This is a genomic window from Bifidobacterium adolescentis ATCC 15703, from assembly GCF_000010425.1.
GTDB classification, from domain to species: domain Bacteria; phylum Actinomycetota; class Actinomycetes; order Actinomycetales; family Bifidobacteriaceae; genus Bifidobacterium; species Bifidobacterium adolescentis.
Genome location: NC_008618.1, coordinates 1 through 57671, shown reverse-complemented (window position 1 = coordinate 57671; position 57671 = coordinate 1). Strand labels below are relative to the sequence as shown.

46 protein-coding genes, 3 tRNA genes and 1 pseudogene (1 of these 50 running past the window's edge) are annotated in these 57671 nt (G+C 58.5%); 28 read left to right on the top strand and 22 right to left on the bottom strand.

Going from position 1 to position 57671, the window contains the following annotated elements:
- Nucleotides 1-1182, bottom strand: the 5' end (the start) of a protein-coding gene (locus BAD_RS00235) for a prolyl oligopeptidase family serine peptidase (RefSeq protein WP_011742596.1). Its footprint begins 1329 nt before the window's first position; 1182 of the gene's 2511 nt are visible here — the first part of the coding sequence; the start codon lies at nucleotides 1180-1182; the stop codon falls past the left edge of the window.
- Between the two features lie 149 nt (nucleotides 1183-1331).
- Here BAD_RS00235 and BAD_RS00230 point away from each other — a divergent pair, with 149 nt between their 5' ends.
- The 7 genes from BAD_RS00230 to pknB are packed head-to-tail and all read left to right on the top strand — an operon-like array spanning nucleotide 1332 to nucleotide 10239.
- On the top strand, nucleotides 1332-2039 hold the full coding sequence (locus tag BAD_RS00230) for an FhaA domain-containing protein (RefSeq protein WP_011742595.1): 708 nt from the start codon (nucleotides 1332-1334) through the stop codon (nucleotides 2037-2039).
- Between the two features lie 28 nt (nucleotides 2040-2067).
- Complete coding sequence (locus tag BAD_RS00225) at nucleotides 2068-2583, top strand: FHA domain-containing protein FhaB/FipA (protein WP_003807267.1); 516 nt, start codon at nucleotides 2068-2070, stop codon at nucleotides 2581-2583.
- Nucleotides 2584-2588: 5 nt separating this feature from the next.
- Nucleotides 2589-4202, top strand: a complete 1614-nt coding sequence (locus tag BAD_RS00220) for a PP2C family protein-serine/threonine phosphatase (RefSeq protein WP_041777456.1) — start codon at nucleotides 2589-2591, stop codon at nucleotides 4200-4202.
- Nucleotides 4199-5782, top strand: coding sequence for an FtsW/RodA/SpoVE family cell cycle protein (locus tag BAD_RS00215; protein WP_011742593.1), 1584 nt, complete (start codon nucleotides 4199-4201; stop codon nucleotides 5780-5782). Before BAD_RS00220 ends, BAD_RS00215 begins: the two co-directional genes overlap by 4 nt.
- Nucleotides 5775-7241 (top strand): peptidoglycan D,D-transpeptidase FtsI family protein, encoded by a 1467-nt coding sequence (locus tag BAD_RS00210; RefSeq protein ID WP_011742592.1) that lies wholly within the window; start codon nucleotides 5775-5777, stop codon nucleotides 7239-7241. The genes BAD_RS00215 and BAD_RS00210 overlap by 8 nt, the downstream gene beginning before the upstream one ends.
- On the top strand, nucleotides 7238-8182 hold the full coding sequence (locus tag BAD_RS00205; RefSeq protein ID WP_003807258.1) for a serine/threonine-protein kinase: 945 nt from the start codon (nucleotides 7238-7240) through the stop codon (nucleotides 8180-8182). The genes BAD_RS00210 and BAD_RS00205 overlap by 4 nt, the downstream gene beginning before the upstream one ends.
- Nucleotides 8179-10239, top strand: coding sequence for a Stk1 family PASTA domain-containing Ser/Thr kinase (pknB, locus tag BAD_RS00200; protein ID WP_011742591.1), 2061 nt, complete (start codon nucleotides 8179-8181; stop codon nucleotides 10237-10239). The genes BAD_RS00205 and pknB overlap by 4 nt, the downstream gene beginning before the upstream one ends.
- 118 nt (nucleotides 10240-10357) lie before the next feature.
- Here pknB and BAD_RS00195 read toward each other — a convergent pair whose 3' ends face one another.
- From BAD_RS00195 to BAD_RS00185, 3 genes are all read right to left on the bottom strand, one after another.
- Entirely contained in the window at nucleotides 10358-11002 is a 645-nt protein-coding gene (locus BAD_RS00195) for an anthranilate synthase component II (protein WP_041777188.1), read from the bottom strand.
- 81 nt (nucleotides 11003-11083) lie between these two features.
- Entirely contained in the window at nucleotides 11084-12178 is a 1095-nt protein-coding gene (locus tag BAD_RS00190) for a class E sortase (protein ID WP_011742589.1), read from the bottom strand.
- Nucleotides 12179-12184: 6 nt separating this feature from the next.
- Nucleotides 12185-12964, bottom strand: a complete 780-nt coding sequence (locus BAD_RS00185) for a DUF881 domain-containing protein (protein WP_011742588.1) — start codon at nucleotides 12962-12964, stop codon at nucleotides 12185-12187.
- 141 nt (nucleotides 12965-13105) lie between these two features.
- On the opposite strand from BAD_RS00185, the gene crgA reads away from it, so the two are divergent.
- Nucleotides 13106-13567 carry a cell division protein CrgA gene (gene crgA, locus BAD_RS00180; protein ID WP_021913503.1) on the top strand — a complete coding sequence of 154 codons (462 nt, stop codon included), beginning with the start codon at nucleotides 13106-13108 and terminating at the stop codon, nucleotides 13565-13567.
- Between the two features lie 189 nt (nucleotides 13568-13756).
- Here crgA and BAD_RS00175 read toward each other — a convergent pair whose 3' ends face one another.
- Both BAD_RS00175 and BAD_RS00170 read right to left on the bottom strand, forming a co-directional pair.
- Nucleotides 13757-15031 carry a class I SAM-dependent methyltransferase gene (locus BAD_RS00175; RefSeq protein WP_011742586.1) on the bottom strand — a complete coding sequence of 425 codons (1275 nt, stop codon included), beginning with the start codon at nucleotides 15029-15031 and terminating at the stop codon, nucleotides 13757-13759.
- 412 nt (nucleotides 15032-15443) lie between these two features.
- Nucleotides 15444-16232: a rhomboid family intramembrane serine protease gene (locus BAD_RS00170; protein WP_041777187.1), complete on the bottom strand. Its 789-nt coding sequence runs from the start codon at nucleotides 16230-16232 to the stop codon at nucleotides 15444-15446.
- 140 nt (nucleotides 16233-16372) lie between these two features.
- Between BAD_RS00170 and BAD_RS00165 the strand changes: the two genes are divergently transcribed.
- Nucleotides 16373-16603, top strand: a complete 231-nt coding sequence (locus BAD_RS00165; RefSeq protein ID WP_021913506.1) for a hypothetical protein — start codon at nucleotides 16373-16375, stop codon at nucleotides 16601-16603.
- 328 nt (nucleotides 16604-16931) lie between these two features.
- On the opposite strand, the gene BAD_RS00160 is transcribed toward BAD_RS00165, so the two are convergent.
- The gene (locus tag BAD_RS00160; protein ID WP_011742583.1) at nucleotides 16932-19388 is read right to left on the bottom strand and encodes a glycogen/starch/alpha-glucan phosphorylase; all 2457 of its coding nucleotides are present in this window, start codon (nucleotides 19386-19388) and stop codon (nucleotides 16932-16934) included.
- 328 nt (nucleotides 19389-19716) lie between these two features.
- Here BAD_RS00160 and BAD_RS00155 point away from each other — a divergent pair, with 328 nt between their 5' ends.
- The gene (locus tag BAD_RS00155) at nucleotides 19717-20154 is read left to right on the top strand and encodes a sterol carrier family protein (RefSeq protein WP_011742582.1); all 438 of its coding nucleotides are present in this window, start codon (nucleotides 19717-19719) and stop codon (nucleotides 20152-20154) included.
- Nucleotides 20155-20289: 135 nt separating this feature from the next.
- On the opposite strand, the gene BAD_RS00150 is transcribed toward BAD_RS00155, so the two are convergent.
- Entirely contained in the window at nucleotides 20290-20661 is a 372-nt protein-coding gene (locus BAD_RS00150) for a DUF3073 domain-containing protein (RefSeq protein ID WP_011742581.1), read from the bottom strand.
- Nucleotides 20662-20787: 126 nt separating this feature from the next.
- On the opposite strand from BAD_RS00150, the gene trpS reads away from it, so the two are divergent.
- Entirely contained in the window at nucleotides 20788-21888 is a 1101-nt protein-coding gene (trpS, locus tag BAD_RS00145) for a tryptophan--tRNA ligase (RefSeq protein WP_011742580.1), read from the top strand.
- 138 nt (nucleotides 21889-22026) lie between these two features.
- Here the strand turns inward: trpS and BAD_RS00140 are convergent, their stop codons facing one another.
- A complete protein-coding gene (locus BAD_RS00140; RefSeq protein ID WP_011742579.1) occupies nucleotides 22027-23622 on the bottom strand; it encodes a sodium/proline symporter in 1596 nt (531 codons plus the stop codon).
- Nucleotides 23623-23679: 57 nt separating this feature from the next.
- Nucleotides 23680-25512 (bottom strand): threonine/serine ThrE exporter family protein, encoded by a 1833-nt coding sequence (locus BAD_RS00135; protein ID WP_011742578.1) that lies wholly within the window; start codon nucleotides 25510-25512, stop codon nucleotides 23680-23682.
- Nucleotides 25513-25713: 201 nt separating this feature from the next.
- On the opposite strand from BAD_RS00135, the gene BAD_RS00130 reads away from it, so the two are divergent.
- Both BAD_RS00130 and BAD_RS00125 read left to right on the top strand, forming a co-directional pair.
- The gene (locus tag BAD_RS00130) at nucleotides 25714-28470 is read left to right on the top strand and encodes a phosphoenolpyruvate carboxylase (RefSeq protein ID WP_011742577.1); all 2757 of its coding nucleotides are present in this window, start codon (nucleotides 25714-25716) and stop codon (nucleotides 28468-28470) included.
- 144 nt (nucleotides 28471-28614) lie between these two features.
- Nucleotides 28615-29250, top strand: a complete 636-nt coding sequence (locus BAD_RS00125) for a hypothetical protein (RefSeq protein WP_007054553.1) — start codon at nucleotides 28615-28617, stop codon at nucleotides 29248-29250.
- A 70-nt stretch (nucleotides 29251-29320) separates the two neighbouring features.
- Here BAD_RS00125 and BAD_RS00120 read toward each other — a convergent pair whose 3' ends face one another.
- The 3 genes from BAD_RS00120 to BAD_RS08735 form a co-directional block, all read right to left on the bottom strand.
- Nucleotides 29321-30085, bottom strand: a complete 765-nt coding sequence (locus BAD_RS00120; RefSeq protein WP_007058018.1) for a hypothetical protein — start codon at nucleotides 30083-30085, stop codon at nucleotides 29321-29323.
- Between the two features lie 833 nt (nucleotides 30086-30918).
- Nucleotides 30919-33315: a glycoside hydrolase domain-containing protein gene (locus tag BAD_RS00110; protein ID WP_008783074.1), complete on the bottom strand. Its 2397-nt coding sequence runs from the start codon at nucleotides 33313-33315 to the stop codon at nucleotides 30919-30921.
- A gap of 324 nt (nucleotides 33316-33639) precedes the next feature.
- Nucleotides 33640-34224: a sigma factor-like helix-turn-helix DNA-binding protein gene (locus tag BAD_RS08735; RefSeq protein ID WP_157822807.1), complete on the bottom strand. Its 585-nt coding sequence runs from the start codon at nucleotides 34222-34224 to the stop codon at nucleotides 33640-33642.
- 462 nt (nucleotides 34225-34686) lie between these two features.
- On the opposite strand from BAD_RS08735, the gene BAD_RS00100 reads away from it, so the two are divergent.
- The 11 genes and pseudogenes from BAD_RS00100 to BAD_RS00070 all read left to right on the top strand — a co-directional run bounded on the left by BAD_RS00100 (nucleotide 34687) and on the right by BAD_RS00070 (nucleotide 43534).
- The gene (locus BAD_RS00100; protein WP_231837090.1) at nucleotides 34687-35409 is read left to right on the top strand and encodes a hypothetical protein; all 723 of its coding nucleotides are present in this window, start codon (nucleotides 34687-34689) and stop codon (nucleotides 35407-35409) included.
- A complete protein-coding gene (locus BAD_RS09235; RefSeq protein ID WP_231837088.1) occupies nucleotides 35357-35725 on the top strand; it encodes an ABC-three component system protein in 369 nt (122 codons plus the stop codon). Before BAD_RS00100 ends, BAD_RS09235 begins: the two co-directional genes overlap by 53 nt.
- Nucleotides 35718-36137 carry an ABC-three component system middle component 2 gene (locus BAD_RS08975; protein ID WP_011742575.1) on the top strand — a complete coding sequence of 140 codons (420 nt, stop codon included), beginning with the start codon at nucleotides 35718-35720 and terminating at the stop codon, nucleotides 36135-36137. The genes BAD_RS09235 and BAD_RS08975 overlap by 8 nt, the downstream gene beginning before the upstream one ends.
- 44 nt (nucleotides 36138-36181) lie before the next feature.
- On the top strand, nucleotides 36182-36958 hold the full coding sequence (locus tag BAD_RS09230; protein WP_231837086.1) for an AAA family ATPase: 777 nt from the start codon (nucleotides 36182-36184) through the stop codon (nucleotides 36956-36958).
- A 169-nt stretch (nucleotides 36959-37127) separates the two neighbouring features.
- Complete coding sequence (locus tag BAD_RS09225; protein ID WP_230468155.1) at nucleotides 37128-37964, top strand: hypothetical protein; 837 nt, start codon at nucleotides 37128-37130, stop codon at nucleotides 37962-37964.
- Between the two features lie 94 nt (nucleotides 37965-38058).
- Nucleotides 38059-38289 (top strand): annotated as a pseudogene (locus BAD_RS00090) (phosphoenolpyruvate carboxylase); the annotation flags it as partial.
- A 1137-nt stretch (nucleotides 38290-39426) separates the two neighbouring features.
- Entirely contained in the window at nucleotides 39427-39582 is a 156-nt protein-coding gene (locus BAD_RS09430; protein WP_353486225.1) for a hypothetical protein, read from the top strand.
- 266 nt (nucleotides 39583-39848) lie between these two features.
- Nucleotides 39849-40250 carry an RDD family protein gene (locus BAD_RS08730; RefSeq protein WP_011742571.1) on the top strand — a complete coding sequence of 134 codons (402 nt, stop codon included), beginning with the start codon at nucleotides 39849-39851 and terminating at the stop codon, nucleotides 40248-40250.
- 69 nt (nucleotides 40251-40319) lie between these two features.
- Nucleotides 40320-40958 carry a hypothetical protein gene (locus BAD_RS08725; RefSeq protein WP_011742570.1) on the top strand — a complete coding sequence of 213 codons (639 nt, stop codon included), beginning with the start codon at nucleotides 40320-40322 and terminating at the stop codon, nucleotides 40956-40958.
- A gap of 463 nt (nucleotides 40959-41421) precedes the next feature.
- On the top strand, nucleotides 41422-42117 hold the full coding sequence (locus BAD_RS00075; RefSeq protein ID WP_011742569.1) for a carbonic anhydrase: 696 nt from the start codon (nucleotides 41422-41424) through the stop codon (nucleotides 42115-42117).
- 76 nt (nucleotides 42118-42193) lie between these two features.
- The gene (locus BAD_RS00070) at nucleotides 42194-43534 is read left to right on the top strand and encodes a hemolysin family protein (RefSeq protein WP_041777183.1); all 1341 of its coding nucleotides are present in this window, start codon (nucleotides 42194-42196) and stop codon (nucleotides 43532-43534) included.
- A 13-nt stretch (nucleotides 43535-43547) separates the two neighbouring features.
- On the opposite strand, the gene BAD_RS00065 is transcribed toward BAD_RS00070, so the two are convergent.
- Nucleotides 43548-44249: a M48 family metallopeptidase gene (locus BAD_RS00065; RefSeq protein ID WP_021912820.1), complete on the bottom strand. Its 702-nt coding sequence runs from the start codon at nucleotides 44247-44249 to the stop codon at nucleotides 43548-43550.
- Between the two features lie 100 nt (nucleotides 44250-44349).
- On the opposite strand from BAD_RS00065, the gene BAD_RS00060 reads away from it, so the two are divergent.
- The 3 genes from BAD_RS00060 to BAD_RS00050 all read left to right on the top strand — a co-directional run bounded on the left by BAD_RS00060 (nucleotide 44350) and on the right by BAD_RS00050 (nucleotide 44612).
- Nucleotides 44350-44423, top strand: a tRNA-Ile gene (locus tag BAD_RS00060).
- Nucleotides 44424-44465: 42 nt separating this feature from the next.
- A tRNA-Ala gene (locus BAD_RS00055) sits at nucleotides 44466-44538 on the top strand.
- Between the two features lies 1 nt (nucleotide 44539).
- Nucleotides 44540-44612 (top strand) — tRNA-Ala (locus BAD_RS00050).
- Nucleotides 44613-44776: 164 nt separating this feature from the next.
- Here the strand turns inward: BAD_RS00050 and BAD_RS00045 are convergent.
- Nucleotides 44777-45220, bottom strand: a complete 444-nt coding sequence (locus tag BAD_RS00045; protein WP_011742566.1) for an MscL family protein — start codon at nucleotides 45218-45220, stop codon at nucleotides 44777-44779.
- 190 nt (nucleotides 45221-45410) lie between these two features.
- Here BAD_RS00045 and gdhA point away from each other — a divergent pair, with 190 nt between their 5' ends.
- Entirely contained in the window at nucleotides 45411-46757 is a 1347-nt protein-coding gene (gene gdhA / locus BAD_RS00040; protein ID WP_011742565.1) for an NADP-specific glutamate dehydrogenase, read from the top strand.
- A 232-nt stretch (nucleotides 46758-46989) separates the two neighbouring features.
- Here the strand turns inward: gdhA and BAD_RS00035 are convergent, their stop codons facing one another.
- The 7 genes from BAD_RS00035 to dnaA form a co-directional block, all read right to left on the bottom strand.
- Entirely contained in the window at nucleotides 46990-47526 is a 537-nt protein-coding gene (locus BAD_RS00035) for a DUF3566 domain-containing protein (RefSeq protein WP_003807186.1), read from the bottom strand.
- Nucleotides 47527-47600: 74 nt separating this feature from the next.
- Nucleotides 47601-50315, bottom strand: coding sequence for a DNA gyrase subunit A (gene gyrA / locus BAD_RS00030; protein WP_021912818.1), 2715 nt, complete (start codon nucleotides 50313-50315; stop codon nucleotides 47601-47603).
- A 41-nt stretch (nucleotides 50316-50356) separates the two neighbouring features.
- Entirely contained in the window at nucleotides 50357-52483 is a 2127-nt protein-coding gene (gene gyrB, locus BAD_RS00025) for a DNA topoisomerase (ATP-hydrolyzing) subunit B (protein ID WP_033499638.1), read from the bottom strand.
- Nucleotides 52484-52775: 292 nt separating this feature from the next.
- Nucleotides 52776-53261 (bottom strand): DUF721 domain-containing protein, encoded by a 486-nt coding sequence (locus BAD_RS00020; protein ID WP_003807180.1) that lies wholly within the window; start codon nucleotides 53259-53261, stop codon nucleotides 52776-52778.
- The gene (gene recF / locus BAD_RS00015; RefSeq protein WP_011742563.1) at nucleotides 53261-54472 is read right to left on the bottom strand and encodes a DNA replication/repair protein RecF; all 1212 of its coding nucleotides are present in this window, start codon (nucleotides 54470-54472) and stop codon (nucleotides 53261-53263) included. The genes BAD_RS00020 and recF overlap by 1 nt, the downstream gene beginning before the upstream one ends.
- Before the next feature lie 78 nt (nucleotides 54473-54550).
- Nucleotides 54551-55675, bottom strand: coding sequence for a DNA polymerase III subunit beta (gene dnaN, locus BAD_RS00010; RefSeq protein WP_011742562.1), 1125 nt, complete (start codon nucleotides 55673-55675; stop codon nucleotides 54551-54553).
- Nucleotides 55676-56171: 496 nt separating this feature from the next.
- On the bottom strand, nucleotides 56172-57671 hold the full coding sequence (gene dnaA, locus BAD_RS00005; RefSeq protein WP_003807173.1) for a chromosomal replication initiator protein DnaA: 1500 nt from the start codon (nucleotides 57669-57671) through the stop codon (nucleotides 56172-56174).

The following is a 57671-nucleotide window of genomic DNA, read 5'->3' as shown; positions in this document are numbered from 1 at the left end:
GCGCGTGGTGCCGGGTTCTTCGCCGGGCGCGTATTCGGGGATGGCGATGGAGAAGGTCTCCACTTCGCTGCCGTCCTCGTCGGTGAAGCCGTTTTCCGGCGCGCTCATGGTCACGATAGGCTCGCCCACGTGGACGGCGAGCACCTGGTCGTGCTGCTGAAGCCGGTCCTGCACAAGTAGCAGCGGCTCGTGGCCTTCGGTCCAGCTGACGGCGGCCAGGTATTCGTACGATTCGCGGTCCCATTCCACGTTGTGTGCGATGCCGCCGTAGTAGCAGCCGTCCGTATCGTAGCCGAGTTCCAGCAGCGTCAGATGCACGTCGGCGTTGGCCGTCATCGCCTGCGGATAGCGGCGGGCCTGCGCAGGTTTCGTTGGATCGGCCGGGTCGGCGATGTACCAGGTCTGCTCGTGGGATGCGTCGAAGGTTTCGAAGAGCACATACTTGGAATCAGGCGACCACCAGAAGCCGTCGTAACGGTCCATTTCCTCACCTGCGGCGAATTCGGCGAGACCGATTTTCCATTCGCCTGCTTGCGATTCGGCCGCGTCGCTTTGCGCGTCATCTTTCGTGCCGTCCTGCGTATCGGCAACGTCGTCAGCGTCGTCTTGCGGAACGGACGCGACGATGGACACCGCATCGCCCGCGTCTTCGCCTGCGTCCGTCGTGTCCGACACGTCCGCAAGATCGACGTCCACCAAATACGTGCCGGTCGTATACATGATGTGTCGTCCGTCGGGGCTGATGCGCGGGTTCAGCACCGGCTTGAATTCCGGTTCGTCGATGGCGATGCCGTGCGTCACGCCGGCCGCGATATCCGTCAGGAACAGCTGGCCGTTGATGGTGAACGTCACGCGGTTGCCGGCCGCATCGACCGAATAGCCGACGATGCCGGAACCACCTTCACGCGCACGTTCGCGGCGCGCCTTTTCCTCAGCCGGCACATCCTCGGCGTCGGCGTCAGCCAGCAGCGTACGCGGATCGGCAAGCAGAATCTCGTCGGTATCGCCATCGCTGCCGATCACGCTCATCCACAGGGAGGTGACGGTGTCCTCCGGACCGTCCGAACGCAGGAACAGCGCACGCGAACCGTCGCCGATCGCGCGGGCGGAACGTGGCGCGCCGCAGGTGAATCGCAAGGTACGGGCCTTCAGCCCAGGAAACTCATCAATCGCATCATTCATACCTTCCAATCTACCGACCGTCACGCACCACTCGCCGCCAATACCCCGGACGCAACCCCCTTCACATGAAATTTTTGCAAGCAAGTAGCCTTCGAATTGGCGCTCGGCAGGCTACAGCGTAGGATAGTCAAGGACAGAAAGGGACAAGTATGAGTGTTCTCGACCGATTTGAGAAGAGCGTGGAAGGCGCCGTCAACGGGGTTTTCGCGAAGTTCGGGTCTAAAGACCTGAAGCCCGTCGACCTTTCCAGCGCTCTGGAACGCGAGATCGACAAAGAAGCCATGCCCGTCACGCGCGATCGCACCGTAGCCCCGAACGAGTACCGTTTCAAGCTCAGCACTCCGGATTTCAACAACATCGTCGAGTGGGGCGCCGAAACGCTCGCCAATGAACTTGCCGACAACCTCACCCAGTATGCGAAGAGCCAGAACTACGCGTTCGTCGGCCCGGTCGTGGTGATCTTCGAAGAGGATCTTGAACTTTCCAAGGGCGATTACCGGCTTTCCAGAGAATCCGTGCAGGGCAACACCGTGCCGGTCACGACNGACGCGCAGACCGAGGATTGCCCGATGTTGGAGATCGGCGAGCACCAGTATCTGCTCACCGAGGAAAAGACCATCATCGGCCGTGGTTCCGATTGCGACATCGTCATCGACGACCCCGGCATCTCCCGTCGTCACATGGAGATCGACGTCACCGACAACGGCAACACCGTCATCGCCCGCGACCTGAACTCCACCAACGGCATGTACGTCGAAGGCCATCATGTTGAGGCGGCAACGCTGCTCGACGGCAACACGATCACCATCGGCCGAACCCGCATCCTGTACTGGGCCTCCTCGCAGGAGCAGGAGTAATCAGCCCCAACCTGGAGAGCCGCCTTCTATGCTCACTGAATTAACGTTTGCGATCCTCAAGTACGGGTTTCTCGTACTGCTTTGGATCTTCGTGGCCTGTACGGTACGTTCGCTGTACAGGGATATCGAAACGCTCAGCCCGCGCAAGTCGCGGGCTCATCGTCGTAAGGAGCGCGCCGCGCGCAAGGCCGTCGAATCGCCTGCGCCCGTAGCCGCCGCAGCCCCTTCGGCAAGCGCCGCAACCAATGCCAAACCAACTCTGCTGGTCATTATCGATGGCCCCCTTGCCGGCAGTTCCGTCCCTCTGGCCGGCAACACCATCACACTTGGCCGTTCCGCTTCGAACACCGTGGTGCTGGATGATGAATTCGTTTCCTCCCACCATGCGCGCGTCTACACCGATCCCGCCACCGGCCGTTGGGCCATCGAGGATCTGGGATCCACCAACGGCACCGTCGTCAATCATCAGCGTCTGAACGCGCCGATGATTCTTGGCGCGCGCGTGCCTGTGCGCATCGGTGCGACCACCTTCGAATTGAGGTGACGTTTTTGCCGACTTCCACCGCTTCGCAACAATTGTTCATGTATTCCACCGTCGTCTCCGACGTGGGCACCGTGCGTTCCAACAACCAGGATTCCGCGTTCGCCGGCGAGCATCTCATCGCCATCTGCGACGGCATGGGCGGGCATGCCGGCGGCGACACCGCCTCCACCATCGCCATCCGGTCGCTGGCGCACATCGAACAGGACAATGTTGACGGCGACGTGCAGGTCGTCTCCCATATGATGGCGACTTCCGTCATGGCCGCGCACGACGCGATCGTCGGCAAAGCCAAACGTGAGCGTCGTCTTGCCGGCATGGGCACCACCGTCACGTCCGTGGCACTGGTCGCCGGCTGCTGGGTATTGGCGCATATCGGCGATTCCCGCGCGTATCTGCTGCACGACGGCCATCTGGTCCGCATGACCAGCGACCACAGCTACGTGCAGCATCTCATCGACACCGGCCGTATCAGCGAGGCCGAGGCGCGCAACCATCCGCAACGCAATGTGGTGATGCGCGTGCTGGGCGATTTCGACATCGATTCGCGCCCTGACATCGCCATCCGCAAGGCGCATCCGGGCGACCGTTGGCTGCTGTGCTCCGACGGCCTGTGCGGCGTGCTGGAAGATTCCACGCTTGAAGAAGTGCTGTCCACCTGCGCCGATCAGGAGGAGTGCGCGCAGCGGCTCGTATCGATGGCGTTGCGTGCGGGCAGCACCGACAACGTCACCGCGGTGATCGCCGACGCGACGCTCGCGCTCGACGCGGACGCGTTCGACCTGCCGCATCAGACGCCGCTGGTCGGCGGCGCGGCCAGCGCAAGCTTGGAAACCATCGCGGACATCGTCAACGAACCGGTCGCTTCCGCCCCGCCTCTGCGCGAAGGCAAACAGTCGCCGGCGGCGCGTGCCGCGGCCCTGCGCAGCGGCAAGGATCCCAACGAGGAGCCGAAACAGCCGGAACAGCGCGTCGCGCAGCCGTCGTCGGTCCGCGAAGACAATGGCGACCGTGTCAATACCGATACCGGGGAAATTCCGATTGTGCAGAAGCGCAACGGGCGTATTTCCGCCGATCCGAACGATCCGGAAGTCGCCAAGGCGATTCGCAACGAACATATCGAGGAACGTAAGACGAAACGGTCGCGCAAATTCCGCAACCGCATCATCACCATACTCATCATCATTCTGGTGCTGCTTGGCGTTGCCGGCGTGGGCGTGGGCACCTACCGTTGGAGCCAAACCAAGTACTACATCGGCGACAACAACGGCAAAGTGGCGATTTTCCAAGGCGTGCCGACGAGCATCTTCGGTGCCAAACTGTCACATGCCGTCACCGACACCAATATGAAGACCAGCGATCTGCCGCCAAGCTGGCGCGAACAGCTTGACCAGGGCATCTCCTTCGACACGTACGGCGAAGCGAAAAGCCATACCCGTCTGATCAAAAAGCAGCTGAACGATGCGAAGCGCAAGCAAGAGGCGAGGCAGCAGGAGAAGGCCGAAGCCGAGCAGAAGGCGAAGGACGAAGCAGCCGCCAAGCAGAAGCAGCAGGACGAAGCGGCGAAAAAGGCCGCCGATCAGGCCGCGCAGACCAACAAGTCGGGCGGTGACAAGTCATGATCGCAACACGCTTGAGACAGCTTGGCATGCTGCTGTTCAGCATGCTGCTGTGCGCGGTGGCGTTCTTCCAGATGTTTGAACGCACCACGAACGGCTTCCCGCAAAACTATGTGTGGATGCTCGCGTTCGTAAGCGCGCTGTTCCTGACCGCCTGGGGTCTGCTGCTGCGATTCCAGCCGCACGCCGACCAATCGGTCATGTGCTGCGTGCTGGTATTGACGGGCATCGGCGTCACGATGATCGCACGCCTCGACCAAGACACCAAAACCACAGTGGCGTTCCGACAGTTGCTTTGGTTGGCGATCGCACTGGTGTTTGCCAACCTGCTGGTGGTGTTCATGAGGGATTACCGCGTATTGCGGCGATTCTCGTACGTCAGCATGGTGATCGGCATCGTGCTGTTGCTGTCGCCAATGCTGCCGGTGGTCGGTTCCGAACAGTACGGCGCACGCATCTGGGTGAAGATTCCCGGCTTGGGATCGTTCCAGCCGAGCGAATTCGCCAAACTGTTCCTGGCGTTCTTCTTCGCTTCGTATCTGTTCGACCATCGCGACCAGCTTGCCGTCGGCGGAAAGAAGATTCTCGGCATCCAACTGCCACGCATCAAGGATATGGGACCGATCATCGTGGTGTGGATCGTCTCCATGGGCGTTCTGGTCCTGCAGCATGATCTGGGCACGTCACTGATGTTCTTCGCCATGTTCGTGTCCATGCTGTACGTGGCCACCGGGCGTAAAAGCTGGATCGTCATCGGATTCATCGCCTTCGCCGCCGGCGCGGTGGCGGCGGCAAGCATCTTCAGCCACGTCGGCTCGCGTGTGGACGCCTGGCTTCACCCGTTCTCCGCGGCTCAATACAACAAGGAATACGGCGGCTCATACCAGCTCGTCACCGGCATTTTCGGCTTGGCTTCCGGCGGTCTGATGGGCACCGGCCTCGGTCAGGGCCACCCGTCGATCACCCCGATCGCAAATTCCGACTACATTTACGCGGCATTGGGCGAGGAGCTGGGATTGACCGGCCTGATGGCCATTCTCATGCTGTATCTGCTGATCATCGCAGCCGGCATGATCACCGCGATGAAAATCAAGGACGGCTTCGGCAAGCTGCTTGCGTCCGGCTTGGTGTTCACCATGGCCTTCCAGGTGTTCACCGTGGTCGGCGGTATCACGCTGGTCATTCCGCTGACCGGTCTGACGCTTCCCTACATGGCGGCCGGCGGTTCGTCGCTGATCGCAAACTACATGCTGGCCGCGCTGCTGATCGTCATCTCCAATTCCGCGAACAGGCCGGAATCCGAGATTGACAGCGACACATTCCAGCAGGAAGCCGTCAGGGTGTTGCGCGAACGCGAGCGGAACCGTCGTACCGAAATCGCCGGCAATACGCGTTCGGGTGCGGCGAAGGCTTCGGCCATCCCGGCCGTGCGGGCAAACCATGCGGGCGCAGCCGGACAAGCAGGTCATGCCGTGCCCGCCAATCAAACCAGCCAAGCCGGCCAGACCGATCAATCCAATCCGACGATTCCGATAACCGGAGTCCTGCCGACGATCGACCAGCAAGGAGCATCGCATGAATAAGTCGCTCCGCCAGCTGTTCACCATCGTGGTGGCCTTGTTCGTCATTCTGGGCATGTCCACCACCATCATCATGGCCATCCGAGCCAACCAGCTCACCAACGACGCACGTAACGTCCGCGCGCTGTACCACGAATACGGCGCACCGCGCGGGTCCATTCTCGCCGCGGACGGATCGGTCATCGCAAAATCCGATCCTTCCAACGATTCGTTCTCGTACCAGCGTTCCTATTCCGCCGGCGAACTGTATGCGCCGGTCACCGGATTCTTCTCCATCAGCCAGCGTGGCTGGAGCGGCGTCGAAGCGTCCCGCAGCTCGCTGCTGTCGGGCCAGTCGGAGCAGCTGCTCTGGCAGCGGTTCAAGTCGCTGTTCACCGGGCAGGAGAACAAGGGCGCCAATATCGAAACGTCCATCGATCCGAAGATTCAGCAGGCCGCATACAACAGCCTCGGCAGCACGGATGGCGCCGCAGTGGCCATCGAGCCGAAAACCGGCCGTATCCTCGCCATGGTCAGCACGCCCAGCTACGACCCGAACCAGCTGGCCAGCCATGACATGAGCCAGGCGAACAGCAACTACGGCGTGCTGTCCCAGGACGCCACCAATCCGATGCTCAACCGAGCCACTTCGCAGCTGTATCCTCCGGGGTCCACGTTCAAAACGGTGGTGGCCGCCGCGGCTTTGGAAACCGGCCAATACCAGCCGGATACGCAGATTCCGGCAGGAGCAAGCTACACGCTTCCCGGCACCGTCACGCAACTGACCAACGCCGTACCGCAGGCCGACGGCGCTGACGGCAAGATCTCCATGGAGGACGCGCTGGCGTATTCGTCGAACACCGCGTTCGCCCAGTTGGGCGTGTCGTTGGGCGACAACGCCGTCTCGTCCATGGCCAAGAAACTTGGTTTTGACAGCCCGATCACCGTGGACGGTTCCGATTACACCGGAACCCCGTGGGTGTCTGTCACGTCGAAGTTCCCCACCGACATCAACGACGACAAGCTCGCATTGGCGTCTATCGGCCAGGGAGACACCGTGGTGACACCGTTGCAGAATGCTATGGTGGCCGCCGCCATAGCCAATGATGGCAAGCTTATGCAGCCCACGCTGGTCGACCGCGTGCGTTCCGCCGACTTGTCGGTCATTTCGCAGACCAAGCCCACGGTCATGTCCCATGCGTTCAGTGCGGATACGGCCAACAAGCTCACCCAGATGATGGAGGCCGTGGTCACCAAGGAGAACACGAATCTGGCCATCAACGGCGTGCAGGTGGCCGTCAAGACGGGTACCGCGCAGATTGGAAACGGCAATACGTCCATCGACGGCTGGGTGATCGGATTCGCACCGGCGGACGATCCGAAGATCGCGGTGGCGGTCGTGGTGCATAACGTGGACCTGTACGGCTCGTTCGCGGCAGGACCGATTATGAAAGCAATGATGCAGGAGGCGCTGGCAGAATGAAACTGGTTGAAGGACAGCTCATCCACCGACGCTACAGGTTAGATTCCCGCCTGGCCCAAGGTGGTATGGGTGAAGTGTGGAAAGGCTATGACATCCAACTTGGACGTCCGGTGGCCATCAAGGCGCTACGTGGCGATTTGGGCGTCACCCAGGAGGCCAAACTGCTTCGTCTGCGCGCGGAAGCCCATAATTCCGCCAATCTTGCGCATCCGAACATCGCTGCGCTGTTCGAATATTACGAGCATGACGGCATCGGATTCCTCATCATGGAATACGTGCCGAGCAAGTCGCTTGCAGACCTGTACCACGAGCAGAACGGCCCGATGGACCCGATCAAGCTGCTGCCGATTCTCATTCAGACCGCACGCGGCCTGTTCGTCGCGCATTCCCATGGCGTGATCCACCGTGACGTGAAGCCGGCGAACATCATGGTGTCCGATTCCGGCGAGGTGAAGATCACCGACTTCGGCGTCTCCTACTCCACCAACCAGGAGCAGATCACGCAGGACGGCATGGTCGTGGGCACCGCGCAGTACATTTCCCCGGAGCAGGCGCAGGGCAAGCATGCCACGCCGCAATCCGATATCTATTCGCTTGGCGTCGTCGCCTATGAGGGCCTGTGCGGACACCGTCCGTTCACGGGCGCCACACCGGTCGACATCGCCGCAGCACATGTCAATAATCCGGTTCCGCCGCTGCCCGACACCGTCGATGTGCAGTTGCGTGAATTCGTCATGTCGATGTTGGCCAAGGACCCGCTGGACCGTCCGAAGGACGCGCTGGTGGTGTCACGCACCCTGTCCCGCATCGAACGCCGTCTGCTCGACCAGCAGACGCAGCTGGCCGACACGATGGTCGTCTCTTCGGGAGGAAGGCTTCCCCGACGTGTGGTCAGCAAACCCCATATCTCCGTGAGCAATGATTGGAAGGAACAGGGATGAACATCAACATGCCTACCTCTCTGGCCGGGGGCCGTTATCAGCTCGGCCAACTCGTCGGCCGTGGCGGCATGGCCGAAGTGCATGTGGCGACCGACACGCGTCTGGGGCGTACCGTCGCCGTCAAGATCATGCGCGCCGATTTCGCCACTGACAGCATCTTCCTTGAGCGTTTCCGCCGTGAAGCCCATTCCGTCGCGCAGATGAACAACCCGAACATCGTGAACATCTACGATTCGGGCGAGGAAACCGTCACCACGGAAACCGGCGAGATCGAGCATCTGCCGTATCTGGTGATGGAGTACGTCAAGGGTCAGACCCTGCGTGACATCCTCAAGGTGAATGGCGCGCTGAGCCAGCGCGACGCCGAGCAGGTGATGATGGGCGTGCTCAACGCGCTCGAATACTCGCACCGCATGGGCATCATCCACCGCGACATCAAGCCCGGCAACATCATGATTTCCGAGCAGGGCGTGGTCAAGGTCATGGACTTCGGCATCGCCCGCGCGATCGACGATTCCGCGGCCACGATGACGCAGTCGCAGGGCGTCGTCGGCACCGCGCAATACCTGTCTCCGGAGCAGGCGCGCGGCGAAAGCGTCGACATGCGTTCCGACCTGTATTCCGCCGGCTGCGTGCTGTACGAAATGCTCACCGGCCGGCCGCCGTTCACCGGCGATTCGGCGGTGGCGATCGCCTACCAGCATGTGTCGGAAGTCGCCACTCCCCCAAGCACGATCGTGCCGGGCCTGCCGAAGATGTGGGATTCGATCTGCGCGAAGGCGATGGCCAAGGATCGGCAGAACCGTTACGCCACCGCTTCCGAGTTCAAGAACGATCTGCTGACGTTCATGAACGGCGGTGTGCCGATGGCTGCCGCGTTCAACCCGTTGACCGACCTGACCAACATGAAGGCCCGCAAGCAGGCCGAAATGGATGCAGCCACCGTGCCCATGGCGCCGGCGACGGATGCGCCGACGCAGGCGTTCAATCCGGTCACCGGCCAGTTCGAGGCCGTGCCGAATCCGAATGGCGGAGTCGAAACGAAGACCCGTGCGGAACAGCGTGCCAAGGCCGTGCAGGAGCGTAAGAAGAAGCAGATCATCATCGCTTCCGTGGTCGGCAGCATCGTTGTTTTGCTGGCCGTCATCGGTATTTTCTTCGCGTTGAACGGGCATAAGAACACTGCGGATCTGGTGTCCGTGCCGGACTTCACCGACACGTCGAACATTTCCCAGGCGCGTGTGGAAGAACAGCTTAAGGCCCTTGGTCTGAAGCTTGACGCCCGTGACGATGCCACATCCAGCCAGCCAAAGGGCACCATCACCAAGCAGAATCCGCAAGGCGGCAGGAAAGTGGCGAAGGGCTCCACGGTCTCCGTGTGGTTCTCCACTGGCCCACAAGCGGTCCCTGTTCCGGATGTGTCCGGCAAGACCCAGGAGGAGGCGAAGAGCATCCTCGAGGCTGCCGGATTCAAGGTAGGCAACGTCAAGACCGTGGATAACGCCACCATTGCGAAGGATCAGGTGGTGAACACCGATCCGGCCGCGAATTCGAAGCAGACCAAGGGCACCATCATCACGCTGTACATTTCGTCCGGCATGACCAAGATTCCGGATGGTCTGGTAGGCCAGGCCAAGGATTCGGTCATCGCGCAGCTCAAGCAGGCTGGTCTGACGCAGATCACCATCGAAAGCGAGTATTCCGATTCGGTGCAGTCCGGTGCAGTCACCCGCATCGATCCGGGTTCCGGCAGCACCGTCGAAATGGGCACCGCGGTGACCATTTGGGTGTCCACCGGCAAGCAGCAGACCAGCGTGCCGAACGTGGCCGGTATGAACTACGCGGATGCCAAGGCTCTGCTGGAAGGCTACGGCTTCCAGGTCAACGTTTCCGGCCCGCAGGACGGCACGGTTGCTTCCATGAGCCCGAATGGTGGCAGCAAGGCCGATAACGGCTCCACCATCACGCTGACCACCAAGGCCCAGCCCGCCACCGACACCGGTGACAATAGCAACGGCAACACCACTGACAACAATCAGCAGCAACCACAGCACTAATCAGTGATGATGAAAAAGGAGCGGCTCAACGCCGCTCCTTTTTCATATCCCGTACCGTAAAAACCTTGCCGGTTCTCTGCGGAATGCGGATTGCAGACTACCTTCGAGCTACAGCCTCCTACTCAACAACCTTAGGCTGCAATCCAGCCGACTTCTCAACCGCGGAATCCTGCCCGCACACCTTCAGCCAGTTGGCCAGCAGACGGTAGCCGTCCTGGGTCATCACGGACTCCGGATGGAACTGCACCGCGTACATCGGCTTGCTGCGATGCTTGATGCCCTGCACGATGTGGTCGCCCTGCGTCCACGCGGTCACCACCAGATCGTCCGGCACGGACTCCGGTTCCACTGCCAGGGAATGGTAGCGCGTGGCGGTCATCGGATTGGCCACGCCGTCGAAGATCTCATCGTCGATATGCTCAACCTGGCTGGTTTTGCCATGCATGATGGTCGGCGCGTGGCTCACGATGGCACCGAACACTTCGGCGAGCGCCTGCATGCCGAGGCATACGCCGAACATCGGCTTGTCGAGCTTCGCGCACAGGCGGATCATGTCCTCGCTGGCGCCGGATTCGGCCGGAGCGCCGGGGCCAGGAGAAATCAGCACGCCGTCGTATTCGTCGATCACGCCCGGCTGGGACGGGTCGATCGCGTCGTTGCGCACCACGGTCACCGTGGCGCCGAGCGTCTTGAGATAGCCGACGATCGTATAGACGAACGAATCGTAATTATCTACCACCAGAATGCGTGCGGAATCGGTCATCATGCTCCAATCAACGTTTGAACAGCAGTGTACGTGCGTTCCGTGCCGCAGCAACGTCCGCGTCTCACGCAGCGGCAGCCTTTAGATGGCCGTGTAGTTCGACATCTCCTGCAACATCGGAATAGTCGACGCGGCCCACGGGAACAGCCATTCGAAGCACGATGCGGCCGCTGCGAAAACCAGCAGCAGCACCAGCAGCAGACGGATCGGCAGCACGCCCGGCTGCAGTCGCACCAGGCTGCCGTACAGGCTGAAATCGGCCTTCTTTCGTCTTCCTGCGCGCACGTCGGCGAGATACGGCCATCGCCAGGCGACGGCGGCGGAAATAAATATGATCACGTATGCGGCGAGCGCGCCGAAGATCCACGGTTTCAGCGTATCGATCGACGACAGGAACGACGACTGTTCGTTGTTGACGAATTTGACTGTGCCGTTGGCGTTTTGGGAGGCCAGTTCCTGTGGGATGCCGTCGGAGACCTTCGCCCAGTAGGAGAATTCGGCGTAGCTGATCCAGCGGTGCGTCGGCGTGGAGTATTTCGGTTCGCAGGTGGTCATGGTCAGCATGCGTTTGGTCGGTGTTGCGCCGGGGTTTTCGGGGTTGGCCGCCACCACTTCGGTCTGTGTCGGCAGCACGATTTTGTAGCTGGTGTAGTGGTACACGTACCAGTAATCCTGCGTGCGGACGATGATCGGGTCGCCTTCCTGCAGTTTGTCGACGTCGCCGAGCGGCTGCCCGTAGCCGTTGCGGTGGCCGGCGAATGCGAAGTTGCCGACCTGGCCGGGCATCTGCGAATCCGTGTAGTGGCCGAGGCCGTGCTTGTTGAGCTGTGTCAGGTCCGTGCCTTCCACCAGGTTGCGCTGCCATTGGCTGCCGAATCGCGGTATGTAGATTTGGGCGATGAGTTCGCCTTCCGTGGCGCTTTGCGGCTGTACAGGCGGGTCACCCTGCTGTGCCTTCGCCACGGTGACGTTGCCGGACTTTCCTGGATCGGACCAGGATACGGATTGGCGGGTTTCGATCTGGTTATGCTCCGACTGCACGCCCGTCCACCACATCTGCCATGCGATGTACAGCGCGCAGATGGCGGCGGCGGTCAGCATGAGTTCGGCGAGGATGCCGAGTATCGTCCACAGCGCGCTTTTGGTGCGTCCGCCACGGCTTGCCACATGTTTCATCGATTGTTATTTCCCCTCTTGCGAGTCGCCGTTCTTGTCGTTTTCGAGCGCTTTCGCATACTGCAACGGCTGCTGCAACGCGTCGGTCGCGTCGAAATGCAGTTTCGTTTTCTCGTCGACCTGCCATCCCAGGCCGAACGCGCTCACGTACTGCTTGTAGATGGACACTTCCTCGGAATCGTCGAGCGCTTTTCTCATGCCCTCCACTGGTCCGATCGCCGAGATTTTGAACGGCGGCGAATACTTCTTGCCTTGCAGCAGCAGCACGTTGCCGGAGCAGCGTACGGCGGAGTTGAACAATACGCGCTGGTCCATGATCTGCATGGATTCGGCGCCTCCCGCCCACAGCGCGTTGACCACGGCTTCGATGTCCTGCTGGTGCACCACGTAATCGTTGATGTTGGCGCTGGATCCGTTGGCGTCGACCATGTTCTCCCATAGCGGCGAATCGTCGAGCGTCACCACCAGTCCCGGGCCTTCCACGGCGGGGAGCATGGTGCCGTTGCCGGCGCTTTCGCTGTCTTGCGATCCGTCGGCGTTCTGGCTGTCGAGTGTTTTGCTCAGATCGTTGACTCTGGTGCTCAGCGCATCGATTTCGGACCGTAGCGAGTTCACTTTTTTCACGCGCTGTTCCACGAGTTCGGCGGTATCGTTGCTGACCACCACGGAACGGTTGACGCGCAGGTTGGTGGACAGCAGGAATCCGGAGAACAGCAGCACGAGGAACGCCGCGACGCCGGCCGCCTTCGACCGTTTCGCGCTGTGCTTTCCGGTATGCTTCGCCATACGCGCCTTTCCAAACCTGCCTGAATCCGCCGGGTTTCACTGAACAATTGTCCTGATTTTGAACAGTTTTACGCCGTGAGTTCGCCGCTTTCGAGTCTACCCACTATTATGACTTTTAGCCTATTAAAGGAGACTATGCTGATGGCTGACGAAGAGCTGCACGAAACCACCGCGGATGACCAGAAGGATCTGCAGTCCGCCGACGACACCGCTGCCGTCGAGGAAACCACCGAAGATGTCGTCGACAAGACTTCTGTTGACGAGGACCAGTCCGACGATGACGATCTCGATATTCCTATGGACCGTGTCGAAGCGGTGCTGAACGCCACCGTTGATAAGGATTCGCTGTCACCGCAGATGCAACGCATGATGAACCGTCAGGCGGAGAACACCCGCCGTGTGGAGGAAAGCATCAAGGGCACCAAGTCCAACCCGCGCTGGTTCGTGCCGCTGTTCTGCGCGCTGATGATCATCGGTCTGGTGTGGGCCGTGGTCTACTACCTGACCACCGATTATCCGATTCCGCACATCGGCGCTTGGAACCTGGCCATCGCGTTCGCAATCATCATGGTCGGTTTCATTATGACCATGTGGTGGCGCTGAGTCGGTTTTCTCCGTTTCGCCTATTCCATCGAGGCTTATTCAAAAGACGCCGGGTTCTTTGCGATCCGGCGTCTTTTTTCATCCGCTTCATCCACTTCATCCACTTTACTTACCGCGTCTGCATCGCCCCGCTTCAGCTTTAGGAAAAGCGGTTTCCTGTCGAGTGGAAAGCCGCCGCTTACCCGCCGATTATCTGCTGATTTTTGCCGTCCGAATCAGCACGTGGTCGCCGCCTTGCATGGTGGTGCCGAACAGGTAGGCGTCGCCGCCGTCGGCGAGCTTGAGTTTCTTGCGCAATTGCGGCGCGGTGAGTGGGAAATTACGCACGGCGATGTTGGCACGGTCCAAGCCGGACAGCAATCGCTTCAGCTCCTTCTTACCCATACCGCCGATCGTTTCAATCGCAAAACCGCGCCCCGGAAAACCATCGACCGGCTCGTCCGATACGAACAGGTGGCTGCTCGGGCCGATCTGCACCGCCCCGAATCGCGCTTCCACCACGTCGAAGCAGCCGGCCTTCATGATCGACGCGTTCGGCTCGTACAGGTAGCGCAGCTCGTGCGGCAGCGGCGCGTCCCCGATGCGCAGGCCGCGCGTATAGGCGGCCGCATCGTAGTCGAGTCGCTGATCGTCGTTCACGCAGTACACGTGCGGCGCACGCGTGTCTGCCGCTGCGGCATCGGACGTTGCCCCGGCAGCCTTGCCGTCCAGCACCAGAAGCAGTTCCTTGCATTCGTTGCCGGTGGAGACGATGTGCACTTCGGCCACAGTGCCCGCGAAATCGTCGACCGCCTTGCGCCAGTCGAGCATCGGCGACAGTTTGATCATCACATATCGTGCCTTAGCCAGCAGCAGATCGCGCAGCGCCAGCACGTCGGGCGTGCAGTCCTCGATCGCGTAGGTGCGGGCGCCGTGCTCGTCGCGGCGGGCCGGGTCGATGTAGATCAGCTGCGCCGGCTCCATCGCACGTAGGTATTCGACGCCGTCGCCGCACACCACCTGTGCTTGCGTGAGGCCCAGCGCCGCCATATTGTGCGCGGCCAGTTCGCATAGATGCGATTGGCGTTCCACGTACGTGGCGTGACCGAATCCTCGGGCGAGATATGAGAAATCGACGCCGAATCCGCCTGTCAGGTCCGTCATGGTCGCGTCGTTGGCCGTCTGTCCCGCCGATTGCGGCAGAGATCGCAACAGACGCCGGGCGATTTCGGCCTTGTATTGCGCTGTGAACTGCGATGAGCACTGTTCCATGGAAATATGCGCGGGATAGACGATATCCGCGCAGGCGGCCCATTGCGGCAGTTTGTTGCGGGCGATTTGCCAGCCCGCGATCTGGTCGAGCGCGGCCGGCAAGTCGAGGTCCGCCGTCCGTTTGGTTTTGAGCGCTAGGTCACGCACATCTTCATTGCGATGCGCCTCGGCGAAGGCGCGCGTCACGTCGTTGAGCAGTGGTCCGTCACTCATGGTTCCTCTCCCCTTCTTCGCAAGTATCTGCCATGTCGCACGTATATCGTCGCACGCGTATCCTGCGTCCGTGGCGCATCGGTATTGCGTCCTTGTCGATTGCCTTCGTCATCTTATCTTTCCTGTGGATAACAAGTGGACAAATGTGGATGAATGTGGATAACGCCGCCCATATTTTGTGCCTGAGTCAACGTCGCACCACGAAATACCGGCGGCGATTTTCCCCATTTTTGTGGGGTGTGGATATCGGTTATCCACAATTTTCACATAGGAAATTCCTTATGTTCCGCCATTTTGTGAATATCCTTGTGGATAATCCACCACGTTATCCCCGACTTACCCACAGGTTTGACATCACTTATCCACAAAGTTATCCACGGATGTGGAAAACTACATGTGTGTAGTTCCCGCATTACTGGTACAGAAGTGACATATGCATCAGCGGATTGCCGGCGTTGCATCCCACGATGATCGCCACGACCACCACGAACACCGTGATGCCGTACACCGTGGTGCGCCACGTCAGGCTTTTGCCGCGGAACGCATGCAGGCCGGTGACCAGCAGCCACGCAAGCACGCCGCCGACGATGAATCCGCCGACATGCGCCTGCCATGCAATGCCCGGCGTGATCACCGGCATCAGGAAGTTGATCAGCATCCAAATCAGCATCGAACGAATATCGATGCCTATTCTCCTGTACACCACCAGAATCGCGGCGAACAGGCCGAACAGCGCGCCGGACGCGCCATATGCGGCGGTCATCCATCCCGACGGCGAGCACACGGCCCACACCATCAGTCCGGCGCCGCCGCCCAATCCGGACAGCAGGTACAGCGCAAGATACGGCCAATGCCCCATCATGCGTTCCAGCACGGGCCCCACGCACCACAAAGTAAGCATGTTGAACAGGATGTGCCACAGCGAGGTCGGCTGGTGCAGGAACATCGAGGTGATGAAGGTCCACGGGTGCCGGACGGCCGTGGCGGGCAGCAGCATGCCGGCGTTCACGAACGCGTTGCCGCCTTCGGGCCAGACGAGGAAGAGGACCGCTTCGATGGTCCACACCACGATGCAGATCGCCATGATGGCGGTGGTGATGACCGGGTCGCCGTTGCGCCACCGGTATCGCAGCGATCGGGCGGAGAACAGATCCTTGAACGATGGGGAATCGGGAAACAGACTGAATCGTTGGTATGCCATAGCTCAACACTACCGGCACATGCGGTATTTTCCGGCGCGTAAATCCACCCAATCGACACATTCCACGAATTAAGATAGGGAACAGAGCTGGCTTGAACGAGCAGGTCAGCCAGTGTTTGGAAACCTTGAAAGGAGCCGTCATGGAGAACAAGTCTTCTAACGGTTGGAAGTTCTTCGCACTGCTCTTCGGAGCTTTGCTTGCTGGCGTCGTCGGTCTGTACATCTACAAGCAGCAGAATCCCGACTATGACCCGTGGGAGGAACCGTGGGAGAACAGCTCCTCGCCGGTCGACCTGGGCCTGACCAAGGACGCCGAGCCGGAGGCCGACGCCACTGCCGCCGCTCCTGCCGCTGAGCCGGAAGCCGCTTGATTTCGCCTTTCCCCGGCACACCTATGCCGCGTTGGGTTTGTTGCTTCGCCCTGTATCTTGCGATACAGGGTTTTTCTTTTGCTTTTGCGATTGCGATTGGCTTGCGGCCTTCCGTCGTACTGTCGCTGTATTGCCACGTACGTTCGGCACGTACGTTCGGGCACTACCGGCATACGCAATCGGACATGCGAAAAACATACGAAAAGGCCCTTGGAAAATCCCAAGGGCCTTCGTCGTCATCACTTATCCGCCCATTGCGAAACGGACGGAGCGAAAGCGATCATGCGTGCGTCGGCGATGCCAGCGACGTTTCATGACCGCTCCATAATCACTTGAGCGGACCGGTGTGCCAGATGCGCTCGAGGTAATCCTCGATGGAGCGGTCGGAGCTGAAGTAGCCGGAGTTGGCCACGTTGAGCACGGCCATGCGGCTCCACTTCATCGGATCGCGGTAGGTTTCCTCGATCTGGGCCTGGATGTCCATGTACGCGCGGAAGTCGGCGAGCGTCATGAAGTAATCCTTGTTCAGCCAATCGTTGACGAGGTCCTTGTAGGTGTCCTTGTCGCCGTCGGAGAAGGTGCCGTCGGCAACCATATCGATGGCGGCCTTGAGCTGCGGGTCCTTCTCGTAGTACTCGCGGGACAGACCCTTGGTGTCGTAGCCCTTGGCGTACAGCGCAGAGACTTCCGGCTCGGTCATGCCGAACAGGAAGAAGTTCTCGGCGCCCACACGCTCACGGATCTCGACGTTGGCGCCATCGAGGGTGCCGACGGTCAGAGCGCCGTTGAGGGCGAACTTCATGTTGCCGGTGCCGGAGGCTTCCTTGCCGGCCTGGGAGATCTGCTCGTCGAGGTCGGTGGCCGGAATGAGGTTCATGGCCAGCTCGATGTTGTAGTTCCACGGGAAGTAGACGTTCAGCTTGCCCTTGACGTCCGGGTCGTTGTTGATGACGCGGACGACGTTGTTGATCAGCTGGATGGTCTGCTTGGCCAGGTAGTAGCCCGGAGCGGCCTTAGCGCCGAACACGATGGTGCGCGGCATGATGTCGTCGGCGGAGACCTTGCCGGACTTGATGTCGGCGTAGTCGGCGATGACGGACAGGATCTTCAGGGCCTGGCGCTTGTACTCGTGCAGACGCTTGACCATGGTGTTGATCATGGTGTTCGGGTCGATGTCGAAGCCGTACTTGCGCTTGGCGAAGTTGGAGAAGTCGACCTTGTTGGCCTGCTTGACGGCGGCGAACTTCTTGACGAACTCGTCATCGTCGGCCAGCGGGATGAGGCCCTTGAGCAGTTCGAGGTCGCTCAGCCACTTGTCGGTGCCGAGGCCTTCGGTGATGAGGTCGGACAGGCGCGGGTTGGCCAGCTTGATGAAGCGGCGAGGGGTCACGCCGTTGGTCACGTTGGTGAACTTGTCCGGATACACGTCGGAGAAGTTCTTCAGGGTGACGTCCTTGAGCAGCTGGGAGTGCAGCTCGGCCACGCCGTTGACGTGGGAGCCGCCATAGGTGGCCAGGTAGGCCATGCGCACGGAGTCGCCGGTGTAGATGGCCATGTCCTTGATGGTCTCCTCGGCAACGCCCTTGGCCTTGAGCTCGGCCTCGAACTGGTCGTTGATCTTCTCGATGATCTCGAGATGACGCGGCAGCAGTTCGCCGATGAGCTTGGACGGCCACACTTCCAGAGCTTCCGGAAGCAGGGTGTGGCAGGTGTAGTTGAAGGTCTTGTTGGTAATCGTCCAGGCGGTGTCCCAATCGTAGCCATACTCGTCCATGAGCACGCGCATGAGCTCCGGAATGCCGATGACCGGGTGGGTGTCGTTGAGCTGGAAGTTGATCTTGTCCGGGAAGGTGGTCAGATCCGGCTTGTCCTGGCCCGGGTAGAAGACGCGGATGGCGTCGTGGATGGAGGCGGACACGAAGAAGTACTGCTGCTCGAGGCGCAGAGCCTTGCCCTGCGGGGTGGAGTCTTCCGGATACAGGATCTTGGAGATGTTCTCGGCCTCGACCTGCGGCTTGACGGCGTCGAGGTACTCGGACTTGTTGAAGGTGAGCAGATCGAACTCGTCGTAGCTCTTGGCGGTCCACAGGCGCAGGGTGTTCACGCGGCCGGAGGCGTAGCCCGGAACCATGTAGTCGACCGGGACGGCGCGCACGGACCAAGCCGGCTTCCAAACCTTCTTGCCGTTCTCTTCGACGACTTCGCCGCCGAAGGAGACCTTCTGGTCGCGGTTGTAGTCGATGTGGCCCCACGGCTCTTCGTTGGCCAGCCAGTAATCCGGGGTCTCGATCTGCTTGCCGTTCTCGTCGAATTCCTGCTTGAAGATGCCGTACTTGTACTGGATGCCGTAACCGAACGCCGGCACGCCGAGGGAGGCGAGGGAGTCGATGAAGCAGGCGGCCAGACGGCCCAGGCCACCATTGCCGAGTCCCGGCTCGTATTCGGCGTCGATGACTTCCTGCGCATCGAAGCCGAGAGCTTCCACGGCCTTGTCGAACTGGTCGGTCAGTCCGGCGTTGAGCAGCGCGTTCTCGAGCTGCTTGCCCATGAGGAACTCAGCGGACAGGTAGCCCACGGCCTTGGTGTTGCCGTTGACCATGTCGGCCTGGGTCTTCATCCAGGAATCCACGAGATGGCGACGCACTGCGGCGGACGCGGCAACGTACACGTCGGCCGGCTTGGCCTGCTCGACGGTGACGCCCTGGGTGTACTTCAGCTGCTCACGAATCTCGTCAGCGAACTGTTCCGCGGTGACCGCGGACTTCGGTGCGGTAATTTCAGTCATTGATTGACTCCCTTTGACGGATACTCTCCAGGAACATTATGCCTTACTTCAGCGTCCTTGCATTTGCGGCCGCATGAACACTAAGTAACATCATGCATACGTTCTCATGTACAGCATACTACGTAATCATAAAAAGACGAAATTCCCAGCAATCGTAAGCCGGCATTCGTTTGCAAAAAACATTGCAAAAACTGCAACGCAACGTATGGCGCCCATTAAGCGAGGGCACCACAATCGCAGGAAAATCGCCCCTCAAACCCCTATTTAGTTACGACTACATCGTTTGCAAAGTCCCATCATAGTCGTTTGCGGGCTGCACAATACCGGTATGGCTGTCATACGAGAACAAGACTTGGGCAAAGGACGCGCCGCCTTCGAACAGTGGCAGGACGCGGCGCACAACATTTTCAGCGAGCAGCTGCCGGCCGATGACGACGCCGCTTTCGATTTCCGGCTCAACTTCTCGCCGCGTCTGCCGCGCCAGCTGTGGGCGATGGCGGTGCGCTACTCGCTATACCTGCTGGAAAAGAAGGCTCCGGGCGAAGGCGTGGAGGTGCGCGTGGCACCGTGGGGCGCCATCAAGATCCTCGACGGGCCGGCGTCCGATCCGCACAATCTCACGCCGCCGGACGTCATCGAACTGGACCCCGACGTGTGGATGAGGCTCGCCACCGGCATCACCAGCTGGGGCGAGGAAAAGGACGCCGGACGCATCACCGCCGTCGGCGAACGCGACGATCTGAGCGGGCTGCTGCCGCTGGCATAGGAATAGGTCGCGGCGTGGTGCGACCGGTGATGGTTGGCGGGACGAGCTCGACAATCGCCCGACAATCGAAATCGAAATAATAAAAAATGGCCCGCGGTCGAAACCACGGGCCATTCGTTGAAAAAATCTGTGCAGTCAGTCCTGCTTCTTCGGCTTCAGCGCGCTGGGCACCGGCATCGGGATGGGCTTGTGCGGCTTCGGCGCGGCCTTTGCCGCCGGAAACTCGCCACTCGTGGCCTTCGCCGCGGCTTCCGCGGCCCACTTGGCGTATTCGTCAAGGTCATCGGCGGAATCGGAAGACGTTTGGCCGTCCCCAACGGTCTCATCTTCGGCGTCCACATCGTGAGAATACTTGGCTTCGATATCGGCAAATGGGTCGAAGGAACCAGAACCGGGCTCCTGCGCACCGAGCTCCTTGGCAAGCTCATCGTAATCGGTGTCGGTGGTCAGGTACTTGAGCTTTCGGGCTATTTTCTGCTGTTTGGCTTTCTGACGTCCGCGGCCCATCTGACCCCCTGAAATTACTGTGCTATCAATTCATCAAACAAGAGAGTACCACTTATTGCGCATTATTTCGTTGTCGGCTCAGACTTTTACGATAAAATCGTTGATTTTCTTAAGAAAAGGACACGTATGACGGACGAAACCCAGGAGCAGCAGATCACTGCTGTCGGCAATGAAATGAGCGCGAGCTTCCTCGCCGCAAAGAAGCGTTCCGATGAAACCCTCGCCGCAATCGAAAAGAATCCGGGCAAGTTCACCATGCTCACCGGCGACCGTCCGACGGGCCGTCTGCACATGGGCCATTACTTCGGCACGCTGCGCAGCCGCGTGGAGATGCAGAACAAGGGCGTGCACACCAACATCATCATCGCCGACTATCAGGTGATCACCGACCGTGACACCACCGAGCACATCCAGGACAACGTGCTCAACCTGATCCTCGACTACATGGCCGCCGGCATCGATCCGGAAAAGACCATGATCTACACGCACTCCTCCGTGCCGGCCGAAAACCAACTCATGCTGCCGTTCCTGTCGCTCGTCACCGAGTCCGAACTGCACCGCAATCCGACCGTCAAAGCCGAGATGGAGGCTTCCGGCCACGCACTGACCGGCCTGCTGCTGACCTACCCGGTCCATCAGGCCTGCGACATCCTGTTCTGCAAGGGCAATATCGTGCCGGTGGGCAAGGATCAGCTGCCGCACATCGAATTGACCCGCACCATCGCCCGCCGCTTCAACGAGCGTTACGCCAAGAAGAACCCGGTGTTCCCGGAGCCTGACGCCATCCTGTCCGATGCGCCGGAGATTCCGGGCCTCGACGACCAGAAGATGAGCAAATCCCGTGGCAACTCCATCATGCTGAGTGCCACCGCAGCGGAGACCGCCAAGCTCATCAAGAAGAGCCGCACCGATTCCGAACGCAAGATCACCTTCGATCCGATCAACCGTCCGGAGGTCTCCGCACTGCTGACCACCGCAGCGCTGACCACCGGCCGCGACCCGAAGGAAATCGCCGAGGAGATCGGTGATTCCGGCGCGGGCGCACTGAAGATGTACGTGGTTGAATCCGTGAACAACTTCCTTGCCCCGATGCGCGAACGCCGCGCCGAGCTGGCCAAAGATATGGATTACGTGCGTGACGTGCTCGCCGAGGGCAACAAGAAGGCCAATGCCATCGCCAACGAGACGCTGGAGCAGGTGCGCGACGCCATGGGCATGCGCTACTGAGCGCGTTTGAGCCGTGCGGCCGTCGCACGCTTACGTGTTCGCACGTTCACAACGAGAAATGGGTCGGGAACCACATCGGTTCCCGACCCATTTCGCTTACAAATGGCGGATTACGCCTTCCGCCGGATGCCATCCCGCTTAGATCTGCGAGCGCTTCTCCCCTGCGGCGATTTCGGCGGCCACGAGGTCGTCGTCCACGTGGCGGTCGTCCGGATCGTCGAGATAGTGGTCGAATTCGTGCAGCACTTCCGCGCTTGGCGCGGGCGTAAGCAGCGAGACCACCACGATGAACAGCAGCGAGACGATGAACGCCGGCAGCAGCTCGTAGATGGCGAAGATGCCACCGAGCGGCTTGACGAGGTTGTGCCAGATGAGCACGGTGGCCGTGCCGGACAGCATGCCCGCGATCGCGCCGTACTTGTTGGTGCGCCTCCAGTACAGCGAGGTGAGCATCAGCGGTCCGAAGGATGCGCCGAGGCCGGCCCACGCGTACGAGACCACTTGGAAGATCGAGGAGTTCTGGTCGAACGCCACCACGATGCCGAAGATGAACATGACGAGCAGCGTGATGCGCGCCACCATCATCACCTGGCGGTCGGTGGCCTTGCGGTGCAGCAGTCCGCGGAAGATGTTCTCGCCGACGGCCGAGGCGCCGATGATCATGTACGAGGACGAGGAGCTCATGGACGCGGCGAAGATGCCGGACACGACGATGCCGCACATGAAGCTCGGCAGCAGCGCCTGCGACACCACGATGAAGATGTTCTCCGCGGCCGCCTGCGTGGCGAACTGCGTCGGCATCATGGCACGGCCGACCAGGCCGATGCACACGCCGCACGCCAGCGAGATCACGCACCACGTGGTTGCGATGATGCGGGATTTCTTGATTTCCTCGGAACTGCGGATGGACAGGAACCGCACGAGCACCTGCGGCATGCCGAAGTAGCCCAGGCCCCACGCGAGCATGGAGATGATGGTGATGATGCCGTAGTCGGCGGGCGCGCCGAACATGGCCTGTCCGGCCTTGACGATCTGCTCGCCGGCGTCGTTGAGGATCGGCGTGGCCACATGCGTGCCGTCGAGGAATCCCGGAATGCCCTTGAGGAAGGCGACGGTGTTGTCGATGCCGCCGGCGGACGCCACGGAGCCGATGAACACCACGGCCAGCGCGAAGAACATGAGCAGGCCCTGGATGAAGTCGGTCACGACCACGGACAGATAGCCGCCGATGATGGTGTACGCGAACACGATGGCGGCGCCGATCACCATGGTCAGGTGGTAGTCCCAGCCGAACAGCGTGGAGAAGAGTTTGCCGACGGTCACGAAGCAGCTGCCGACGTACACGCAGAAGAATACGAGGATGATGAGCGCAGCGATGGTGGATACGATATTGCGATCGTCATGGAAGCGCTTGGAGAAGAAGTCGGGAATGGTGATCGCGTCGCCGGCCACCACGGAGTAGCGGCGCAGACGGCGTGCGACGAGTTTCCAGTTGAGGTAAGTACCAAGCGCCAGACCGATGGCCGTCCACATTGGGTCGACCGCGCCGGTGAAGTAGGCGACGCCCGGCAGGCCCATAAGCAGCCAGCCGCTCATGTCGGAGGCTTCCGCGCTCAATGCCGTCAGCCACGGTCCGACGCCACGCCCACCCGCGAAATACTGTTTGGTGGAGGAATTGGACCTCTTGGAGTAGACGAAGCCGATGGTCAGCATGGCCGCGAAGTACAAGACCATGGCCAGCAGCACCCAGAAATCTTTGGTTACCAAGTGTTTTTACCCTTCTGCAGGTTATTAAATGTCGTAGCGCCAGGATTTATCGGTCACTACTCGTGCCATCGCCAGGCCGATCGGCAGGCAGATGATCACCATGAACGCACGGAACGCCCAATCGAGCGCGTTCAGCGTATCGAACTGGCCGAGGTGGAACATGGCCTGGTACATATACAAACCGGGCACCATGATCACAATAGACGGAACCGTCAGGCAGATGCGCGGATATCCCAAATGCGGAGCAAGTAGGCCGTGGCGCACCGCCGAACGCCATGCGGAGGCGAGCAGGCCGGCAAGGAACGCGCCGATGAACGCGCCGGCTTCCGCGGGCACGCCCAAGTCGACGATCTCCAATCGCAAGGTATCGGTGATGGCGCCGATGGTGGCTGCGACGAGGCACATGCGCTGCGGCGAATTGAACATCACGGAGAAGCCCCACACACCGATGAACGCGAACAGCATGCGCAGCAGGCAGTTGATGACGGGGTTCAGTCCAAGCGGCTCGAATCCTTGCGGATTCAGGTGCACGATTGAGGCGACCATCCATCCTGCCAACGTGGCCATCAGAATGATGCACAGCACGTAGGTGAGTCGTTGCACGCCTGATGGGAAGTCGATTTTCGCCATGTCAAGCCCGCCGGTTATCAGCGGGAATCCGGGGATGACGAACAGCATCGCGCCGATATACGCGGTGTCGTGCTGCAAGGCGATCGGATCGAACAGGCCGATCAGTCGCAGCATGCCGGTGCATGCCAGCGCGGCGACGGCCACGCAGACGAACGTCACGAAGAATTGGTTGAGATGGTGGGCGAACAGGCGGCGACGCAGCCAGTGGCCGAGGCCGGCGCCGACGAACGCGCCGATCATGTCGTACGGGCCGCCGCCGAGCAGGAACACGAAGGATGCGCAGGCGCAGGCGGACGCGAGTCCCGCGAAGGCCGGCGAATACAGCGGTTTGCGACGTTCGATCATGTCGAGTCGCTCGTGCGCCTGCCGTACGGTGACGCCTTGCGATTCGCCCGCGGCTTTCCCGATATGGTCGAAATGCTCGGCATATTCCTTCGGCGGTTTGCAGTTGCGGTTCTTACGCGGCTTTTCCGCGACCGAATCGCCATTGCTACGTCCGGCCGCGGCCGCCGCCTCGATATCGCGCATGTGCAGCGGACGTGCGGTGGAATCGCCTTCCTGCGCGCGTTCCGTGACCATTTCCAGCGCGTCGAGCACGGGATCGTCGGAACCTTCCTGGTTCTGCTCGGCCTTCTGCCGTTCCTTGAGCTGCTTGGACAGTTCGGCCGACACCTGCGAGGCGTCGCGCTTGTCGAGATGCTGCATCAGCCCTTCGGAAACGTCGGATTGGCTGTGGTACATAGAGCCTTTGCCGAGGTTGACGTTGAACCAGTCGGCGAAGTGCTCGAGCAGCCAGATGCGTTCGGTGTTGACGCCGGTGGTCGGCAGGTCGACGACTTCGGTGATGCGGTCCTTGCCGTCCGTGCAGGAGGCTTCGATGTCGGTGAGGTTCACGTCGGCGCGCACGTGCACGCCCAATGGATAGGCGATGCGGTGCATCATTTCGCGGACGCGGAAGCTGCCTGTTCCGGCGCCGAGGTCAAGCATGCCGACGCGGACGATCACGCTGGCTTTCGCCGCGATGCCGGCTTCGGTTACCGGCTTGTCCCAATCGCGTTCGATGTCTTCCATATCGAGCGGAATGGAGTGGGTGTGGAATTTGCTGACCGCCTTCGCGCTGCTGTCAACGCGTTCGGTGTTCTCATCATGTTCATGTAGTGCGCTCACACTATTCAGGTCTAACGTGTGGGCTGGTCGGATATTTTCCGAACATTCCCACATGCCCATTTTCCGGACATTCAATGTCCACGATGCGAACCATTCCGGCGTTTCCGTAACCAAACTGTCGATTTGCCGCGCCTACAATGGTCGAGCATTTACCCACCAAGCTTAGGGCTGTGGGCTCGCAACAGACGGCCAAAACAATCGCGGAGGTGCCGCGAAGGACCGACAGACCGAGCAACCCGATGGTTTGGAGAAGGAGGTCTGATGACAACTGAAAACGAACAGATCACGCCTGCGGACGCGGCTATCGTCTCGTCCGGCACCGGCACCAAGGGCCCTGAGGAGCGTGATCTTCCCGCATCCCTCAAAGAGGAAATGGATCTGTGTCTGCAGATTCTTCGCGAGGTGCTCGGTGAGTTCGATGAAAACCTGCTGGCCAAGTTCGATGAAGTGCGCGAACATGCGCTGAAGGCCAGCGACGAACGTTTCTCCGGCATTCTGACCGACACGAATCCCGATCAGGACGACCTGCAGAAGGTTGTCGACATCATCGACAAGACGGACGTGCATGAGGCCCAGCTGTTGGCTCGTGCCTTCACCACTTACTTCCATCTGGCCAATCTGTGCGAGGAGAACTACCGTGTCTCCGTGCTGCACAGCCGTGAGAACGCCGTTGACGACACCCAGGCCGTCGATCCGGTGAACGAAATGACCTGCGCCTACCACCAGCTCATCAACGAGATGGGTCCGGCCAGAGCCAAGGAGCTGCTCGACCAGCTCGAGTTCCATCCGGTGTTCACCGCGCATCCGACCGAAGCCCGCCGTAAGGCCGTGGAAGGCAAGATCCGCCGCATCTCCCAGCTGCTCGAAGCGCATAAGCTGCTCGGCGGCTCGGACAAGAAGGAGAACTCCCGTCGACTCTTCAACGAGATCGACGCGCTGTTCCGTACCTCCCCGATCGCGCTGAAGAAGCCGACTCCGGTTGAGGAAGCCGACACCATTCTTGATATCTTCGACAACACGCTGTTCTACACCATTCCGCAGGTCTACCGTCGTTTCGACGACTGGGTCCTCGGAGACAAGGCCGGCCTCGTGCCGCCGGTGTGCCCGGCGTTCTTCCATCCGGGAAGCTGGATCGGTTCCGACCGTGACGGCAACCCGAACGTCACCGCCAAGGTGAGCCGTCAGGTGGCCCGCAAGTTCAGCGACCACGTGCTGGGCGCGCTGGAGATCGAGACCCGCCGCGTCGGCAAGAACCTGACGATGGAGGCCGAGACCACCCCGCCGAGCGCCGAACTCAAGTCCCTGTGGAACCACCAGAAGGAAATGAGCGAGCGTCTGACCGACAAGGCCGCGCTGATCTCCACCAAGGAGCTGCACCGCGCCGTCATGCTGGTCATGGCAGACCGTCTGAAGGCCACCATCGACCGCGACGCCGACCTCATGTACCACTCCTGCGAGGACTACATCGCCGATCTGAAGACCGTGCAGCGCTCCCTCGCCGAAGCCAACGCCAAGCGTTCCGCCTACGGCCCGCTGCAGGACCTCATCTGGCAGGCCGAGACCTTCGGCTTCCACATGGTCGAGATGGAGTTCCGTCAGCATTCCGTCGTGCATTCCCGCGCTCTGGAGGACATCCGCGAGCATGGCCTGCACGGTGAGCGTGGCGAGCTGCAGCCGATGACCCACGAGGTGCTCGACACCTTCCGCGCGCTCGGTTCCATCCAGAAGCGCAATGGCATCAAGGCCGCCCGCCGTTACATCATCTCCTTCACCAAGAGCGCCCAGAACATCAAGGACGTGTACGAACTGAACCGTCTGGCGTTCTCCCACCCCGAGGATGTTCCGACCATCGATGTGATTCCGCTGTTCGAGCAGCTTGAGGATCTGCAGAACTCGGTGGACGTGCTTGAGGAAATGATCAAGATCCCGGAGGTCCAGGCTCGTCTGAAGGCCACCGGCGGCAAGATGGAAGTCATGCTCGGCTACTCCGACTCCTCGAAGGACGCCGGCCCGACCTCCGCCACCCTTGCCCTGCACTCCGCGCAGGAGCGCATCGCCAAGTGGGCCGAATCGCACGACATCGACCTGACCCTGTTCCATGGCCGCGGCGGCGCCGTCGGTCGTGGCGGCGGCCCGGCCAACCGCGCCGTGCTCGCACAGCCGGTCGGCTCCGTGAAGTGCCGTTTCAAGCTCACCGAGCAGGGCGAGGTCATCTTCGCCCGCTACGGCAACCCGGTGCTTGCAATCCGCCATGTGGAGTCCGTCGCAGCCGCAACGCTGCTGCAGTCCGCTCCGAGCGTGGAGAAGCGCAACACGGATATGACCAAGAAGTACGCCGACATGGCCAGCAAGCTCGACGAGGCCGCGCACAACCGCTTCCTCGACCTGCTGAACACCGACGGCTTCGCACCGTGGTTCTCCACCGTCACGCCGCTGACCGAAATCGGCCTGCTGCCGATCGGCTCCCGTCCGGCAAAGCGTGGTCTGGGCGCCAAGTCCCTCGACGACCTGCGCACCATTCCGTGGATCTTCTCCTGGGCCCAGGCCCGCATCAACCTGGCCGCATGGTACGGCCTCGGCACCGCGTGCGAGCAGTTCGGCGACCTGAACACCTTGCGTCAGGCGTACGAGGAGTGGCCGCTGTTCTCCACGTTCATCGACAACATCGAAATGTCGCTGGCCAAGACCGACGAGCGCATCGCCAAGATGTACCTCGCCCTCGGCGACCGTGAGGACCTCAACAAGAAGGTCCTCGACGAGATGGAGCTCACCCGCAAGTGGGTGCTCAAGATCGTCGGCGACGAATGGCCGCTGCAGCACCGCCACGTGCTCGGCCAGGCCATCCGCATCCGCTCGCCGTACGTGGACGCGCTGTCCGTCACCCAGGTGCTCGCCCTCGGCTCGCTACGCAAGCGCGTGGACAAGGAAGAGCTCACGCACGGCCAGAAGGAGAACTACACCTACCTGATCCTGTGCACCGTGTCCGGTGTCGCAGCAGGCCTGCAGAACACGGGCTGATCTTCGGCTGACCGCCTGACAAAAGCGAGCGGGGAGGTTCCGTGCCGATAAACGGCGCGGGCCTCCCCGTTCGCGTCGCACGGCCCTAGACTGGCCGGCGACGGCGCGCATAGAACGGGCGCGCTGGCCGAGTGACAGACTCGGATGATCGGAGGGGACATGGACAAGCCATCGAATGAGCGCGGGAGCACCGGGCCAACGGACGGCATCAAGGCGGAGGGCGATGCCGGAAACGAACGCCACATTTGCAAAGCGAATCCGGCTATGATCGATGACATTGGGAAAAAACATGGCCTGGAAGATACGTCAGAAAATTTTTCCGGCAAGAAATATGCTTTGGCACCGAAAGCAGCTACCAAATTCCTTAAGGCGAGTAGATGCTATGTGGCTTTGGGCAAGGCCAGACGCGTGCTATGGTGGCTGGGATTACTGCTGCTTTCACCAGCACTTATTTTGTGGGCGGAATGGGGCGCCAATGGCGATGATGATACTATAATCTGCAGAGTCTTAACGTTCTCTTCCTCTTCGTGCATGAATTTAACTACGGCAACTGAGTATGTACGTAGACTTACCTTAGTATTGATTATGGGGGTAGTCTGCTGGATTGCGGCGCTTGTCATCTTTGGCGTGCGTTCATATATGCGATCTGTATATCCGGAACTTCGTGATCATTCCTCTTCCGCCTCGCATGTCCTTGTGGGAATCATATCGTTTCTCGTGCTGGTCATGGTCTTTCCCGTTCTTGTGATAACGCTACTTTCCGCTCTAATGACTCTATGACGTTTTACCAGAGGCGCATTGCGTGGAATGGCTGAATCATTCCACGCAATGCGATCACAATCATGATTGATTAACGGTTCGGATTTTCAAGAGATTCAGCATAGGATAATGCCAATATACCAGCCTCCGCTTGACTCGGGAGTCGGTCTGCATGTGACGCAATGAGCAGTGCTTTTTTACTTCCGGATACGTTATCGAATATTCCAAGATCGATTCCATCAACAAGCTTTCGAAATGCGATGACCAGGTTGTCCGCACTTCCCTTGAACCGGGACTGATAGAACCGTTTAATTCGATTCGTCTCGCTTTGCGCGAACATGTCCCGCATAGCGGTGGACAAAGACCTTTCGGAAGAATTGCTCTGCATGGACCGCGCCAGCAACCATGCATCACAGTCCGCGAGAACATCGCTGTAACTGAATCCCATACGAGCGTCTTGCTCGCCGAGATGAGCGTGCAGCCATGACGCCAGGTCCTCTTTCGGGGTATTCGCCAGGTAGCTTCCCCAAATCTGCAGCAAATCCAGAGCCCATCCGCCCAGATCACCGAGACCATAGTCCATTGGATCGTTCGTAACGCCCCATGTCAAGTATCCCAAGGATGTGGCAGCCATATGGGCGATGTCCCGATTGGGCAGCGTGCCTTTGATGACAGGCTGTGCATCACATGCGACACCGCATGCCTGACGCGACAAGGCCAATTCGCTGGGAGTAACCGGCTCCGGTGTGTATGCATGCCATAGTGCCTGCGTGCCGGAACTACCTTCCGACCAGTACGTAGGTTTGCGGAGCCATTGCAGGATGAGTTGACCGATGCTGTCCTCATAAACCGCCACCTGGGTACCCAGAGCGGCAGGGGCTTTGTGACACTCCTGCTCGGGTGTCGCCGCCGGCCTGCGGAACACGGGCTGATCCGCGGCTGTCCGACCGCTTGATGAACGGGGAGGTTCCGTGCCGATTGACGGCGCGGGCCTCCCCGTTCGCGTCGCACGGCCCTAGACTGGCCGGCGACGGCGCGCACGGAACGGGCGCGCGGGCCGAGCGACAGACTCGGATGATCGGAGGGGGACATATGGACGCGGAAAGGGACACGGACGGGACGACGGACGCGCACGAGGGGGACCACACGCCCGCGGACGGTGCCGGGACGGAGGGCGAAGGCGGCAAGCCGGACACTAGGCCGGGCGACAGACTCGCGACCATCCGACGCACGCTGTGGTGGATAGGACTGGCGCTACAGCTCCCATTCGCTTTGACTCTGATCCATTTTGATACCCCTTACCTGATATTGGAGCGTATCCTATGCGCTATTCCGCCAAGACTGGCAAGCGACCCGTCATCAATCGTCGGCATTCCCGCACTTGAAACGGAATGGTGTCGAGAATTCCTGGCACTAGTCCTGGGCGCAGTTTGCTGGGTTACAGCTGGAGTAATGAGATTAGTTGCGGACAGCCCATCAAACCATGGAAAAGAAACCCTTCCTGTACGCATCTTCGCCGGAATCATCACCATCATCGTATTGATGGCCACCGGTATTACAGGACTCTTCCTCGGCATAGCGGCCTTTTAGAAGTTTCCCCGTATCTGGCAGAGGAATTCCAAATCGAAAGCACAACAGCGAATGTGTGGGCAGACGACACATCTGCCCACACATAATGCATTATGCGAGCTACCGTCTTGGCTGATCAATGAATGCAGCGAACGCCCGAGCACTCACTTCAGCTTCCTGCTTATCAGGAAGCTTGTCTGTACCGGCAGCCTTTTTTAGGATGCTTTCGCTCATTCCAATATTTGTCAAACCAAGTGCATCAAGACCGTCCGCCATTGTTGAATATGCACTCACCACATTATCTGCGCTTGATGCAAAACGTTCGTCGTAGAATCGAACGATACGATGGGTCTCACTCTGCTTAAACGTTTCACGCATAGCAGCAGAAAGAACCGTCGAACCGGATCGTTTCCTCATACTAGAAGCAATTAGCCATGCATCTGCATCCGCAAGAACGTCATCGTACCCGAATCCTTCATCTTTCCCAAGGTGCTTATAGAGCCATGCTGCCAAGTCGGCATGCTTGCCGTCACGGCGATAGGCACCCCAGATCTGCAACAAGTCGAGAGGCCAGCCACCTAAATCGCCTAGACCATATTTGGCTGGATTGTTTTCGATACCCCATGTCAGGTATCCGAGAGCAGTTGCAGCCATGTGTGCAACATCTCGAGTCGATGGCAGTTTCTCTTTAATTGAAGGCTGTGCTTCGCATACATTGGCACATACCACACGCGCCGCGTCCAAGTCGGGCGGAGTCGAAACTTCAGGAGTATATGCGTGCCACATTGCTTGTGTCCCGCTACCGCCTTCCGACCAGTATTCAGGTTTGCGGAGCCATTCCAGGATGAATTGACCGATGCTGTCCTCGTAAACCGCTACCTGGGTACCCAGAGCGGCAAGGGCTTTGCGACACTCCTGCTCCGTGACGGCGACCCATCTTAGCAGCGGATCCGTTTCTGGCGAGACGGGATCGGGATCAGGCGCAGGCACTGGCACGGCAGGCAACAGTGAAGCGCATGCTGATACCTTCCCGGAATAGGCAACACGGTCCAGATCCCAGCCCTGGCCCTTGTAATCGTCAATCTCGGTGAACTGGTCATAGACCCAACCGTCCGGGATGGGGAAGCCGAGATTGCCCGAGAATCCCGTCGACATGTCGGACACAAACGCGTTACTCGCGCATCCCGCACCGATGACGCGGGAACAAATATTGCGGGACGCGTAAATCCCTACTCCGTATCCACCACCAAGAGACGAACAAACCGCACGGAAGTATGGCAGGATATTGCTGGTCACCTGGTCATCGGTCGCATCGAAGTCTACAGCGAAGTAGATATGGGTGGGAGGGATGCCAAGACGCTGCGCCGCCTCACGAGCGGTCTTGGCATGAGCAGCGCCGTTTGCCGGGGTGAAATGCTCCAGCTTCGTGGAGTACTCCTGGAAGATCGGGAAGAACCGCATGCCGCCCCGAGTGATGCGCTCGAGCTCACCCGGACGGATGGCCTTAAAGTAATCCTTGGGCGCCAACGACGACTGGCCAGGCTCCGTCAGATAACGTCCCACGATTTCATACCCGTCTGCCTTCAACGTCGCCAACCTGGCGTCGGTAATTTCGAACCTAGTGTCACAGGCCACACACGGACGGTCAGGATCACCTTTAGATGTCAACAGGCTCATCCACGTGGTCGAATCAATAGAGCCCGTCACAGCAATGGCATAACGCTCCTGGAACGCTTTCACGATATTGGCGAACGTGCTCGTCCATACGAAGGTCGGCCCGCCCCCGATCCCATTACACGCCAAAGCCGTGCTGGCGAGCCAGACCCACGACTCATTAGAGGATGCGTTATTTGCTGTTATCGTTTTCAAACGAGATCTAGTTCCGTTGCCGAAATTCCCCGTTGCCTCACTGGGTGAAAAACCTTCAAGCGACTGAAGCACCTGGATAAGAGCCGTGTTCATCTCCCTGCCGTACAGTCCATCAGTCGGAATGATGCCCGTGTATGGACGATATGCTTTGTTGATGAACTGCTGTGCCCTACGGACGGAGTCGATACCGCCATAAGAGGCCAGCAGCACGAACTGCTTCATCGAGAGCAACGCCCCCATGATCTCAACGTCTACGCTGGAATCTCCCTCTATGCCCATATCAGCCTTAAGCTTCCTGATCGCGGAACCTGTTCCGTCGTAGAAATGCTGTGAGATGTTGCCACCAGTGGAGTAGCCCTTGCACCACAGCGCCCCCTGAATGATGGAATACACGTTGGAAGTGCTCTTGTCCGCAACTGCCTGCTGCCGCACCCCATTCGGATACCGCTGCTTGAATAACCGCTGGGTGGAAGGACCGAAGTTATCGGCAGTGGACTGGATGCCCAATTCAATCTGCAATGCGCGAGTAAGCGCATAGATTGTCGGCCAACCAGTTCTGCCGTCCGGGTTGATTTTCTTGAATCGGGGATCATTCCCGTATGTCTTGTTCAGCCACTGCTGCGTCTGCAGCACCATCTGATCAGTCATGATGTCCTCCTTCGGGACCTGTTGCTGAAGGCAGACCCAATATCTGCCCTCACCTGCACTGCCGTTTCGCCACGAGGTGTTAACCTCGGGCGTTTCATCTGGCATGGCGTCTGCGATGAACTCTGCGATTTTCGGTGTCTAACTCCAACCGAAACATAGTGTTTCCCTTACAACGACTTCCATCACACTGTGTATTGTCGCAGCGATCAGTGCGCATGTTTTCCGTCATGACACCTACAGCTTTGGCCATAGCCAAAATGTCTCCGCATGCATCGAAGTCATATGACGGGCTTCCTTTCACTCTGATAACACTGAAATGAACCATTAATGCTCCTTTCTTTCACAAACTGCTGATGTTGTCGTGTTCTTCGTTTCTTTGCTTTCGTCGCGAATAGCGGCACGAATTTTGCGCACAGCCGTTGAAAGCTGTTTGGACACCGCAGCTCGGGACACGCCCAGCTCTCGTGCCATATCTGATTGAGATGCCCCCTTTACCAGTACACCCCTGACGATATTGCGCTGACCTGCTGGCAGTTTTTCGATCTCCGCAAAGATAGCTTGCAAACAGTTAGCTCTTTCTCTCGCATCCTCCGCGCATAAGAGAATATCCTCAGAAGAAGCAGAACACCCCTGGGGTTCCCGCCCTGCACCAACCAAATCCTCATAGGAGCAAATAACTCCGCTGACACGGTCCGATCGATAATAAGCGTGAGCGGAACGTTCCTCCGCATTCCACAATTCCTGAAGTATCGTTTGAGGGGTACGTAGTGCAATATCACGTGGCGAACAACCCATACGGATTGCGCGCAAACATCTATCGCGTTCAACCATCGTCCGTAATTCCACTTCCGAACAGTTGTATATATCAGTTACGGACACATTACCGGCGCGCATTGCCTCATGTTTCAATGAAATTCTCATTCCAGTCTCGATCCCACCCAGTTATTGGGTCTTCGAGACCTGCTTGCATAGGCCACCACATGAGCATCCAACCTGCTGGATAAGCATGACGCGTCAGTTCAGGAGAAAACCGACGCGTCACCATGAATAAGCAGGCAGATCTCATGCATGTGATTAGTTAAAAGCCCCAGTCAGCTTCACTGCGGCACAACGGATGAACAGCCCAATGCCCTACTTCTATAACCGGTTATCGCATGACATCGAGTTGAAGAAGAAATTACGATGTGTCTGGTCTCAAATCCTTTCAATAGACGAAAGTTGCGCTTCTCTGATCCAGCTGTAAGCGGCGTATACTGGCGATATTCCAGTGTTTTACCGGCTTATTCGTCTGAATCTGGCTTCCATCGTAGGAACAGTGACCTCATGGGAAGGCGACGGATGAAGACAAATGGAGACGAGAAGGAGACTCACTTGGCCGAAACTACTGCTACCTATGCTCTGGGAGTCTTCTGTCAGCTCGTAAACCCTTATATATCTGGCGTAGACCACCACAAAAAGGGATTTATGAAGGATTTCTTCGATGCTGTGTTAGAGGATGACGGTCTAAGAAATCCACTTCCCCAACATCATCGAAACCGCAAACCCGGAAAGACCACTATTACCACCGGGGTCTGGTCTGGAATCAACGATACTGATCTGACTCGTTTTTATAACGGTCGCAAGAAGATTCCTGCCTGGAAAGCCGCCGAGTTTTATCAGCGCCTAGATATCTCGAAAGTAGAACGTCTTTGCTGCGATATCAGCATTGATGCCCTTGCCGATTTTCAAAAGGAGCTTATCAAGGCAAATATTAGAGTTACGGATATCAGTGAGCTTCCTTCTGCCACAGGAAAATGGCTTCTGTCAATACTCCAGGCGAATGCCGGTGGACGTGACATTCTCATCGACGGCATAAGCTTTCAGCCGAAATTCGATATTTTCGAAAACTTACCTCTGGCGTCTGGTCGCATCAACAACGGCAAATTGCACCTTGGGCGCTCTTCGGTCCCCTGGAAGGCTTATCCAATTCCACCGGATAAACCAGATGATCATCTTGAAAAAGACATACCTCACGCAGATGCAAGCCGCCTATGCCGATCACTTGCACAAGCCAATCAACTGTTCCGACGATCTTCCTCAGACATGTCGTCCTGAATACGCCAAGCAACGTGAATATTTTTACGATGCGGAAGGAATGCGCAGGAATCTACGGGATGTTATAGAAAACGGAGAGCAAGAATTTGATGCACTGAAGGTTGATCTTTATGACGGAATATGCGATACCTGCGCATCTGATTACGCCGATGGACTGTTACGCATGCGAGCAACGCTATCTCAGGCAGCCGGTTTCCCCCTATCCGGTTCAGTTATAGCCCAATTCCCATCAATGATTAAGGCAGCGGAAAAGAAAGGGCTGTGTCATATGCTGGTCAACGACCATATGCTGGAGTGGGTACACGAAAATGAATAATTCATTATTTAACACAACACAGGAAACAGCAACACGATTGACATTATGCCTTCCCCTTCTTTCTAGACCTTCCACAATTGACGAAATCACAGCCATTGACCTTATCGCCACCTATATGAAAACATTCGGATTCGGACAGCGCAATCTTCACGGCGATGGTCCACATGCTTTAGCCGAATATGATGCTCGTCGCAAACGAATACAAGCAGGATTAGCCCAACTCGTAATCGTTGGAGCAGCAACCGTGGATTCCACTTGCCTGTTGTACCGCGCCACTCCGGAATGTTTCCAATATTCGGAAGCATTGCACGGCGATTACGCTGCCTCCTATCGACAGGCTGTTCAGCTCTTGATAAAAAACGATTATGAAACCATCATGAACCGAATAACGAAAGAGAACAACCAGTTATGAGAAACACATGGATACGTCGAATTTCGGCAATCAGAAAGGACGGAGTGGAATCCGCCATTAATCTCACATGCGGGCTGAACTGCATTATCGGCGCTTCGAACACCGGGAAAACCAGAATCGCAAAAACCGTGGAATTTGCCTGCGGAGGGAAAGAGCTCCCCTTTACCGATAAAACTGCCTATGAAATTGCACAGGTCACGTTCGTGACCAACGGCGGTGAGGTTTCGCTTAGTCGTTCGATTCACGTTCAGAACACTATCCATGTAAAATCCAGCAACCCAATGATCGTCCCCGGTTCCTACTCCGTTTCATCACGTGCCGGTAAATCAATCAATACGGTTCTTCTTGCCTTACTAGGCGTTGAATCAACCCGTAGAATAGCGACAAACGAAACCTACCATACAGTTGCTTTCACATGGAATGCCATCAGACATCTCATGATTGTCCCCGAGGACCAAATAGGACGTGCACGCCCCTCCATTCTTTTCCCCAAAAGTACCTCTCTAGCAACTCTCACACAAAGTCTGTCCTCGTTGCTCGTGCTAGTTCAAGATGAAAAAATCGACAACTCCATACAGACAGAGAGTGCCAGCGAACGTCACGCCCGCAGAAAAGCCGTGGAACAGTTCATCCATCAGCAGTTGGATGATATAGAGCCTCGCATCAGACACCTTGAGGAGATGCGCCATATCGCAACAAATGAGGGGAAGACCATTCACACCTATTTAAGACCTTCACAAAAAAGCATTACACGTAGAACAGCAAAGACAAACTCTCCTCAATCGAGATGCCCATACCATCTCACATATCTCTCAGCTTAATCAACAATATGAGCACCTTGAGGTACTTATTCGCCAACGTAAGGTACTTATCAGTCAATACGAATCAGACGCTGCACGTCTTGATTTGCAACTACAGGCAATGAAACATGCCCGCACACATGCCTATCCCGCCACATGTCAGTTTTGCCACAGCCCCATCCACATGTCTGTGCCGACTGAACAGGACATTCTAATCGTCTCAACAGAAATTGAGCATATCCACAGAATCCAAGCAGACGTTGAAACCGATCTAGCCATCCTCGTCGACAAAGCCGATGAGGTGCAACAGGAGCTGCATCTGGAGAAACAGCAGCATCGGCAAAATATGCATTCGCTCAAATCCGACATTCAACCAACAGCGCAGCACATGCAACAAGATATTGAGCAAATTGCCCATGCAGAACAATTGCATGCGGAATATGCGGAACTCATAGCGCTGCATGCTCGTTTCAACAAGGCACTCGATGACGCTGGTCAAGCAACACAGAATGATGAAAAATACAAGCCACGCGAATGTTTCCAGAGTGATTTCTGGTATTCCATGAATAACACCATACGCAGCATTCTGCAACAATGTCATTTTCAAGGTGCTGATACTGCAGATTTCAGCAGATCTTCTTTTGATGTCGAAATAGCAGGGTATTCCAAGGCTGATGAACAAGGCAAGGGATACTGCGCATTTCTTAACAGCGTTGTTATGCTCGCATTTCATGATTATCTCAATGAACAGTCAAAGCATACTCCGGGTTGGCTGCTTATTGATACGCCTCTGCATGGGTTTGACGAAGGAATACGACCCCTGGAAGACTCATCCATGAAAGTGGGCCTGTTTTCCTATCTAGCGAAACAAGCGGTTTCACAACAAATCATCATTATCGAAAACACGAATCACATGGCTGGCATTCCTCTTGACGATAACATCAATATCGTCGAATTCTCGAAGGACAAGCACAACGGACGATACGGATACTTGGACGGGATTTACGATGTGTCTGACGAAAGTTAACGGCGGTCCCAAATCAAGTCACCTTGTCGAGGAGCGAACCCGCGCAGCCGCACTCCCCATGATTTTCCAAAGCCATTGACCGGACTAACTTGAGCGCATCGTGGGCGACAAGTGGCCGCTGCAGCACCGCCACGTGCTCGGCCAGGCCATCCGCATCCGCTCCCCGTACGTGGACGCGCTGTCCGTCACCCAGGTGCTCGCCCTCAGGTCGCTGCGCAAGAAGGTGGACAAGGAAGAGCTCACGCACGGACAGAAGGAGAACTACACCTACCTAATCCTGTGCACCGTGTCCGGTGTCGCAGCAGGCCTGCAGAACACGGGCTGATCTTCGGCTGACCGCCTGAATGATGCGAGCGGGGAGGTTCCGTGCCGATAAATGGCGCGGGCCTCCCCGCTCGCGTCGCGCGGCCCTAGCCTGGCCGGCGACAGCGCACAAAACAGGCACGCAGGCCGAGCGACAGACTCCCAATCATCCGACGTAACCCGGCGCCTGTCCGCGTTTACCCACGCCGCGACACCGACAGCCATCGTGGGCTTATACAACTGGTTCGGTCAGACTTATATTCTCGGCAGATTGAGCCTAGTCCACATTTCTCTATTTCTTCCTCGTCCTGCTTATAACCCCAATGACAACCCTTTTGGTTACGGCTTTCCTTCATGACAAACTGTCTTGGAAGAAGATTGTTCGCATCATAGCGCTGTCTTACTGTTTGACCATATTGGGTGTATTTCTGAACGAGTTGTGTTGTTGACGGAAGACGCCGCACTCGAAGGTTTTTGTTCAGCGCCTAACATGCAGCACTAGCATACTTATCCTCAATCCACTCATGATTCAGTAACAACTGCATGACTCCTGAAACACAGACACATAGCGAAGCCCTCGTTTGCAACTTCCACGAGAGAGAACCTTTGCTATTTTCACTAGAAAATCACACCCTAGAGTGCACCCCTACTCATTTTCCATTAGAATACTCTTAATATCTTAATCATTGTCGATTGAGATTAAATTTTCACATGGAGGAAATTATGAAATCCAGAAGAGTTTTTTTATTCTCCACAATTATCTCAGTTTGCCTATGCACAGTTATGACCACTCCAGCCTTTGCTGTAAATTGGTAGCAGGTTGGATGGATTGTCGCCAATAACGTCATCGACCGGGTAGTCAATCTCGATGGGCAAAGTTCAAATGATCAATATTCCACCTATATGGTTTCACCTTCCATTGTTTTCAACAATGGCACCAATGGGGGCGAATTCTATATGCGCCCTCAAGTCTCCAGCCGTGTGACCAGTTTCGAAATGCACGCGCATAGAGCTAACCCCGTCGATTTTGGAGCCAATATAGTTCTAGCCTTGTCCACAACCTCAGGCAAAAGGGTTATCAATAAAACAGTAGGGACAAACCAGAAGGAGAACAGTGCAGTACATATATCTCACAGCACTTGCCCTGCTAGGATTATGTATGCTTATTTTTCCAAGGCAACTCTGGAAAATAAGCAATTTCCTCTGGACTCAAAAAGGAGATCCGAGCAATCTATACACATCCTTAATGAGAATAAGCGGTGCCGCCTTTCTTGTTTTAGCTCTTATTCTTTTCATCTTCTGCAGACTGCAGTAACACCTACCTGATCCTGTGCACCGTGTCGGGTGTCGCAGCAGGCCTGCAGAACACCGGCTGATCTTCGGCTGACCGACCGCTCGATGAACGGGGAGGCCTACGCCGTTGACAGCGCGGGCCTCCCCGCTCGCGTTATCCGGCGTTTTGTCCTATTCTTATGGAATCCAACATAAGATTGAAATAACTTAGAAGGGGAACTACAGCATTACACTGAACCTTTTCTTATACTGTTTCCAATCTGGCCGGGTTCGTCAAGGAGGCCGTCAATGGGGAAAATATGGTGTCGCAGAGCAGCGTCATATATTCTTCGCATAATATTGCCAACTTCATTGCTATCACAATTAATAAACAGCGTTTTATATGGGAGATCTTCCATAGATGGAACCATGGGAATCTGGATTAACTGCGTCTCCATAATCATAGTTTGCGTGATTTCTGCCTGTTCTACGCGCAACGGACAAGCTTGGTCGCATCATTTTCTAGGACTGCAGGTAGTCGATCAATATTCCAACCTGCCCATATCGGGAGTAAGGATGGGTTTACGCGAGATAGCTCACTGCGTTGATTTCGTGCCATGTTTCATTGGGTTTCTTTGGCCTTTATGGGACACCAAAGGACAAACCTTCGCCGACAAAATTATGAGAACAACGATAATCAGTATAGAATAGATAGAACTAAAGTGACGCAAAGACGCATCACTGGATAAAAAATACTTTCGAAGCCAAAGGAGACTACGAATGAACCTTCATAAAAAAATCGCGTTCACCACAGTACTGGTGGCAATACTGGCGTTCTCTGGTACCCCATCAGCAATGGCTAGCACTTCTGGACATGACCGAAGCGCCTTCAATTCTTCTGCAGAAGTCGCTCTGCAAGAAAAACTCTCTAACATTGCTTCCACGAATAACTTAGACGTCGAATTCGGCGAATTTAAAATCGATGCTCCTCAAAGTACGATTGATGAATACCACGGTGATGCCAATCTATACGCTGAATCTATTGCGAAAGCATACGAAGAAGATACAGCCTCTAATACCAGAGAAACCAAAAACGCAAGCACACGCGGTACGGCAACATATACCTCAAGCGTCTTTTCTGGAGTCCCAGCAGGAGGAGCTTGTTGGGTAAAGCAAGATTTTCGAGCTACAGTAACGAATTACAAAGTTACCTCAAAATCCTTGCTTGGAAGCTCATACCAGACCGGGGTCTGTGTTTTCCAATGGTCTCCAAATTATTCCTGGTTTGAAGGAAATCTGAATGTTCTTAGCAAAGGAACTTTTCATGCGGTTGTCAAAGGAGGTCCCGTCTCTTTCGCCGCAACTTTCAAAGCATTTTTTCATACCAATAAAACATCGTTGTATCAAGAATTTCAATGAATAACAGCAAATATTGCAGTTACATGAAGTGCAATGATCATCGCTGAATCCATATGGCAACGCCCAAATCAGGCGCCGGGTGTCGCAGCAGGCCTGCAGAACACGGGCTGATTTTCGGCTGACCGCCTGGATGATACGAGCGGGGAGGTTCCGTGCCGATAAACGGCGCGGGCCTCCCCGCTCGCGTTCCCGGATTCAACTTGTAAGCGCAACGCCTTCTTAAATTAGAAACTGAACACTTCCAAACCTAGACAAGGCGTTGCACGTCTATTTAGCACCCGGGGCAGTCGCTCGGTTGGATGAGTCCGGCACGATACCGTCAGAGCCAAGGAATAGCTGCGTGATTATCTCCAAGAAAACGTCCGCAGCCCCTGCCTTAGATGGCGATTCAATCGAAACAACTTCAGAAACACCGTTTATGATGAACCATAGCCTGTGATGAAATGACAAAGAGGTGGAATCAATGACGGACGAACCATTTGTGAACCAGAACGACGTGGAAGGCACCGCAAGCGGCGTGTGGAGCCGTATGCTGGCCGGTAACCGTAGATTCGCGGAAGGCAAGCTGGAGCATCCGAACCGCAGCGTGGAAGCGCGCGAGGCGACTATCGACACGCATGAGCCGGAAGCGGCCATACTGAGCTGCTCCGACGCGCGTGTCAGCCCCGATATTATTTTCGACGCAGGCATCGGCGATCTGTTCACCGTGCGCACGGCAGGGCAGGTCATAGACGATGCTGTGATCGCCTCTTTGGAATACGCGGTGGACGTGCTCGGCGTGCGCCTTTTGGTGGTGCTCGGCCATCAGAATTGCGGCGCGATCAAGCAGGCATGCAAGGAATACGAGGCGTTGTTGCACGAGTTGACCGCCGACGCAGAGGATTCGCTGATGGCCGCTGACAGCGTTGCCGACCTTGACGAACGTATTCTGAACGCGAAATCGCTGATGCTGCGCACCGTCGGTTTTTCGATCTGGCAGGCGCACGAGTCGGAGCTGGAATCGACGGAGGATTTCGAGCGCGTGCACATCGCACGCACCATCGAGCAACTGGTGGAACAGTCCGAGGTGATTCAGCACGCGCTGGCGGAGGACCGGCTGATGATCACCGGAGCACGCTACCAGCTCGACACCGGAAAAGTCGAAGTATTGAGCTTCTGACGTTTTCCGGAAAAAGACGGCTTCCGGATCCGTTGCGTCGCGCTGTTTTGACATGCCGTTGCTTTAGATTGGAATCATGTCGCTTGGTTTGAACATCCTTCTGATTTTCATTTTCCTGCTGCTCGGTTCCGTGTTCGCCGGCACCGAACTGGCGCTGGTCAGCCTGCGCGGATCGCAGATCGACCAGATGGAACAGGAGGATGCGCGCGGCAAGCGTGTGGCGCAGATCGCACGCGACCCGAACACGTTCCTGTCCACCGTGCAGATCGGCGTGACGCTGTGCGGCTTCCTGTCCGCGTCGTTCGGCGAATCCTCAATCGCCCCGTATATCGTGCCGGTCATCGAAGACTGGGGTGTGCCGCATAACGTCGCCGCTCCCCTGACCACCATCGCGTTGACGCTGATCATCTCGTATTGCTCTATCGTCATTTCCGAACTGGTGCCGAAGCGTATCGCCATGCAACGCAACGAGCAGATCGCGCGTGCCGTGGTGCCGGCCATCCATGTGTTCGCCAAAGTGTGCAAGCCGATCATCTGGCTGATCGGCAAGAACACGAACGGCATCGTGCGGCTGCTCGGCTTCGATCCGAACGAAACCGACAGCGAGGTGTCCGACGACGAACTGCGCGTGCTCGTCAACACCAACACCAACCTCAGCAAGGACGAGCGCACCATCCTCGACGACGTGTTCGACGCATCCGAAACCATTGTGGCGGAGGTCATGCGTCCGCGTGCCGACGTCGCGTTCCTGGACGGCTCCATGCCGATTGCGGAAGCCGCCGCGTACGTGCGTGAAATGCCGTATTCGCGTTACCCCGTCACCGGCAAGGATTTCGATGATGTGCTCGGCTTCGTGCACGTGCGCGACCTGCTCGACATCCGCGATCCGAAGGCGAGAACCGTTGCCGACGTGACGCGTGAGGGCATTTCCCTGCCGGGCACGTCGAAGCTGCTGCCAAGCCTTGAGCTGCTGCGCAAACGAGGCATTCACCTGGCCGTGGTAATCGACGAATACGGCGGCACCGACGGCATCGTCACGTTGGAAGACATGACCGAGGAATTGGTCGGCGACATCCGCGACGAATACGACCTGCCGGAGGAAAAGGGCGGCGAACGCACAGAACGCGCCGCTTTCGTCAATGGCGTGGCCACCATCGAAGGTGGCATGACGATCGAGGATTTCGCGGATTTGACCGGCATCGAGCTGGAAGACGGCCCGTACGAGACGGTTGCCGGCTATTTCCTGGCGCACACCGGCAAAATGGGCGAGGTCGGCGACGTGCTGTCATCCGATGACGGTTATGACATGGTCGTCACCGAAGTGGACGGCCGTCGTATCGAAACGCTGGAAGTGCGTCGGCACACCGCCGATGAGGACGGTTCCGCGGCTGGCGATTCCGCGGCGGACGCCAAGTAACCCGAGCGGCCTCTTACAGCACCACCTGCCGGTTGATGTCGCGGCGCAACTGCCTCCATTGCGGCAGATAGGCGCTCATACGCCTTTGAAAGCCCTCTCCGTGGCCGTTCTCCCACAGGTGGGTCATCTCATGCACCAGCACGTATTCGAGGAATCTAGGGGCCATTAAACCAAGCTGCAGGTTAAGTCGGATACGTCCGGTCTTCGGCGTGCACGATCCCCAACGCGAACTCATCAGACGCAACGTGATATGCGTCGGCGTACGGCCAACGATCGGGCCCCATTTGGCAAGCAACACAGGCAATTGCGATTCGATGTTGCGTTGCGCCCGCGCCTTGGCCTCGTCCGTCCATACGAAAGCGGGCGGGTTGGCGGAAGCGCCAGTATCGCCAATATTGCCGTTTTGCGCACGCTGCGCGTTGAGTTGCGCGTCTCTGGCCTGCCGCATGCTGCGTTGCGCCCGTTCGATCCACGGCTTGCGTTCCGTTACAAACCGTTCGATAGCGCTTTGCGACATTCGTTGCGGCGCGGAGATGACGATATCCGCGTTCGGTGGTTTGATGCGCAGGTACATGTTTTTGATGGGTTTGCGCACGATGGCCACCCGCATGCCGGCGATGCTCGCCGTCGTTTCGGAAATCACGCGATTGCGGTTGCGATGCCCCACTCCCCTGCCGTAACGGCCGTTACCGCCGTTGCGCTGCCCGTATGTCATGCCTGCATTATGCCACGACACGCCGATGACACGGCGGCACTTGACTTTCCCTGTGATTCAAGTATCATTTCAATTCGTTGTGTTCAAGACACAGCAAGTTGGGCCCGTAGCTCAGGTGGTTAGAGCGCATCCCTGATAAGGATGAGGTCGGAGGTTCAAGTCCTCCCGGGCCCACGTAGATGGTAAGGAAGCGGCATAGCCGCTTTTTTCACCTATGGGGCTATAGCGCAGCTGGTAGCGCATCTGCTTTGCAAGCAGAGGGTCGCCGGTTCGAACCCGGCTAGCTCCACGGGGCTATGGCGCAGCTGGTAGCGCATCTCCATGGCATGGAGAGGGTCAGGGGTTCGAATCCCCTTAGCTCCACAGAATTGAAGGCTTCCGAGTAATCGGAAGCCTTTTTCGTATTCAGCCTCTTGTCGACCATCCAACGGACGCGATCGCCCGCAAACCAAATAAAACGGCCGCCCGCATACCCACAAGCGGCCGGAATCATCAAATCAATAGGGGAGCGGCACCACGAATCGCAACTAGTTGCGGGCCGTGTTCTGCTTGGCCAGCTCGTCACGAATCTGCTGCAGCAGCTGGACGGTCTGCTCTTCGGCAGACGGCTCTTCAGCGGCCTTTTCCTCGGCTTCCTTCTGCTCGGCAAGCTTGGTCTTGGCAAGCAGCGCTTCGGTCATGTCGCGGAACTTGTTAATCGGCACCAGAATGCAGAAATAAACGGCGGCCGCGATAATCAGGAAATTCAGAATCGCGCCCAGCACAGCGCCGAACGAGACGGTCGCGCCGTTGAACGTGATCGCCAGCAGGCCGTCCATATTCGGCTTGCCGAAAATCATGGCGATGAACGGGTTGATCACGCTGTTCACGATCGAATTGACCACGGTGGTGACGGCACCGCCCATAACAACACCGACAGCCATGTCGATCATGTTGCCGCGTGCAATGAACTTCTTGAATCCTTCAAGCATGGTTTTTCTCCTGTGGGAAATGAGGGAGTTGATGTTGCGGACGACGCTCTCTCCTCGCCTTCCACACACTATCCTATGGCGTTCCAAACGCCTCCAGCCAAATCTTGAGCAATATCTTGTGCGTCTCACAGTCAAGCACATAGAATGAAACCGCCGTATTGATAACCCAACTATCCCGAAGGGGAAAAATATGCTCACTGATGAGTACGTCAAGCGCGTGTACGCGCAGGTCGAGAAGCGCGATGGCGACCAGCCGGAGTTCCTGCAGGCCGTTCGCGAGGTCTTCGAAAGCCTCGAGCCGGTTGTTGAGAAGCACCCGGAATATGAGAAGGCGGGCGTGCTCGAGCGCCTCGTCGAGCCGGAGCGCGTGGTGAAGTTCCGCGTCGCCTGGACGGACGATGAGGGCAAGGTGCAGGTCAACCGCGGTTACCGCATCCAGTTCAACTCCGCGATCGGCCCGTACAAGGGCGGTCTGCGTTTCCACCCGAGCGTGAACGAGGGCGTCATCAAGTTCCTTGGCTTCGAGCAGATTCTCAAGAACTCCCTGACCAGCCTGCCGATGGGCGGCGGCAAGGGCGGCTCCGACTTCGACCCGAAGGGCAAGTCCGATGCCGAAGTCATGCGTTTCTGCCAGGCGTTCATGACCGAGCTGTGCCGTCACATCGGCCAGTTCACCGACGTTCCGGCCGGCGACATCAACGTCGGCGCCCGTGAGATCGGCTACCTGTTCGGCCAGTACAAGCGTATCCGCGACGAATACTCCGGCGTGATCACCGGCAAGGGCCTCGAATTCGGCGGCTCCCTGGCTCGCACCGAGGCTACCGGCTACGGCCTGTGCTACTACACCCAGGAAGCCCTGCGCGTCCTGAAGAACGATTCCTTCGAAGGCAAGACCGTCGTCATCTCCGGCTCCGGCAACGTGGCCATCTTCGCCACCGAGAAGGCCCAGGCCCTCGGCGCGAAGGTCGTCACCGCCTCCGATTCCAACGGCTACGTCTACGATCCGGACGGCATCAAGCTCGACATCGTCAAGGACATCAAGCTCGGCCACCGCGGCCGCATCAAGGAGTACGCGGAGCGTGTTCCGGGTGCCGAATACCACGAGGGCTGCAAGGGCGTGTGGACCGTGCCGTGCGACATCGCGCTGCCGTGCGCCACCCAGAACGAAATCGATGAGGAGTCCGCCAAGGCCCTCGTCGCCAACGGCTGCAAGGTCGTGTGCGAAGGCGCCAACATGCCGTCCACCCCGGAGGCAATCGCCGTCTATCAGGACAACGGCCTGCTGTACGGCCCGGCTAAGGCCGCCAACGCGGGTGGCGTGGCTGTGTCCGGCCTTGAGATGAGCCAGAACTCCTACCGCCTTTCCTGGACGTTCGAAGAGGTGGACAACAAGCTCAAGTCCATCATGGAGAACATCGTCGCCAATTCCCTGGCCGCCGCCAAGGAGTACGGCCATGAGGGCGATCTGATGCTCGGCGCCAACGCCGCCGGCTTCGTCAAGGTCGCCAACGCCATGGTCGCCCAGGGCGTGCTCTGATCGTCTTTCACAATCCGTTTCAACGGTCCGTGCGATTCGTTCGCACGGACCGTTTTCATATGCGTTACGGCATAACGCGCAACGCAGTATGACGATTGCATAAAAGCGACCGCATAATCGCGATTACATAAGAAAAGACGGCGCCTCCCGAAGTAGGGAAGCGCCGTCTTCTTATGTTGCACGAACGGCTTACGTTGCGCAAGCGCCGTACGAACGCCGTATGACGAATCGATCAGTCGTCGCCGAGCGTCACGTGGATGCCGCCGACCAGCGTGCTCACCACGTTGTACAGCAGCGTGAGAATCACCACCAGCACGGTGAACAGCACCACTTCGATGATGGAGAAGATGGTGACCGCGCTCAGCACGGTGCTCAGCGAAAGCACGTTGGCAAGGTCGAATCCGCCGGCGTCAAGACCGGTGGAGGACACGATCTGCGTCACCTGATCGAACACGCCGACCACGTTCAGCAGCAGCCACAGCAGCGTCACCGCGACGATCTGGATGATGCCTCCCGCGATGGAAAGCATGAACGCCACCTTGGCCGCGGACCATGCGTCGATGCGGGTCAGGGACAGGCTCATGCGGCGGGCGCGAGGCGCGCCACGACGCGCTTTTTCACGAACCTTCACACCGCCGGACGCGGCGGCCATGTTCTCATGCGCCTGAGACTGTTCCGTACCGCTCAACGGCTGGCTGGATGCGGAACGGGCCACGCGTGGGGCCTGCGCCCCTGCCTGCGCCTGATGGCTTTCATTGTTCTCGCTCATCGTTGCTCCTTGCAGAATCTTGCCTACTTCTAGCCGAGGCTACCAGTTTTCGCAGACGATTCCCCGCCTGTGTCTCAGGCCTCTACATTCTCGCCATCGCCGGCATCGGAAGTGGCTTCCGTACCGGTTTCAGCGGAGTTTTCAGTAGTGGTTTCGGCTTGCGATTGCGCGGCTGCGTCGTTCTGGACTGCTCCGTTTTCCGCGGCGGCCTGCTCGGCATCATCCTCGTCGGTCTCCTCGTTACGTGCTATGGAGATGATTTCGTCGTTCTTGTCAGGCTTGGCGAGCGTCACACCCTGGGTGGTACGTCCGGTGCGCTTGACTTCGGCGACGTTGGAGCGGATGACCTTGCCGGACTTCATGATGGCCATGATCTGGTCGGATTCCTCCACGATCACGGCACCCACCAGGGAGCCACGGCCTTCGGCGAGCTGCACGGCCTTGACGCCGTAGCCGTTACGGCCCTGCAGACGGTATTCGCTGATGGCGGTGCGCTTGGCGAAGCCCTCGTTGGTGACCACGAGCAGATCCCTGTCGGAATCGCCCTGCACCACATCCATGGCCAAAAGCTCGTCGCCGTCGCGGAACTTCATGCCCTGCACACCGGCGGTCTGGCGGCCCATCGGGCGCAGCTGCTCGTCGTTGGCTTCGAACTTCAGGCTCATGCCCTGCTTGGAGACGAGGATGATGTCGTCGTCGGCGTTGCACAGCGCGGCACCGATCAGCTCGTCGGCGTTCTCGCCGTTCTCGTCGGTCATGAGTCGTACCGCGATCAGACCACCCTGACGCGGGGAGTCGTATTCGGCGAGCGCGGTCTTCTTGACCTTGCCGGAACGGGTGGCGAGCACCAAGTACTTGGCCACGTCGTAGTTCGGAATCGACAGCACGGTCTGGATCGTCTCGTCCGGGCCGAACTGCAGCAGGTTCGCCACGTGCTGTCCCTTGGAATCGCGGGAGCCTTCCGGCAGCTCGTATGCTTTCAGACGGTACACGCGGCCCTTGTTGGTGAAGAACAGCAGCCAGTTGTGCGTGCTGGTCAGGAAGAAGTGGTCCACCACGTCGTCCTCGCGCAGCTTGGCGCCCTTGATGCCCTTGCCGCCGCGGTGCTGCGCGCGGTATTCGTCGGCCTTGGTGCGCTTGATGAAACCGGAGTGGGTCACGGTGACGACCACGTTTTCTTCGGCGATCAGGTCTTCGACGTTCATCTCGCCGGAGTACGGCAGAATCTTGGTACGGCGTTCGTCGCCATACTTGGCGACGATTTCGTCCAGCTCGTCGCCGACGATCTTGCGCTGGCGTTCCGGCTTGGCGAGGATGTCGTTGTAGTCGGCGATCTTGCGCATGAGCTCGTTGTGCTCGTCGAGGATCTTCTGACGTTCCAGGGCGGCCAGTCGGCGCAGCTGCATGGCGAGGATGGCGTCGGCCTGCACCTCGTCCACGTCAAGCAGGTCCATAAGGCCCGTGCGGGCGGTCTCCGCGGACTCGGAGGCACGGATGAGGGCGATGACCTCATCGATCATGTCAAGGGCCTTCAGATAGCCCTGCAGGATGTGGTCGCGTTCCTCGGCCTCGCGCTTGAGGTAGGCGGTACGGCGTGCGATGACTTCGAGCTGGTGGTTTACCCAATGACGGATGAACGCATCCAGGGACAGCGTGCGCGGCACACCGTCGACCAGTGCCAGCATGTTCGCGCCGAAGGTCTGCTGCAGCTGGGAATGCTTGTACAGGTTGTTGAGCACGACCTTCGGCACGGCGTCGCGCTTGAGCACGAGCACGAGGCGCTGGCCAGTACGGCCGGAGGTTTCGTCGCGCATGTCGGCGATGCCTTGGATCTTGCCGTCGCGCACCGCTTCGCGGATGGACACGACCAGACGATCCGGGTTGACCTGGTACGGCAGTTCGGTGATCACGAGGCACATGCGGCCCTTGATCTCCTCGGTGTTCACCACGGCTCGCATGGTGATGAGGCCACGGCCGGTACGGTACGCCTGTTCGATGCCCTTATGGCCGAGAATCGTGGCGCCGGTAGGGAAGTCCGGTCCCTTGATGATGCGGATCAGGTTGTCGAGCAGTTCCTCACGGCTCGCGTCCGGATGGTCGAGCGCCCAATGCACGCCTTCTGCCACCTCGCGCATGTTGTGCGGAGGAATGTTGGTCGCCATGCCGACGGCGATGCCGGACGAGCCGTTGCACAGCAGGTTCGGGAAGCGGGCCGGCAGCACGGTCGGCTCCTGCGTCTTGCCATCGTAGTTCGGCAGGAAATCGACGGTGTCCTTGTCGATGTCACGCACCATTTCCATGGCGAGCGGCGCCATACGGCATTCCGTGTAACGCATTGCGGCTGCCGGGTCGTCGCCGGGGGAGCCGAAGTTGCCCTGGCCGTCGACGAGCGTGTATCGCATCGACCACGACTGCGCCATACGCACCAACGTGTCGTAGATGGCGGAATCGCCGTGCGGATGGTACTTGCCCATGACTTCGCCGACGACGCGTGCGCACTTGGAGTAGCCGCGGTCAGGGCGGTAGCCGCCGTCGTACATCGCGTAGATCACGCGGCGGTGCACCGGCTTCATGCCGTCTCGCACGTCCGGAAGGGCACGATCGACGATGACGGACATGGCGTACGCCAGATAGGATTCGCGCATTTCCTGCTGCAGATCCTTCTTCTGGACGCGTTCGCCGACCATCAGGCCATAATCGGTGTTGTCGGCCTCCTGCGGGCTCAACGGTTCCATGGAGCCGTCAGGCACGAACTGGCCGTCTTCGTTGCTGTTGTTTTCGTCTGCCAATTTCTAATCCTTGCTTTGAAGTCCTGCGAAACCCTACGCGTTTACGCGTCGATCCAGCTGACGTTGCGTGCGTTGCGCTGGATGAACAGACGACGTGGTTCGACTTCGTCGCCCATGAGCATGGAGAAGGTCTCGTCGGCCGCGGCCGCGTCTTCGATCTGCACCTGCTTCAGAATGCGATGGTCAGGATCCATGGTGGTCTCCCACAGTTCCTGGTAGCTCATCTCGCCCAGACCCTTGTAGCGCTGGATGCCTTCGCCCTTCGGCAGCTGGCGGCCCGCGGCCTTGCCTTCGGCGAGCACGCGGTCGCGTTCGGCGTCGGTGTACACGAAGTCGTGCGGGCCCTTGGTCCACTTGAGGCGGTACAGCGGCGGCATGGCCACGTACACGTAGCCGGCGGTGATCATCGGACGCATGTAGCGGAAGAACAGCGTCAGGTTCAGGGTTGCGATATGCGCGCCGTCCACATCTGCATCGGCCATGATGATGACCTTGTGGTAGCGCACCTTGTTGAGGTCGAAGTCCTCGCCGTAGCCGCCGCCGACGGCGGTGATCAGCGATTCGATGGTGTCCGACTTCATCATGCGGTCCAGGCTTGCGCGCTCGGTGTTGAGGATCTTGCCTCGCAGAGGCAGGATGGCCTGCGTGATCGGGTTGCGTCCCTGGATGGCGGAGCCGCCTGCGGAATCACCCTCCACGATGAACAGCTCGCATTCTTCGGGGTTGTTGGACTGGCAGTCCTTGAGCTTGTCCGGCATGCCGGCCGATTCGAAGATCGACTTGCGGCGGGTGTTCTCACGTGCCTTCTTGGCGGCCAGACGCGCACGGGAGGCCTCGATGGCCTTCTGGATGATGTTCTTGGCCTCGTTCGGGTGGGCGTCGAACCAGTCGCCGAGCTTGTCGGTCATGACGCGCTGCACGAAGGTCTTCGCTTCGGAGTTGCCGAGCTTGGTCTTGGTCTGGCCTTCGAACTGCGGGTTGGTGAGCTTGACGGACACGACGGCGGTCAGGCCTTCGCGCACGTCGTCGCCGGACAGGTTCTCGTCCTTGTCCTTGAGGATGTTCTTCTCGCGGGCGTAACGGTTGACCAGCGAGGTCAGCGCGGCGCGGAAGCCTTCCTCATGGGTGCCGCCTTCGGTGGTGGAGATGGTGTTGGCGAAGGTGTGCACGGCTTCGGAATACGCGGTGGTCCACTGCATGGCGATTTCCGCGGAGATGCCGATCTTCAGGTCCTCGGCCTCGAAGTCGATGACGTCCGGTTCGACCGGGGTGGCCTTGCGGGACTTCACCAGGTAGTCGACGTAGTCCTTGATGCCGTCGTTGTACTGGTAGGTGACGGTCTGGAACTTGTCTTCGGTTTCGGATTCCTCGCCGGAAACCTCGTCGCCGGCCTGGTCGGGCTCGCGCAGGTCGGTCAGGGAGATCTTCAGGCCCTTGTTCAGGAACGCCATCTGCTGGAAGCGGTTGCGCAGGATCTCGAAATCGTAGGTGGTGGTTTCGAAGATCTTGCCATCGGCCCAGAAGGTCACGGAAGTGCCGGTGGACTCGCCTTCCTCCATCGGCTTGCCCTTGAGCAGACGCGCGGTCGGCTTCTGGTCGATGTAGGTCTGGGTCCAGTGGAAGCCCTGACGGCGCACTTCGATGTCCACGCGGGTGGACAGCGCGTTCACCACGGAGATGCCCACGCCGTGCAGGCCGCCGGAAACCGCGTAGCCGCCGCCACCGAACTTGCCGCCAGCGTGCAGCTTGGTCATCACGGTTTCGACACCGGAGATGCCTTCACCCGGCACTTCGTCGACCGGGATGCCTCGGCCGTCGTCCACCACACGCACGCCGCCGTCCGGCAGAATCGTCACTTCGATGTGCGACGCGTAGCCGGCAAGCGCCTCGTCGACGGAGTTGTCGACGATCTCATACACCAGATGGTGCAGGCCGCGAGGGCCGGTGGAGCCGATATACATGCCCGGGCGGATACGCACCGCCTCAAGGCCTTCCAGCACCCTCAGATCGGACGCGTCGTAGTGTTCCGGAGACAGCGAATCGTCAAGTTGCGCATCTTCGAGCTGGTCGTTCTGGATCTGATCCTGAATCTGATCTTCCTGCGTGTTTTCAGCTGATTCGTTCAGCGAATCCGCATCAAGGTCTGCCACAGAGATTCCTTCCTGCATTTTTCCCGCCATCAAGGGTCATTTCCGCAGGTGATACCACCTAGAACGCAAATAAAGGCCCCTTCTAGGCGTTTACATACACTGCTGGATATTCTACTCATGGAGGGGGACAGCGCGCTATAGACATTTGTCCTTGGAATTCAACGGTTTTCAACGGCTTCGGCATGGTTCCGAACGCGTCCGACGAGCCGGAAAACCTCCGTAAACCCCGTCGCAACGGCCTGTTTCACGCGCGCCACAATCGATCTCTCCTGTCAGAGAGGTCGATTGTAAGTCGACTTCGCAATAGCCCTCAGTAGCGAATCTTCCTTGAGATACGCCCACGGCTGAACCCTTGGCTCTGCGGGCCGGTGACCCTCACCTCATTGATGGTCAGACCTTCGAGTTTCCTGCGGATGGTGTCCGTCAGCAACGGCGTCATATACGACAGGGTGGTGGTCCAGGCCGGGCTGTCGCAACGTATCGTCAGCACGCCGTCTCGCAGGCTGGCGGGGTAGGAGTGCTTCGCGTTCTCCACGCCCACCACCTGGTCCCAATGGTCGCGCATCTGCGCCATTTTGAGGTGGGGTATCCATGCGCCGTTCGATGCCAGCAGATTGAACAGGCTGCCGACGGTTTCCGGATCGCGTCCGGGTTTGCCGAAGCTTTCCCACGCCTTGCGCGCGCGTTCCTCGCGTTCCTTGAGCCGCCCGGCACGGTCGCTGATGCGGTCGAACACTTCGGCCGGCAGTTTGCGTTGGTCGAGGTTCAGCAGTTCGCAGATTGGTGGTTTCGGCATTAGGATTCGGCCTCGATTCCTTGCGATTGCGCGCCACGTCCGGCGGCAAGCATGGCCGCCATCGCCGCGATATCGCCGTCCGTCTCCTGCGATTGCGCACGCAGCGCGGCAACGTCGATGACATGCGCCTCGCCTTGCGGAATATCGCTTGCCGCGGCGACGGTGATCAGCACCTGGTCCTGCCGTCGCGCGAAGTCGAGGATCTGCCCGCGACGGGACTCGTCGAGCTGGGCGAACACATCGTCGAGTATCACGATCGGCTTGACGTCGCGCTGCGCCGAAACCACTTCGTACAGCGCCATTTTCAGGGCCAACGCCATTGTCCACATCTCGCCGTTCGAAGCGAATTCGCGGGCTGGCATGTCGTTGAGCCGCAATGTCAGATCATCGCGCTGCGGTCCGATCAGATTCTGCCCACGGGCCACTTCGCCGGGGTAGATGCGTTGGAAATGACGGCTGATTTCCGCGGCCGGCTCGTCGAACAGAAGCACCTCGTCGAAGGACGGCTCATACACCAGGTCGGCCTGTTCCTCTTCGCCCGCCAACGAAGCATAGATGCGGGTGAACGGCTCGCGCAGCAGTCCGATCACATCGTTCCGGTCCTTGGTCAATTGCACGCCGAGGGCGATGAATTGGCCGGTCCACACTTCCAGACCGCTCAGCACGGCCTGACGCCCGTATTCGGGATCGATGCCGGAGCCGTCGGACAGCTGTTTGAGCAATGCGGCACGCTGTTTGGCAACGTGCGTGAACTGTTGCAACGACTGCGCATAACGGGGCAACAGCAGCGAAGCCGCCTGGTTGAGGAAGTTCCGTCGGGTGGCCGGATCGCCAGACACCAACCGCTGGTCTTCGGGGGTAAAGGACACGGAGGGGACCCAACCCACGATATCCCTCATATATTGCGATTTTCCGCCGTCCACGCGCGCCCTGTTGGCGCCTCGCGCGGCGATGGTGATCTCATATGTGCGCTGTTCGCCCGCATCTTCGACGTTGGCCCGGACAGTGGCGGAAGGGTGGCCTTTTTCGACCAGCGGCAGCGATGACGAGGTGCGGTGGCTGGAGCCGGTGGACAGCACTTCCACGGCTTCCACGATATTGGTTTTCCCTAGGCCGTTCGAGCCTTGGAGAATGTTGATTCCCGGTTCGAAATCAAGCACGCAATGGTCCCATGACCGGTAATGGTCGAGCGCGAGACGGGAGATATGCATGAAAACCGGGATTCCTTGAAGGTGATGGCATGGTGGCCCGGACGGGAACTTGCCGTCCGGGCCACAGGTGGAACGAAATCAGTTGTTGAAGCGCATCGGAACGAGCAGGTAACGGTAGTCCATGGATTCGTCGGAATCCGCTTCCTGCTGGCCGTTGAATTCCACGGGCTTGACCGCGGTGGTCATCTTCATGCGCACGAACGGCTCGCTGATGGCGCTCAGGCCGTCGACCAGATAGGAGGGGTTGAACGCCACGGTGATGTCCTCGCCGTCCATGTCGATGTCGAGAATCTCCTTCGCCTGTGCTTCGTCGGCGGTGCCGGCCGACAGCGTCAGCTCCTGGCCGGAGAAGACCATGCGGATCGGGGCGTTGCGTTCGGCGACCAGCGAAACGCGCTTGATGGCGTCGATGAGGGCCTGCTTGTTGATGACGGCATGAATCGGGTATTCATCGGCATACAGGCGGTCAACGGCCGGGAATTCGCCGTCGATGAGCTGGGAGGTGGACACGCGGCCGGCGTTCTCGAAGCCCAGCAGGGACGGGTTGTCCGCATCGAAATCGATGGTGACGTTCTGATGCTCGTCCAGCGAACGTGCCATGTCGCGCAGCAGCGAGCCACGGACCAAAGCGGTGGTGCTGATGGTCGCATCCTCCGGCGTCCAGGTGAAGCTGGAACGGGCCAGACGGAAACGGTCGGTGGAGCTCATGATGACCTTGTCGCCCTGGAACTGGACGCGGATGCCGGTGAGCACCGGACGGTTCTCCTCACGGGAGACCGCGACGGACGCCTGGTTGACGGCCTGAGCGAAGGTGGGGGAGTCCACCTGACCCAGTTTCGTCGGCACCACGGGCAGATCCGGATATTCGCTTTCCGGCATGAGCTGCATGGTGAAGGTCGACTTGCCCGACGTGATGGTCATCGTGGAACCATCGGTGGAAAGATAGGTTTTCGCAGCGGGCAGCGACTTGGTGATGTCGGCAAGCAGTTTGCCCAGCACCAGAACGCTACCGGCCTCGTCCACGCCGGCTTCGATGTGGTGGCGTGCGGAAATGGCGTAGTTGAAGGCGGAAAGCTGGAGTGTGCCGTCAATGGCTTCCAGACGGATGCCCGCCAGAATCGGGGTTGCGGGACGTGCGTCGATGACACGTGTGGTCCATGCCACGGCATCGGCAAGAGCTTGGGAATTGACTTCGACTTTCATGGGGTATTCCTCGTTTCGTTCGATCCACATGCCATTCTAGCGATAAGAGCAACGACGACGAAAGCGTGGGGAATTCCCCGCATTACGAGAATGACGATGAAAGTAAGAAAAACGTACTTTCGTAATAATAAGCCCTGTGGATAGTGTGGATAAGCTCGCGTAGCCCAAGTGCAGCAACGCTTCAGTACGAGACGTCACCTGTGGATAACTTCTGAGTCGAATGTGGATAAGAGCATGGGTTTATCCACAGGCTCATGGCCGCGCAAAACTTATCCACAATTCACTGTGAATAATCCACGAGTCATCCACTGCCGTTTTCCGTGTTTCCAACGGCTTTTCCACAGACCTTTCCCCGAAATGTGGATATGTATGTGGAAAACTCGATGTACAAGAAATTATGTCCGGGCGTGTCACGCGGATAGTAAAAAGGCTGGTAAATAATTTACCAGCCTAAGGAAAACCGTTGGAAATACGCCGTTTGTTGTGGTTGCTTCCGTTACTTGTCGTTGGAACGCTGCTTGAGCTGCAGAGTCAACTCGGTCACGTAGTTGTAGATCTCCTGCTTCTCCTGCATCTCGTCGTTGATGCGCGTATACGCGTGCATCACGGTGGTGTGGTCCTTGCCGCCGAAGACCAGGCCGATGTCGTTGAGGCTCATGCTGGTCAGCTCGCGTACCAGATACATGGCGATCTGGCGTGCCAGCGCGATCTTCTTGGTACGCGAACGGCCGACGATGTCGTCGAACGTCAAATAGAAGTACTTGGCCACCTGCGTGATGATGTCCGCGGGCTTGATCTCCACGTCGGTGGTGAAGAAGTCCTGCAAAGTCTGCTCCGCAAGGGCTTTGGTGACCGGCTGGTTGCTCAGCGACGCCATGGCGGTCACACGGTTCAGCGCGCCTTCCAGCTCGCGGATGTTCTCGGTGAACCGTTCCGCGATCAGGTTGAACACGTCGTTGGGAATATTGGAGCCGTTCATGGTGGCGATCATGCGCAGAATGGCGATTCGCGTCTCCAGATCCGGCGGTTTGACGTCCACGGTCAGGCCCGATTCGAAGCGGGAGATCAGACGTTCGTTGAAGCCCTGCAGGTCCTTCGGCGGCACATCGGAGGCGATCACGATGCGCTTGTTGGCCTGATGCAGGGTGTTGAACGTGTGGAAGAACTGCTCAAGGGTCGCGTCCTTGCCGCTCAGGAACTGGATATCGTCGATGAGCAGCACGTCGACCTCGCGGTAGCGGCGGTTGAATTCCTTGATCTGGCCGGAACTTTGGTTCGTATCGGCCAGAGCCTCGATGAATTCGTTGGTGAATTCCTCACTGGTGACGTAGCGGACCTTCAGATTGGGGTCCTTGACCAGCGCGTAGTTGCCGATGGCGTTCAGCAAATGGGTTTTGCCCAGGCCGGAGCCTCCGTAGATACACAACGGATTGAAATCATGGCCGGAACCCTCCGCCACGGCCAGCGCCACGGTACGTGCGAAACGGTTGGAATCGCCGGGCACGAAGGTGTCGAAGGTGGCGTTCTTGTTCAAATGCGTTTCGGGGTCGAGCAGCGGCCTGTTCTGGCCGCTCTGGAAATGGTCCTGTTCCGGCGGCATCGTCGCGGGAATCGGCAACTGGCCCTGCATCGTCTCGTTCGCAGGGGACTTCGCCGGCGATTTCGCGGGGGAGAAGCGCGGATAGGTTTCCTCCGGCTGTTCCTCCGTTTTCGGCTTCATTTCAACGATTTTGAAGGCGGGGAAGATGTCCTGTTCGGCGGATTCGCGCAACGCCTCCATCAACGGCTTGTTCAATTCGGTCTGCAAAGCCTGCTGAGCCGCCTCACTGGGCACGCACAGCATGATGGTCGGACCCCACATGCCTTCGGGATAGACGTTCTCCAGCCAGCTTTTGTCACGTACGGACAGCGACGGATTCTGGTGCAGCAGGGCCAAAGCGTCGGACCACACCCCACGAGCCTGCTCGAGAGGATCTGTTGTCGTGTTATCAGCCAC

Excerpts from the sequence above, each read along its gene's own strand:
- BAD_RS00225 (WP_003807267.1), top strand. The coding sequence starts at position 2,068 with ATGCTCACTGAATTAACGTTTGCGATCCTCAAGTACGGGTTTCTCGTA.
- BAD_RS00215 (WP_011742593.1), top strand. The coding sequence starts at position 4,199 with ATGATCGCAACACGCTTGAGACAGCTTGGCATGCTGCTGTTCAGCATG.
- BAD_RS00210 (WP_011742592.1), top strand. The coding sequence starts at position 5,775 with ATGAATAAGTCGCTCCGCCAGCTGTTCACCATCGTGGTGGCCTTGTTC.
- BAD_RS00205 (WP_003807258.1), top strand. The coding sequence starts at position 7,238 with ATGAAACTGGTTGAAGGACAGCTCATCCACCGACGCTACAGGTTAGAT.
- pknB (WP_011742591.1), top strand. The coding sequence starts at position 8,179 with ATGAACATCAACATGCCTACCTCTCTGGCCGGGGGCCGTTATCAGCTC.
- BAD_RS00195 (WP_041777188.1), bottom strand. The coding sequence starts at position 11,002 with ATGACCGATTCCGCACGCATTCTGGTGGTAGATAATTACGATTCGTTC.
- BAD_RS00190 (WP_011742589.1), bottom strand. The coding sequence starts at position 12,178 with ATGAAACATGTGGCAAGCCGTGGCGGACGCACCAAAAGCGCGCTGTGG.
- BAD_RS00185 (WP_011742588.1), bottom strand. The coding sequence starts at position 12,964 with ATGGCGAAGCATACCGGAAAGCACAGCGCGAAACGGTCGAAGGCGGCC.
- crgA (WP_021913503.1), top strand. The coding sequence starts at position 13,106 with ATGGCTGACGAAGAGCTGCACGAAACCACCGCGGATGACCAGAAGGAT.
- BAD_RS00175 (WP_011742586.1), bottom strand. The coding sequence starts at position 15,031 with ATGAGTGACGGACCACTGCTCAACGACGTGACGCGCGCCTTCGCCGAG.
- BAD_RS00170 (WP_041777187.1), bottom strand. The coding sequence starts at position 16,232 with ATGGCATACCAACGATTCAGTCTGTTTCCCGATTCCCCATCGTTCAAG.
- BAD_RS00165 (WP_021913506.1), top strand. The coding sequence starts at position 16,373 with ATGGAGAACAAGTCTTCTAACGGTTGGAAGTTCTTCGCACTGCTCTTC.
- BAD_RS00160 (WP_011742583.1), bottom strand. The coding sequence starts at position 19,388 with ATGACTGAAATTACCGCACCGAAGTCCGCGGTCACCGCGGAACAGTTC.
- BAD_RS00155 (WP_011742582.1), top strand. The coding sequence starts at position 19,717 with ATGGCTGTCATACGAGAACAAGACTTGGGCAAAGGACGCGCCGCCTTC.
- BAD_RS00150 (WP_011742581.1), bottom strand. The coding sequence starts at position 20,661 with ATGGGCCGCGGACGTCAGAAAGCCAAACAGCAGAAAATAGCCCGAAAG.
- trpS (WP_011742580.1), top strand. The coding sequence starts at position 20,788 with ATGACGGACGAAACCCAGGAGCAGCAGATCACTGCTGTCGGCAATGAA.
- BAD_RS00140 (WP_011742579.1), bottom strand. The coding sequence starts at position 23,622 with ATGGTCTTGTACTTCGCGGCCATGCTGACCATCGGCTTCGTCTACTCC.
- BAD_RS00135 (WP_011742578.1), bottom strand. The coding sequence starts at position 25,512 with ATGGGCATGTGGGAATGTTCGGAAAATATCCGACCAGCCCACACGTTA.
- BAD_RS00130 (WP_011742577.1), top strand. The coding sequence starts at position 25,714 with ATGACAACTGAAAACGAACAGATCACGCCTGCGGACGCGGCTATCGTC.
- BAD_RS00125 (WP_007054553.1), top strand. The coding sequence starts at position 28,615 with ATGATCGGAGGGGACATGGACAAGCCATCGAATGAGCGCGGGAGCACC.
- BAD_RS00110 (WP_008783074.1), bottom strand. The coding sequence starts at position 33,315 with ATGACTGATCAGATGGTGCTGCAGACGCAGCAGTGGCTGAACAAGACA.
- BAD_RS08975 (WP_011742575.1), top strand. The coding sequence starts at position 35,718 with ATGAATAATTCATTATTTAACACAACACAGGAAACAGCAACACGATTG.
- BAD_RS09430 (WP_353486225.1), top strand. The coding sequence starts at position 39,427 with ATGCTTATTTTTCCAAGGCAACTCTGGAAAATAAGCAATTTCCTCTGG.
- BAD_RS08730 (WP_011742571.1), top strand. The coding sequence starts at position 39,849 with ATGGGGAAAATATGGTGTCGCAGAGCAGCGTCATATATTCTTCGCATA.
- BAD_RS08725 (WP_011742570.1), top strand. The coding sequence starts at position 40,320 with ATGAACCTTCATAAAAAAATCGCGTTCACCACAGTACTGGTGGCAATA.
- BAD_RS00075 (WP_011742569.1), top strand. The coding sequence starts at position 41,422 with ATGACGGACGAACCATTTGTGAACCAGAACGACGTGGAAGGCACCGCA.
- BAD_RS00070 (WP_041777183.1), top strand. The coding sequence starts at position 42,194 with ATGTCGCTTGGTTTGAACATCCTTCTGATTTTCATTTTCCTGCTGCTC.
- BAD_RS00065 (WP_021912820.1), bottom strand. The coding sequence starts at position 44,249 with ATGACATACGGGCAGCGCAACGGCGGTAACGGCCGTTACGGCAGGGGA.
- BAD_RS00045 (WP_011742566.1), bottom strand. The coding sequence starts at position 45,220 with ATGCTTGAAGGATTCAAGAAGTTCATTGCACGCGGCAACATGATCGAC.
- gdhA (WP_011742565.1), top strand. The coding sequence starts at position 45,411 with ATGCTCACTGATGAGTACGTCAAGCGCGTGTACGCGCAGGTCGAGAAG.
- BAD_RS00035 (WP_003807186.1), bottom strand. The coding sequence starts at position 47,526 with ATGAGCGAGAACAATGAAAGCCATCAGGCGCAGGCAGGGGCGCAGGCC.
- gyrB (WP_033499638.1), bottom strand. The coding sequence starts at position 52,483 with ATGCAGGAAGGAATCTCTGTGGCAGACCTTGATGCGGATTCGCTGAAC.
- BAD_RS00020 (WP_003807180.1), bottom strand. The coding sequence starts at position 53,261 with ATGCCGAAACCACCAATCTGCGAACTGCTGAACCTCGACCAACGCAAA.
- recF (WP_011742563.1), bottom strand. The coding sequence starts at position 54,472 with ATGCATATCTCCCGTCTCGCGCTCGACCATTACCGGTCATGGGACCAT.
- dnaN (WP_011742562.1), bottom strand. The coding sequence starts at position 55,675 with ATGAAAGTCGAAGTCAATTCCCAAGCTCTTGCCGATGCCGTGGCATGG.